Below are 57,671 nucleotides of genomic sequence, written 5' to 3' on the forward strand. Positions count from 1 at the left end.
AAGCGCCTGCTTGCGGCATATGAGCACATGGATATAAAGACGATTGGCGGGGCAGTAGGGTACGCGGATTCCCATTATTTCAGCAGAATTTTCAAAAACAAAACGGGTCTGTATCCGAGTGAATATCGTCAGCAGCTGAAATAAAAAAAGCTCTTGTCCATGGATATAGGCAATCCAGATGGGCTGAGCTTCATTACTGCTGTAACGCTTCTTCGGTTATTTTGCGGATATCAAACGGGGAACGATTCCCTTCTTCGATAATGTCTGGCAGGATGTGGTTCAGGAAATACCGGACACAGTGGAGGTCGATATTTTTGATCTTGATCAGTGCGTAGCGGTACATGACGATAAATTCTTTTTCCGTATTGCCCCGCTGCAGCTCTGCAAATGCTTCATAGACCTGATCCATCTTGTCGGCCACCTCAAGGATTAGCCCTTCCACGGAGTTGTCTTTGCCTTCGCGAAGCTGTCTGCGGAAAATGTCCTGAAACTCTTCCGGGATGTTCTCATGAATAAAATGAGAGACCATGCCTTCTTCTACTTGCTGCAGCATGGAACGAAGCTCAAGTGAATAATGCTTGACAGGTGTTTTGATATCACCAATGAAAATTTCACCGTAATCGTGGCTGCTGGTGATCTCGTACAACTTTTTCCAGTCTATGCTTACGCCCTGCTGTTCTTCAATGTCAGCTAACGTTTTGGCATACTGCACAACTTTCCAGGAATGGGCGGATACACAATGCTCTTCGAACTTGAATTTGCCAGGGGTGCGAATAATGCGTTCGAGATCGTTCAGTGACCGGAAGTACGTATGAATACCCATAGATGTGATCATCCTTTGCAAGTTTAGGTAGTATATACACCGACTATACTGCTGTTATGTTAACCGGAGATTAAAGATGTATGCACCCTTTGTAAATTTGTAAAATGAAAGTCAAAAACCGCGTGAGGTGCTGAGACAGGTTCAGCACTCCACACGGCAATGATAAGAATAGTCAGATATAGTGTTATAGCCGTATAACAATTTTAAATGATCTTTTCCCAACAGATGCAGGAGTAGGAATAAAAGTGAAAGTTCGGTTTACACCTTTTTGCGTACCGGTGAAGTGTACCAGTAAGCCATGCCTACAAACAAGGCTCCGCCGATAATGTTGCCAAGGGTAACCGGAATCATGTTGTGGAACCATCCAGCCAAAGAGATCGTATCCGGGTGATTCGGCAGCAGCCAGGCCAGCGACAGCAAAGTCATATTGGCTACGCTGTGCTCATATCCGCTTGCGATAAAGGCGTACAGACACCACCAGATGAGCACAAGCTTGGCGATATCCTCTTTGGAGCGCGCAGCCATCCAGATGGCCAGACATACAAGCCAGTTACAGAGAATGCCGCGGAAGAACAGCTCGGATACGGGTGCAGCCATCTTTTTGGCAGATACGACAAACAGCAGATGCTCGGGTGCGGCTGTTTTGAAGAGGCCGCTGCCAACAATCAGCAGACTGAGCAGTACGGCACCGATGAGGTTGCCGATGAAGACCAGTCCCCAGTTTTTGAGCGTATCCTTCACGGTTGTTCGTCCAGCCAGGGTGCTCATCGTGAAAAACATGTTATTGCCTGTGAACAGTTCCGACCCGGCAAAGATAACGAGTGTGAGAGCGAGTCCAAAGGACATGCCCATCAGCATCGTTTGCAGCGGCGAATGCGCGGCGAGCAGCGGAGCCCCGATACTGAAAATCAAGATGATGCCCAGCCCCACATATGCGCCTGCCATCAAGGCAGCGACCATATACCTGGGAAGGCTTGCGTTCATCTGGTCTCTTTTTTTAACGGCAGCTTCAATAATTCCTTCAACACCTGGTGTATACATCACGGTTTCCCCCATTAGTCAACATCAATCTTAATCCTTGCCATCCAGTTGGTTCACGTTATACAGCGATCCAGACCTGGTCATTCTCCACCTTGACGGGGTACATCTTCACTTGACCATTGTCGGGTGCCTGCACCTGACCGGTTGTCAGATCAATTTTCCAGTCATACAGTGGATCATACAGATAGTGCCCGGAGACGATGCCTTCAGCCAGCGGCCCACCCTTAGGATGGGGGTTATGGTTGTCAGCAGCAAAGATGGTGCCGTCCGATGCACGGAATACCGCGAGCTGTAGGTTTTCAATCTCTACAACTCTGCCGATGCGGGGCAAGAACTCATCTACCGTACCAGCCGGAAAATACGTATCTGTTTGTTTGGTCGTCATGGTAAAACCACTCCTTTATCTATAATTTTCCGTTATGTTACTTATATAATATCAAGTTGGGTGATGCAGCTTATGGTTGGGCCGTGACTTCAATGCCGTGGAACATTTTGCTCTGTCCTTCTTCGTTCCGAAGTGCTTTCTTCCAAGGGTCTTCGACATGCTCCAGAGCAAACTCGATGCGTGCCATCAGTGCTTTGCGTTCCTCCGGATTATCTACAACAACCGAACGGATATGTTCAAGACCCATACGCTCAACCCACTCGGATGTACGCTCCAGATAGTTGCCTGTTTCCCGGTAATATTGCATGATGGCTCCACACAGCTCAATAAGTTCCTCATCTGTTTTTACTTTGCACAATGAATCTGCCAGTCTGGCCTTGATGCCGCCGTTCCCGCCGATGAAGATTTCCCAGCCGCCGTCATTGCCGACAATGCCGATATCCTTCGTACAAGCCTCTGCACAGTTCCGCGGGCAGCCGTTAACAGCATACTTGAATTTGGCTGGCAGGTCGAGACGTTCAAATTTGCGCTCAATCCGTGCACCCATCGCCATGGAATCCTGTGTGCCGAAGCGGCAGAATTGGGAGCCGACACATGTTTTGACGGTACGCAGCGATTTCGCGTAAGCATAACCTGAAGGCATATCCAGCTCCGCCCAGACTTTAGGCAGGTCTTCTTTTTTGACACCAATCAGGTCGAGTCGCTGACCGCCCGTTACTTTGACCGCTTTAATATCGTATTTGACTGAAACGTCAGCAATCCGTTTGAGGTCTTCCGGAGTAGTTACTCCGCCGTACATCCGAGGCACAACCGTGTAGGTTCCATCTTTTTGAATGTTGGCGTTCATCCGTTCGTTCACGAAACGGGATTCTTTCTCGTCTTCATGTGTATCCGGATAAATCATGCCCAGATAATAGTTGATAGCCGGACGGCATTTCGAACATCCCTCAGGCTGACTCCAGCCCAGTACATTCATAACCTCTTTACTCGTTTGCAAGCCCTTTTCCCGGATTTCGGCTACAATCTCATCCCGTCCGAGGGAGGTGCAGCTGCAGATACCCTGTTTGGCTCCGGCTGTGAAGCCATCTCCGAGCACATATTGCAAAATCTGTTCCACGACCGGCTTACATCCACCGCAAGAGCGGGTTGCACCAGTGCAAGCCTTAATTTCATCGACCGTTGTGAGCCCCTGATTGGTGATTACATCCACGATGGCTCCTTTGGTTACCCCGTTGCATCCACAGACAATTTCGTCCTCCGGCATCGTTTCAACAGAGGCTGTTTTTTTGTGACCTCCGCAGCCTGTACCCATGAGGGAGCTGTATAATTCCTCGGTCATTTCCGTATGGTTTTTGATCAGCTTCTGCAGCTCGGCCGAATCGGTGATGTCACCAAAGAGTACGGCACCGACCATTTTGTTGTCACGCAGCAGAATTTTTTTGTAGGTTCGTTTCCAGTCATCTTTCTGTGAGATCACCGTATGCTCCGGGCTGTCAATGAATTCGCCAGTAGAGAACACGTCTACACCCGAAATTTTGAGCTTGGTCGATACAACCGAGCCTTCATAAGGGGCTGTTTCAACACCGCAGATATGCTTCGCCAGAATCATGCCTTGCTCAAACAGGGGGGCCACCAAGCCGTAACATACACCCCGGTGTTCTGTGCACTCCCCGACAGAGTACACATTCTCCATAGAGGTTTGCAAGTAATCATTAACAACAATTCCGCGATTCACTTCAATGCCGCTTGCACGAGCGACCTCGACATTAGGCTTGATGCCTACCGCCATAACTACAAAATCAACATTCAGCACCGATTCGTCGGCAAAACGAAGTCCTTCTACCCGGTCACCGCCGAGCAATTCGGCTGTCTGTGCTCCCATTTTGAAACGAATGCCTTGACGCTCCAGCTCGGCTTTGAGCATGGCCGATGCCTGTGAATCCAGCTGGCGCTCCATCAGATCCTCCATCAGATGAACCACGGTTACATCCATGCCAAGCTGAACCAGCCCTTTGGCTGCTTCAAGTCCCAGAAGTCCACCGCCGATGACCGCAGCCCGCTTGTACTGTTTGGCTGCTTCCAGCATAACGTTGCAGTCCGCAATATCGCGGAACCCGACAACACCTTGCTTGTCATGACCCGGCACAGGCAGAATGAAGGAACTGGAGCCGGTTGCAATGATAATTTTGTCGTAAGGGACGCGAGTTCCAGCTTCTGTAATGACTTCATGAGTTTCGGCATCGATTCGGGAAACTGTAGTGCCAGTATGGAGGGTGATTCCGTAATCTTCATACCAGTGAAGGTCATTCAGCACGATGTCGTCCAGCGTTTTGCTGCCTTCCAGCACGTATGAGAGCATAATGCGATTGTAGTTCGGATAGGGCTCTGTACCGATTACAGTAATATCAAAACGTGTAGACAGCTTCAAAATTTGTTCAACGGTGCTGATTCCAGCCATACCGTTACCAATGACGACGAGCTTCTCCTTGTTTCCGTTCATGTAAATGGCCTCCTTGGGTAAATCCTGTTCATTTACCTGCATTTTTAATGGCTTATATTTGAATTATAAAAGGTCTGCCCAGTAATTAATGTGATTTATTTCACTAATAAAGATAGATCATTCATATCCAAAGAAGTGTGATGACGCTCACGGAAACTAAAAAAATTTCAGAAATAAGAAATACGAACTATTGTTCTCGTTATACTTTCGTTGTATGATCGGTACGGGATCAAATATGAATAAGTTCCCTATTTCTATGAAAGGACGTTATTGCACCATGATGGGAAGATCCCACCTCATTATCGGCACAGGCGTATCCCTTTCAGTGCTGCAGCTGCTGGGCATGCCGGTCACGGCTCCGGCGGTAACGGTTGCACTGATCGGCTCACTGCTGCCCGATATCGACGAGCCTAATTCACTGCTGGTATCCAAAGCGCTGCCGAGCAGCCTGATTCGGCTGCTGCAGACGATTCTTTTGCCTGCGGCTGTTTTTGTGTATTTCTACATTCCGAGCAAGCCTTGGAATCTGCTGCTTGCTGTACTGATCGGGCTTGTATCCTTTTTGCCGTCACGATCACTGCGTAAAGTGCTGATGTTTGCCATTGGACTGGGGCTGGTTTTTTACGGACATGCTTTTGCCCCGTGGAATCTGATTGCAGGCAGTCTGCTGATGTTATGTACTACGCTGACACACAGGGGGCTTACACATACCTTGTATGGAACCGCCGTTTGGACCGGTTTGCTGTACAGTACGACCCAGCAGCAAGGCCCAGAAATATGGGTGGCTGGAGGAACGGCTTATGCGATTCATCTGCTTGCTGATTCGCTGACCAACCGGGGGATTCGCCCATTGCCGCCGTTAAAGCTGCGTATCAGAGCAAACCTGATGAGTACGGGGACCAAACACGGAGCCGTTGTTGAGAATGTTTGCGTCGTGCTGACGTTCATTTTAGCCTGGTTTGCATTTTCCCCTTTATTTTTGTAGATAATCACAACAATGAAGCCAAACGCCAGCCCGATGAATGGACTGGCGTTCTTCAAATTTAAGTTCTTCTCATATAAATGTGAAGCGTAATGCGGTATCCAGACTGAACATTGTTGTCTGGGCATCGTGCCAGAAAAGGAACGGGGTTCAGACTTTTGTAGGTGTACCGCTGAGTGTATCGATGTCTGTGGAACCGAACACAAGTAATACAACAAGAATAAGTACAATTAACGTCTCGGCGAAACCGACACCATCGAATTCAGACATCATATGCACCTCTTTCGTTCTTGACATTTAGGAATTTATACGCTGCTGAAACGCCTGAATGACATCGTTCAGCGTCATATCACGGCCTGTTTCATCAAGGAACTGCACCAGTTTATCTGAATTGGTTGGCGTGACCTTTTGAAGTGTCTTGTACTGCCCCACTAACTCCACAACTAATGTAGCTTCGCGAAACAACGTAACGGCATCTACTCTCAACTTTCCACTAACTAACAATGCGGCAACAATCAGTTCAAGTTTTTTTCCGCTAAGATTCCCACCCAAAAGGGTGTTCGCAGCATTGGTTTTTCTGGAACCTTTATTTGATTTTCCATTTCTGCCTGCTGCCATATAAAGGTCCCCCGCTGGTTGATAATTGATTATCCTATCTTATGTATCTGGTCCTCATTATGTTCAAACATTGCAATCTATTTGTGAAATTCATAGAAAAAGAGATACCCTCGAAGCAGATTCGGTGAGGTATCTCTGTGGTTAGTTCACAAAAGTGGATATATAACTAATTAAGCATTATTGATTATGGTGTCCATCGTGGTGCGATCAAGGCCCTTCACCAGCTTCACAATCAGCTCTTTGGCTGCATCATAATCGTCGGTGTGAATAATGGATGAAGAGGTATGAATGTACCGAGCACAGATGCCAATAACGGTGGATGGTACACCGATGCCGCTCAGATGAACCTGACCTGCATCCGTTCCGCCAGGCGAGATGAAATATTGCATTTTAATCTGATTGGAAGAAGCCGTGTCCTGTACATATTCAACCATACCGCGATGGGTAAACATGCCTGGGTCAAAGATGCGAAGCAATGCGCCCTGACCGATATGGCCGAAGGATTGCTTGTCACCTGTCATATCATTGGCTGCACTGCAATCCAGTGCGAAGAAAATGTCTGGTTGGATGAGATTTGCCGCAGTACGTGCACCGCGCAGCCCCAATTCCTCCTGAACGGTTGCACCGGAATACAGCGTATTCGGCAGCTTTTCCTTATGCAGCGCTTCAACCAGCTCAAGAGCCAGTCCGACTCCGTAACGATTGTCCCATGCCTTTGCCATAATTTTCTTAGGGTTTGCCATCGGCGTAAATTCACAGATTGGCACAATCTGCATGCCCGGATGTATGCCCCACGCTTCTGCTTCTGCGCGGTCATCTGCTCCGATATCCAGGTACATGGTGCTAAGATCGACGGGCTTGCTGCGCTGTGATTCATCCAGCAGATGAGTAGGCGTAGAGCCAACAACGCCGGTAATGCGGCGCTCAGGTGTAATAATCTGCAAACGCTGGGATAGAACCGCTTGACTCCACCATCCGCCGAGTGGACGGAATTTGATCATGCCTGTTTCTGTAATTCCCGTTGTCATGAAACCTACTTCGTCAAAATGCCCGGCTACCATCACTTTTGGGCCGGCTTCATCTCCCCGCAGTACACCAAAGAGACTTCCCAGACGGTCTTGTACAAATTCATCCGTATACGCGGACATTTGCTCCTTCATCCATCCCCGCAGTTCACGTTCAAAGCCGGACGCAGAAGGGAATTCTGTTAACGTTCGGAACATGTCCAACGTTTTTTCATTCATGTGCAAACAACTCCTCTGTTGGGTATGTAGATCAGGGCACAGCAGAACGGCTACTGGCCTGATGTCCTTGTAAATATTAAGGACTTGTTATTAACCACTGGTCACAACCTAGTATGAACCTTGTACAAGTGATTGTCCATGATTATATTACGTTTTTCAGGCATGTTATTTGATGATCACGCCAGTTTCATGCACTTTGTCTCCGCTTTCGTCTTAATCCTGAGGTCGATCATGTGAATATACTTGGATAAAAGGAACCTTGTCGCTTTTTTCCAGAGGATATCCTCAAAACGTTTGTTTTTATAAGGAAGGAGTCGAATATGAGATGAAGCCTCCAGATGAAGGTCATGAGAAGATGCTGTTTATTGTGTTGTTTATTTTGCTCGTCATCATTCTTCTTTATTTATAACCAAACCTTTTATTGGTGAGCTATTTATCCAAACCTTCCATTAATAAGTGATTTATCCAAATCTACTATGATGGAAACATATGCTGTTGCTCGCCGGATACATAACCTGCCCGGAATTTACAAACAATGAATAAAGAAACTACACATAGGCAATCAGCCACAGATGTTTGAATCCACATTCACATAAAGGAGGTCCTGTGCTTGCCGGTACAATCTGCAACTGGAAAGAAGAAAACCTCATCACTGTCAATGGATGAGAAGGAGTATAAGAAAGTCGCCAAAAAACATGAGCCTTCACGTCCGATTTTCAAAAATTGCCTCAAGGCTTTCTTTGTCGGGGGAACGATTTGTTTGATAGGACAAGCGATTCAAGAGGCATTTATGGCGGGAATGCACATGACATCCAAGGAAGCTGCGAGCCCTACCGTCGCAGTGATGATTCTGATCTCGGTTATTCTCACCTGCCTCGGTGTGTACGACAAAATTGCACAGTGGGCAGGAGCAGGCACCGCTGTACCCGTAACCGGATTCGCTAACTCCATGTGCTCCGCTGCGCTGGAGCATCGTGCGGAAGGACTCGTGTTGGGTGTAGGTGCAAACATGTTCAAGCTCGCCGGCTCAGTCATTGTATTTGGAGTCGTGGCCGCATTTATTATCGGTATTGTGTATGCCTTTCTGGGATTCGGGGGTGGACACCTATGAAACGGCTGGGTCGTCAGACGTGGGAGTATGATCATCAGCCGCGCATCATAGGCAGAGCAACCGTGGTGGGGCCAGATGAAGGCCAGGGACCGTTAGCCAATGATTTCGACTATGTATATGACAACCTTGAGATTGGGGAGAAAACGTGGGAAAAAGCGGAGCGAAAATTGCTCGAGAAAGCCTCACAGCTCGCGCTTATTAACGCGAATAAAACCAAGGAAGAACTGCATTATTTTGTTGGCGGAGATTTGATGAACCAGATTATCAGCAGTTCTTTTTCTGCAAGGCAGCTCGGGGCTCCTTATCTCGGAGTGTTTGGAGCTTGTTCTACCTCGATGGAGACACTGGCGCTGGCTTCGATGATTGTGGATTCCGGGGCGGGCGATTATGTGCTTGCTGGTACGGTGAGCCACAATTGTACCGTAGAGAAGCAATTTCGTTATCCGACAGAGTACGGCTCTCAGAAACCTCCCTATGCGCAGTACACCGTAACCGGGTCTGGATGCGGGATTATCGCCCGTACAGGGGAAGGACCCGTTGTAGCTAAAGCGACCATCGGCCGGATTATGGATTTGGGCATCAAAGACCCTTTTAATATGGGTGCAGCTATGGCCCCGGCAGCAGCGGACACCATCATTTCTCACTTCAGGGATACCGGTCTGGAGCCGGGATACTATGATCTCATCGTTACAGGGGATCTGGCTTCTGTCGGGCTGCCTATTACCAAAGAACTTCTGCACAAAGAAGGTATTCCGATGGAACAGACCGTTTTTAATGACTGCGGACTCATGATCTATGACCGTGAGAATCAACCGCAGGTCGTTGCTGGTGGAAGCGGGTGCGGGTGTTCGGCCACGGTTACGTATGGCCACATTCTGAACCGGATGCAGAAGGGGGATCTGAAACGGGTGCTTGTCGTTGCAACAGGCGCGCTGCTGTCCCCGCTGTCATATCAGCAGGGCGAAAGTATTCCTTGTATCGCACATGCTGTAGCTATCGAACAGGAGGGGTGAAGGACATGCAATTTCTGTGGGCTTTTATCGTCGGGGGGCTGATCTGTGTGATTGGACAGCTGCTGATGGACGGGGTAAAACTGACACCCGCACATACGATGAGTACACTTGTGGTCGCTGGAGCGGTTGCCGATGCAGTTGGTCTCTATGATCCGCTGGTGAAATTCGCTGGTGCAGGTGCATCCATACCGATTACGAGCTTTGGCAATTCCCTGGTACACGGCGCTTTAACCGAACTTGAAAAAGATGGTTGGATCGGTGTGATCACCGGTATTTTCGATCTGACCGCCGCCGGGATATCGTCAGCGATTATATTTTCTTTTCTCGCGGCGCTCGTTGTTCGACCTAAAGGTTAAATTTTTTAAAATAGGCAGGGGCTCCGGATAGATTTTATCCGGGGCTTTTTTGTCGTATTTATGCATGAAATGCGTTGTATATGACGGCTGGAAACAAATTGTGAGCTGCTTCGAGTGTACTCGTGACTCCGGATCATGTACAATAAAAGGAAATCTGTATGCTTGTTTAGGAGGTTAGACCACATGCCTGTGCGCAAAGAGTCGATCCAAATTATATCTGCAGTTCGTTCGAATCTGGAGTCCTGCATTATGGGGAAATCCTTTGAGATTCAACTTTTACTCACTGCTTTGCTTGCAGGCGGGCACGTTCTGATTGAAGACGTACCGGGAACGGGCAAAACTCAGTTAATCAAGGCACTGTCCAAATCCATGCGCGGTGAATACCGGCGTATTCAATGTAATCCTGATATTTTACCAAGTGATATTACAGGAGTATCGGTGTTTCATCCAAAGGATGAGCGTTTCTATTTCCGGCCTGGCCCTGTCATGACCAATATTTTGCTGGCTGACGAAATTAACCGTGCAACAACCAAAACACAGTCCGCGCTGCTGGAAGTGATGGAAGAGCGCAGTGTAACCGTAGATGGAGACACGTACGATCTTCCTCATCCGTTCATGCTCTGTGCAACCCAGAACCCGATTGATTTTGAGGGCACGTATACACTGCCTGAAGCACAGCTTGACCGGTTTATGTTAAAGATCAGTCTGGGTTATCCTGACAAGGATATTGAAAAAACGCTGCTCAAGCAGCATCAATCCGGGCAGCCGGTAGACCGGCTGACATCGGTAACTCATATGGATCAAATCTCGGCGATTCAGCAGGAGATTAAAGAAGTGTTTATTGGTGATCCGGTGGTGGACTATTTGCTGGACGTGGTTCGTCACACGCGCTCACATCCGTCTGTTCTTCTGGGAGCAAGCCCGCGTGCCGCTATTTCCTTCATGATGGCTGTGAAAGCCTTTGCCTTCCTGCAGGAGCGAGACTACGTACTGCCGGATGATGTCAAAACGATGGCTCCGTATGTTATTTCTCATCGTATCGTGCTTCGTCCTGAGTCCAGACTGGACAGCATGAGCTCAGAGGCTGTTCTCAATTCGGTTTTACAGCAGGTTCGTGTGCCTGTGTCCATGGGGCAATAATTGATGAGACCGCTTTTGACAACTGTCAATCGAGGACTGCGCCACCCACGCGTATGGGGCATCGCAATGGTGTGGATGTGCTGTCTCGCGTATGTTTTGTTCCAGGGAGGAAAGACCTCGCTTATGCTGCTGTCCATGGTGACGCTGCTCTGCCTGTATCTGGCGATTGCCGGATTCAGTGGCGTGAAACGGACTAGAGGCGTACGCAGGCTGTCTTCCGGCCATAATCACGAGGAGCTGCTTCATGCTGGTGATCAGGTTCAGGTGCAGCTCAGCCTGACGATTCCCGGATTTCTTCCACTTCCTTATGTCGTCGTACGCGAGATGCTGCATCGGCATAATGGAGAATCATGGTCCTTTAAAGAAAGCCTTATTCCGAGTATGCGCGGACATGGGGAGCTTTCTTTTCAAACTCCGCCGCTAGAGCGGGGGAAATATGTTTTTTCCGATACCGAATGTGCCAGCGAGGATATCTTCGGACTGATTGAACATCGCGGAACCTTCAAGGCGAGCGGGGAGTTCCGGGTACTTCCTCGAACGGTATTTATTCCATACTGGCAGCTATACGACCGCAAGTCTCGTTTATCGGGTCCGCAGACAGCCTTGACTCGTTCACGCAGGGAAACAACACAGATTAACGGTGTGCGTGATTATGTTTACGGGGATCGTCTGTCTCGTATTCACTGGAATGCAACAGCCAAAACGGGCAACTGGAAGTCGAAAGAGTTCGAGCATGAGTCTGTACCCAAAACAATTCTGGTGCTGGACGCTATGGCAGGCAGTTATCCGCATGGAGAAGCGTTCGAGCTCGCTGTCTCTACGACAGCCTCTCTGCTGGAGTACGGTACAAGGGAACGTATGGGGATGGGGTTGTTAACCCTGTCTGAAGAGTCTTGCTTCATGCCTCCAAGTGAAAGCCTGATCGAACGTCAGAAGATGATCCATCATCTGGTGGACATTCAGGACAACGGTCAGGATCAGTCCCTGCTGCCAGGGGTGGAGAAAATAGCAAGACAATTCCCGCAAGGAGCTTACTTTGTTGTGATCTCTCCCCAAAAGGATGACAAAATACTGGATCTGCTCCGCTGGGCGGATACTCGCGGGATGACTCCATGTCATATATTGATTGACCCTGCGGAATCACGGCAGAGTTCCGAATGGAATGCCATGCTGCGCGGACGGGGCACAAGGTCATTTACCGTTGCCCATCTGCAAGAGCTTCCTACAGTGATGGGAGGAGGTTCGGTATGAACGCCAGAGGAAACGAAAGTCCGGGCATGAAAAGATCCTGGTACCATGCAGCATCCCTGCTCTGGATATTTCTGATTGCGCTGCAGTGGATATCGTTTACACAGGAATCGTGGTACACAGAGACCACTTCGCTGGTACTGTGGACGCTGGCAGCGGTGAGCATTCTGGAGGTTGTGCTTCCCTTTAAAATACTGTATCGAACCATAATCAAGGCTGTTGCAGTCCTGTATATTTTGCATAAAACGTTGATTGATTACATGGTATACATCCCCTTCGGTACATTAACCGAACGGATTGAGCAATTCATTTTGCATATGCCGCCTTATATCTGGTTTTCCTTATGTGCCTGGGTGATGCTTGAGGCCGCGCTTCGTCTTGTGACTTCAACCAAACGTATCCTTGTGTTCCTTGGCGTTAATATTATATCCTTGGGGATTCTGGATTCGTTCACTCAAATTCCGCTTTGGGGAGAGATTGCCTGGGTGATGTTTGCGGGCATGGGCTGGCTTGTATGTCAGCACTTCCGTAATTATCAGCTGCAATATCCGCAGGGCTGGAAACGAATGATCCGGCATCCTTACAAAATACTGGCGAATATCGCTATCATATTTTCATTAATTATTGTAGCCAGTGTGAACATGCCGGAAGTTCCGCCAACCTTGACAGACCCGTATACCGCTTGGCGGAATTACACCGGTACTTCCTCGACCCAAGCGGGTAACGGTGTGCTGGATATTCCCAGTGCTACGGAATCAGGCTACAGCCGTGAGGACAACAAGCTTGGCGGGGGCTTTAATTTTGACTACACCCCTGTCATGTCCGTAACAACAAGTGACCGGGGCTACTGGCGCGGAGAGACGCGCTCGGAATATACCGGAACAGGCTGGGATGAGCCCGGACGTGCGTCCATGGATAATGTGGAGGCCGATCAGAAGCTGGAGAATAATCAGGCTGGAAAAGTGAAAACCAAGCAGGTCACGCAAAAAGTGACAATGCTGAACGACACCGTATATCCGATTCTGTTTGGATCGTATTCCATATCCCAGGTCATCTCGGTGAACGGTGAGGAGAGAGCGGGGCGAATGTTGTGGAACGCGGATCAGGCTGAATTACATGTAGTAACAACACGTCAGCAGCCGCAGTATCCGAAAAACTACACTATTGTGTCCGAAGTGCCGATCATTGTTGAGGATGAACTGCGCACCAAGACAGCCGACGCTTTGTATTCAAGCAACCCGGCAGACGATAAATATTTGCAGCTGCCGTCCCGTTTCCCTGAACGAGTGAAGGAGCTTGCGGCAGAAGTTACAGCATCTGCAAATACTCCGTATGAAAAAGTGGCATTACTGCAAAACTATTTACAACAAAATTTCAATTACACGAACAATCCGGATTTGTCCCGGAAAGTGAGCAATGATTTTGTAGAAGGTTTCCTGTTTGATATTCGTGAAGGATATTGTGACTACTTTTCGACAGCACTTGTGATGATGGCACGCTCGGAAGGTATTCCGGCAAGATGGGTTAAAGGATACGCGCCCGGACAGATGTCCCTGAACTCGGACATGCAGGCGCCTCGCCAGCCTGGTGCACCTATCGAGACAACCTACACCGTAACGAATGCTGATGCCCACTCTTGGGCGGAAGTGTACTTTGGCGAATACGGATGGATTCCGGTTGAAGCAACACCTGGCTTTGACATGCCGCTGTTGACCGAGACGCCGGATGTGCAGTCTGTGGATCAGCCGGAGGAGCAGCCGGAGGAAGAGCCGATTCAGGAAGAGACCAAAACACAGGCTCCTGAACAGACAACAGACACAATCCCTGCTTTTGTTATCTGGGCTGCGGGTGCAGTCATTGTGTTGTGGGTAGCTTACATGTTCTGGCGTAATCGTCTGTCCCTGCGATTCCTGCTGCTTCGCCTGCGAACAGGCAAGCCGCTGACACCGGAACAGAAGGTACTGGCTGAGACAGAGCGCTGGATTCGTTATGCAAGACGGCAGGGCTTGACGCGTAGTGGTGACGAAACGCTGCGTGAGTCCGTAACTCGCTGGAGCCAGCTCAGACCGTCAGCTCAAGGCACATTGGAAGAGCTGCTAATGAAATTTGAACAGACACGTTACAGTCCGGCAACAGTAACGGCCGATGACTGGAAGGTTGTGTATCAGGCGACCCTGAGGCTGCGGAAGGAACTGAAAGCGGAACGGGCATAACAGTGCCCGTCCCGTTTTTCCTTTTTTCATGGCGATAAAGGCAGTTTGCATTTTCAGGAAAGACGGATTTGTGATATAGTGTGTCGTATGAAACTGAGGTGACTTCTTTGTTTAAAATGTTATTGCCCAAGCTGCGTGTAGACACAGTTTTTGACATCAATTTGGAAGAACTGTACGCTCAAGGGTATCGTGGAATTATAACTGACCTGGATAATACGCTTGTTGGAGCCAAAGCACCTGATGCTACACCCGAATTGATTGAATGGTTCGCGCGTGTTAAAGAGGTGGGATTCAAGCTGATGATTGTGTCCAATAACAATTTGAATCGTGTATCCCTGTTTGCGACTCCGCTGGATATCCAGTTTGTGCATAGTGCACGCAAACCATCGAATGTACCGTTTCGTAAAGCAATGCGAATGATGGAGCTTACTCCCGAAAAGACTATTGTTGTGGGGGATCAGATGCTCACTGACGTGTATGGAGGCAACAGACTTGGACTGTATACGGTTCTGGTGCTGCCGATCTCCATCGGAGATGAGGGCTTTATGACCCGTTTCAATCGGAGAGTAGAACGGATTGCTCTGTCAAGTTTGCGTAAGAAAGGCTTATGGCTCGAGGAGGAAAAGAAGAAATGACAGAACCGCATAACGGCAATATTGCCGTAAGATGCAGTGGATGCGGCGTGCATCTGCAAACGGAAAATCCGGAGTTGCCCGGATTTATTCCTGAGAAAGCACTTGATCGTGAACCGGTCATCTGCCAGCGCTGTTTCCGTATCAAAAATTATAATGAATCATCATCTGTTACGGTGGATCAGGACGAGTTCCTGGCCCTGCTCAGCAAAATCGGGGATAAGGATGCACTCGTCATTCATATCGTTGATTTGTTTGATTTTGACGGTAGTATTATTTCCGGGTTGCAGCGCTTCGTTGGAAACAATCCCGTGCTGCTCGCTGTAAACAAAACGGACTTGCTGCCTAAAGTGACCAACTGGAACAAGGTACGCAACTGGGTGCAGAAGCAGGCGAAGGAACAAGGTCTGCGCACGGTAGATGTGGTCCTCTGCAGTGCCAAGCAGAATCAGGGCTTCGATCGTCTGCTTGAACTGGTTGGCACATATCGCGGTGATCGGGACGTGTATGTGGTCGGCGGAACCAATGTAGGTAAATCTACACTGATCAACCGTTTGATTCGAGATTACAGTGATCTGGAGCAGGAGCTTACAACCTCACGTTATCCGGGAACAACGCTGGATATGGTCAATATTCCGCTGGATGATGGAAAAGCGATCATTGATACACCGGGAATCGTGTACCCATGGAGATTCAGCGAGATTGTATCGCGTAAGGATCTGGCTGCCATTATGCCGGAGAAACCGCTTAAACCTGCGGTATATCAATTGAATGCTGGCCAGACGTTGTTCTTTGGTGGAATGGCCCGCTTTGATTTTATTGAAGGCGACCGTCAGTCGTTCACTTGTTTTATCAGCACGGCGCTGAACATTCATCGGACGAAGCTGGAACGAGCCGACGACCTGTATCGTGACCATCTGGGAGAATTGCTGACGCCGCCAACACGGGAGAATGCGGCTGAGATGCCGGAATGGACCAGACATGAATTCCGGATTAAACGCGGCAGCCAGTCGGATGTATATATCTCTGGCCTGGGCTGGATCAAGGTGAACGGAGACCAGGGCGCTCTGATTGCGGTTCATGTTCCAAAAGGGATTCGGGTGCAGATTCGTCCTTCCTTGATCTAGCCCGAGATGCAGCTTCTAATTGGAACAACGGATCAGATCGGAGGGGAGCCGATGTCGGCAGAGAACAAGTTCAATTCTTCACTTCCTGTGCTGCTTGGTGTGATGGGCGATCCCATTGCACATTCCAAGTCGCCGGCAATGCATAATGCCGCTTTGCAGGCAGCAGGTGTGGAAGGGATGTATATGCCGCTTCATGTGAAGCCGGATCAGCTGCAAGCTGCTGTTCGTGGAATTACTGCACTAGGGTATCGCGGTGTGAATGTCACCATCCCGCACAAGGAGCAGGTCATGCAGTATCTTGATGTCATTGATGAGAGCGCACGCTTGATCGGGGCAGTCAACACGATTGTGAACGATAATGGCACATTGACAGGGTATAATACGGACGGGATGGGTTATGTTCGTTCGCTCAAGGAAGAGGCTGTTCCTCAGATTGAGGGCAAACGAATTGCAGTGCTTGGCGCAGGCGGAGCTGCAAGAGGCGTGATCTACGCGCTCGCACTGGAGAAGCCGGAGCAGATCAGTATCCTGAATCGCACGGCTGACAGAGCTGCAGCTCTGGCTGAAGATTTGAGGAACTATAACCTGGGAGACATCTCTGGCAGTGGAATGCAAGGGGCACAAGCTGTACTTGCTGACGCGGATATCGTTATCAATACGACAGCAGCCGGAATGCATCCACATGTGCATGACCTGCCGGTTGATCCCGTCTGGATTCGCGAAGGAGCTGCGGTCAGCGATCTGATCTACAACCCGCTGGAGACACGTCTGCTGCGGGAGTCCCGTATGCGCGGCTGCACGGTGCACGGCGGTCTGGGCATGTTTATCTATCAAGGTGCGATTGCATTCGAGCACTGGCTTGGCATTCCGGCTCCGATCGATACGATGAGACGGGCGGTATTGGATAGTTTTACAAATAATAATTGAACGATCAGGTCCACCAAACAGCTAAGGGCTGTTCATCGGTATGTGGCCTGCTCAACATAAGGAGTATGGAGTATTCATGTTAACTGGTAAACAAAAGCGCTTTTTGCGGTCACAGGCACATCACCTGACCCCTGTATTTCAAATTGGCAAAGGGGGCACGAATGAACATCTGTTCCGCCACATTGAAGAGGCAATCGAGAAGCGCGAATTGATGAAAGTGCAAGTGCTGAACAACAACCTGGATGATAAAAATGAAATTGCGGCAGAGGTTGCCCGTGAAACAGGCAGCGAACTGGTGCAAGTCATTGGCAGCACCATTATCCTGTACAAGGAATCACGTGATAACAAACAAATCGAACTTCCAAGATAAGGAGCGTGGCGCGGGTGAAGATCGGCATCATGGGCGGTACGTTTGATCCGATCCACATGGGGCATCTGCTGGCAGCGGAAGCGGCAAGGGATTCGCATGCACTGGATGAAATCTGGTTTATGCCCTCCCATGTCCCGCCTCATAAACCGGAAGCAGGTGCAACGGGGCGGCAGCGTCTGGAGATGACGGAGGCTGCTGTAAAGGATGCTCCCCGGTATGAGGTATTAGGCATCGAAATGGAACTTGGCGGCGTGTCCTACACCATTGATACGATGCGTGAGTTATGGCGGCGCCACCCTGAGCATGAGTTTTATTTCATTATCGGGGCAGACATGGTGAACTATCTTCCGAAATGGGAAGAGATTGAAGAACTGGCGTCCAGGTTGACCTTTATCGGTGTTGGACGTCCGGGCTTTCAGCTGCATCTGGACGACCTGCCAGAGCCATTGCAGGATCGGGTGCTGCTGGCAGAAATGCCGCTTGTTGATATTTCATCCACGGCTATTCGCAGACGTCTCGCGAAGGGGCATTCCGTACGTTTCATGATTCCCGATGCAGTGCATCAATATATTGTAAGGAGCGGTTTATATGGCGTTAAGCCGTGAGGAATTAATCCAGGCTGTCTCTTCTCAGATGCCCGCCAAGCGTTGGAAGCATACGCAGGGGGTTATGGAGTCCGCTGTTATTCTCGCTGAAAAGTACGGAGCTGATCCTGTGAAGGCAGATGTAGCAGCGATCCTGCATGACGTGGCGAAGTATTGGCCTGTAGCTGAGATGGAAGCGGTCATTCGTGATAACGGATTAAATATAGAACTGTTATCACATGACAAGCAGCTTTGGCATTCTGAGGTAGGTGCTTTTGTTGCGGAACGTGATTATGGTGTGTCCGATTCCGAAATTATAAACGCGATTCGGTGGCATACTTCAGGTAGAGTGGGCATGAGTCTGCTGGACAAAGTGGTATGTCTTGCCGATTATATTGAACCGGGACGTGATTTCCCGGGCGTGGAGCATATTCGTGAGCAGGCTCAGCGCAGTCTGGAGGAGGGCTTGATTGCCGGCTTTGATTCAACGATCAGTCTGCTGCTTTCCCAGCGCCGTGTTATTTATCCGCTCACGGTACTCTCGCGTAATGACTTGATAGCACAATTAAAGATTATGGAGGTTGGTTCATGACAGTATCATCGAAAGAACTTATGAATATGGTGGTTGCTGCCGCTGATGATAAAAAGGCATCAAATATTGTAGCTCTTGACCTGAACAATATCTCGCTGGTTGCCGATTATTTTGTGATCTGCCACGGTAACTCGGACACACAGGTACAGGCGATTGCTACAGAGATTCGTAAACAGGCTCACGCAGCCGGTGCGGTAATCAAAGGCATCGAGGGCATGGATTCTGCACGCTGGGTGCTGATGGATCTTGGTGATGTGGTGGTTCACGTATTCCACCGCGATGAACGTGAGTATTACAATATCGAGCGTCTCTGGTCAGACGCCAAAGTGGTGGAGACCGTATGAGTTTGATTGCAGGAACAGTCGTCTCGCTGCCGGTTTCACGTGAAGTGTCTCCATTCGGCTACTTTTTGACGACAGGATCGGAAGATGTACTGCTTCACTATACCGAGCTGACTAGGGACATCACTATTGGTGAAACGCTGGAGGTTTTTGTATTCTTTGATACTGAAGACCGTCTCGCGGTTACGATGAAAAAGCCTTATCTCACGCTTGGAGAGATGGCTAAACTGGTTGTAGCGGATGTGCATCCGCGTCTGGGATGTTTTCTGGAGATGGGGCTTGGACGCCAACTGCTGCTTCCCATTCGTGAATTGCCAGAGCTTGAAGAGCTTCGCCCTCAAGTTGGAGATGAAGTGTTTGTCATCATGGAGCATGACAAGCAAGGACGATTGCGGGCCAAACTGGCCGGAGAACGTGAGCTTGCTCCCCTTGCTTTCCATGCCCCAACCACCTGGGTGAACCAGTGGGTTGAGGCTTTGGTGTACAAGCCGCTTCAGATGGGCACATTTGTACTTGTGGACGGCGGTGTGCTTGGCTTTGGTGCGATTGGCATGATTCATTCCTCCGAGCGCAGTCACATGCTGCGTCTGGGAGAGAAAGTGAAATGCCGGGTTACGCTAGTACGTGAAGACGGACGTGTGAATCTGGCTATGACACAGCGCAAAGAGGTTGGGCGTAACGAAGACGCAGACAAGCTGCTTGCTTTTATGAAGGAGCGCCCGATGGGCGGCATGCCGTATTCCGATGCGACACCACCGGACATTATCAAACAGCGTTTCGGCATCAGTAAATCGGCGTTCAAGCGTGCTCTTGGCAAGCTGATGAAGGATGGTCTGGTGGTGCAGAAGGAAAACTGGACGTATCTGTCCGAATCCGCACCGAAGCAGCAGCCAGAAGAGAAGTAAATGAAATTGAAAGTGCGGTGCCGACATGTCTTACCGGAAATTTGCCTACGTTTACGATGAATTAATGGAAGATATGCCTTATCCGGACTGGATAAGGTTTGCAAGAACAGCCTGGGAGCAGCATGGCATGCCCAAAAGTGTGGCAGAGCTTGGCTGTGGAACAGGTTCCATCACAATCCCGCTGGTAAACTCCGGTTTTGAGGTGACGGGCATTGATCTCTCGGCTGATATGCTGTCTGTTGCGCGCAGTAAAATGGAAGCCACTTCTCAGGGACATCGTCTGTACCGGGAAGGCAGCGTACGCTGGGTGCAGCAGGATATGCGGGACTGGAGAGTGCCTGAGCCTGTGGACTCGGTCATTTCATTCTGTGATTGTGTGAACTATCTTCTGGAATCCGAGGATGTCGTTCGTACTTTCGTGCGCACGTATGAGATGCTGAAGCCGGGAGGCACATTCCTGTTTGATGTGCATCATCCGAACACTTTAATCCGATACGATCAAGAGCAGCCTTTTGTACTGGATGAGCGCTCTGTATCCTACATCTGGACCTGTGATCTGGATCAGGACCGGTGTGAAATCGAGCATCATTTGAGTATTTTTTCACGTGTGGAGGATGGCAGCAAGGATACGTATCGGCGGTTCGAGGAAGTTCATGTGCAGCGTGCGTATGACCCGGATTGGATGAAGCTGGAGTTAAGCAAAGCGGGCTTTCGTGATGTGAAGGTCTATGCTGACTTTGAATGGAACGAGGCTGGGGATCATGCGGAGCGTTTGTTCTATGTAGCTGTGAAATGATCATTTATCATTCAAAATAACGAGCTGTCCTTAGACTGCATGCAAAATGCGGGCTGGGGGCAGTTTTTTTGAATAAGATATGCATAAAAGTATTGCTGCACAAGGTAAAAAGGAACATAATTAATATGTTTAGAAAGCGTTTTCTATAAAGGGGGAACATATCCATGGAAAGTACATATAAAACGAGATTGTGCAAAGAACAGCTGGATCTGATTATCAAGCAGCACCTGGACGCCTCGATTCAACATTATGAGGAAATGATTGACGGCTGGGCCAACCAGGCTTATAAAATAAAGCTTGGTGACGGACGAAACGTTGTCCTGAAGATTGCGCCTTCGGCTGCAACCCATATGATGCGCTGTGAACAGGATCTGATGACGACTGAAGTGCAAGCTCTCCGCCTTGTTGCCAAGCTGGGGGATGTTCCTGTGCCCAAGGTGCTCGCTTACGATGATTCATTAACGATGGCTCCAGCACAGTATTTTGTTATGGACTTTATGTCCGGGAGGCCGTACAACCAGATCAAGGCTGAATTTACACAGGAAGAACAGGATGGGATTGAGCAGCAATTAGGATTATACAATCGGCGGATCAATGAAATCCAAGGTGAACAGTTTGGTTATTTTTCGGGCAAGGACAGACAGCGTGCGACGTGGAGAGAAGCCTTTTCCGTGTTAATGGAGGATATGCTGGCAGATGGCGAGGCGGCCAAAGTTAATATCGGGATAGAGTACGATGAGCTGAGACGTTTGATTGAAGAAAAATCGGATGCATTGGATGAAGTAACCGAATCGGTTCTGATCAGCTGGGATCTGTGGGATGGCAATGTATTGGTGCAGGATAAGCAGATTACAGGCATTATAGATTTTGAACGCTCACTGTGGGGAGATCCGCTTATGGAGCATTATTTCAGCCATTTTAACTACACTCCAGGGTTTGTAAAAGGGTATGGCCGGGCAATTACTACGGAAAATGAGCATAAGCGCAGAAGTCTGTACGATCTGTACTTTGATCTGGCGCTGCGCATTGAATGTGACTACCGCCAGTACGATGATCAGGAACATATCCAGTCAACGATTCGTAATATGGAGGAAGGCATAACACGTTTTAAGCAAAGCTGAGCAAATAGTCTTGTTGTTAACGTTTAAGTTGCTATAAGGCGGGTTTATCGCCCAAAGGCATGAATATGACGCGTCGTATTGACTTTGTGCTTTCGTTTTTATATAATGTTCCCGATATTGTATACATATTTCGATGATAAGGATCAGTAGTGAATTCTGTACATCACAGAGAGTCGGCGGTTGGTGCAAGCCGATTGACAGTAATTTGCGAACTCGCCTTGGAGAAATGCGGTGATTACATGGTTTTATGCCTTGAGTGTAGAACGGGAAGGAAATCCGCATCGGTTAACCGCCGTTACAGGTCTAAAGGGAGTGGATGACGAAGCACGTTCGTCCGCTAACTAGGGTGGTACCACGGGAATTCAACCTCTCGTCCCTAGCGCTGCAAACGCTACGGGATGCTGAGGTTTTTTTGTTGCTTTAAAAGCGCGTATAAACCTGAAGGAGGAATATAGATGAGTGAGAATCACCAGCCGAAGCACGGCTATCAGCCGCAAGTGATGGAGAAAAACTGGCAGCAATACTGGGATGAAAATAAAACGTTTAAAACAGGTGAGGACCCGTCCAAACCGAAGTTTTATGCACTGGATATGTTCCCGTATCCGTCCGGCTCGGGACTGCACGTAGGTCACCCGGAAGGTTATACTGCAACAGACATCGTATCCCGTTACAAACGGATGCGTGGATACAATGTATTGCATCCAATGGGTTGGGACGCTTTCGGTCTGCCTGCGGAGCAGCATGCACTGGATACAGGGGAACACCCGCGTCACATTACTTTCCGTAATATCGATAACTTCCGTCGTCAGATCAAGTCGCTCGGATTCTCGTATGACTGGGATCGCGAGATCAGCACAACGGACCCCGAGTATTACAAATGGACACAATGGATCTTCATCCAGCTCTACAAAAAGGGTCTGGCTTATGTCGATGAAGTGCCAGTCAACTGGTGTGAAGCGCTGGGTACGGTGCTTGCGAACGAAGAAGTTATTGATGGCAAGAGTGAACGTGGTGGACATCCGGTTGTGCGCAAACCGATGCGTCAATGGGTGCTGAAAATTACAGAATATGCAGAGCGTTTGCTCGAGGATCTGGAAGAACTGGATTGGTCCGAAAGCATCAAGGATATGCAGCGCAACTGGATCGGCAAATCAACCGGGGCTGAAGTTGTTTTTGCGATTGAAGGCCGTGAAGAGGTTATTAAAGTATTTACGACCCGTGCGGATACATTGTTCGGTGCAAGCTTTGCCGTTCTGGCGCCAGAGCATGAACTGGTAGATGTCATTACGTCTGAAGCACAACGTGAAGCGGTTAAGGCTTATCAGGAGCAGGCTGCTCGCAAGAGTGATCTGGAACGTACCGATCTGGCCAAAGACAAAACCGGTGTGTTCACAGGTGCATATGCAATCAATCCGGTTAACGGAGCGAAGCTGCCAATCTGGATTGCGGATTATGTACTGGCTGGTTATGGTACTGGTGCTGTAATGGCTGTTCCGGGTCATGATGCACGTGACTGGGAATTTGCAACGCAATTCAACCTGAATATCATCGAAGTTATTGAAGGCGGAGATGTGACCAAAGAGGCGTTTACAGGCGACGGATCACACGTGAACTCCGACTTCCTGAACGGATTGAATAATGCAGAGGCTGCGGCGAAGATGATTGCCTGGCTCGAAGAGCAAGGCAAAGGACAAGGAAAAACAACGTATCGTCTGCGAGACTGGCTGTTCAGCCGTCAACGTTACTGGGGAGAGCCGATTCCGATTCTGCATTTGGAGGACGGAACGATGAAGACCGTACCGGAAGATCAGCTGCCGTTGCTGCTGCCGGATATTGATCAGATCAAACCATCGGGCACAGGTGAATCACCACTGGCCAATGTGACCGATTGGGTGAATACCGTTGATCCGGAAACGGGCATGAAGGCTCGTCGCGAAACGAATACCATGCCGCAGTGGGCAGGAAGCTGCTGGTATTACCTGCGGTTCATAGATCCGCACAATGACAAGGAACTGATCTCTCAGGAGAAACAGCAGCAATGGCTGCCGGTTGATCTGTATATCGGTGGAGCGGAGCATGCGGTACTTCACTTGCTGTATGCACGTTTCTGGCACAAAGTGCTGTATGATCTGGGTGTGGTACACACAAAAGAGCCGTTCCAAAAACTGGTGAACCAAGGAATGATTCTGGGTACCAACAATGAAAAAATGAGTAAATCTCGCGGTAATGTCATTAACCCGGATGAGATTGTTAACGAATTCGGTGCAGATACACTGCGTTTGTATGAGATGTTCATGGGGCCTCTGGAAGCGACCAAACCTTGGAATGCTAACGGGGTAGAGGGAATGCATCGTTTCTTGTCCCGCGTATGGCGTCTATTCATTAACGAAGACACTGGCGCGATTAATGAGAAAATTACAGCTGACGGTGGAACCGACGAGTTCAAACGAACAACTCACAAAACGATCAAAAAAGTAACGGAAGATCTGGAGCATCTGCGTTTTAATACTGCAATCAGTCAGCTGATGATCTTCATCAACGATGCGTACAAAGCAGATACTCTGCCTCGTGAAGCGATGGAAAACTTTGTTCAGCTGCTGTCACCTCTGGCGCCGCATATGGCGGAAGAGCTGTGGAGCCGTCTGGGGCATGAGGGTGGAATTACGTACGTGGCTTGGCCTGAATATGATGAGTCCATGACTGTGGATGCGGAAGTGGAAATTGTCGTTCAAGTTAACGGTAAAATTGTAACCCGCACTACGATCGCGAAGGATCTGGATGCACAGGGTATGCAGGATTACACGATGGAGCTGGCTCCTGTGAAACAGGCGCTGGAAGGCAAGACTGTTCGCAAAGTCATTGCCGTTCCAGGCAAACTGGTTAATATTGTTGCCGGTTAATTTCACTGGCACGAAACACCTCATCCAGCTTGACTAAATCTTCATCATATTTCTCATGTGTTGTGTGAATCAAGCTGTCGAATACACCATTCAGGTTGTTTCGCAGCAGGGCAAGTGCCTGGGCGGTTATGCCGCCAGGTACGGCAACACGGGCCTGAAGCTCTTGCGGAGTGTACCCTCCCTCGGTTAACAGCTTGCCTGTTCCGAGCAGCATCTCTCCGGCAAGAGCACAGGCGTCTGCTCGTTTAATACCTGTCAGGCGCACAGCACTTTCGATCCATTCTTCGAGAAAGAATGATATGAATGCAGGTCCGCAGCTGGAGAAGTCGGATGTGATTCGAGTGCAGGCTTCATCCACTTGGTAGGGTCTGCCGATATGACTTAACAGAGCTTCCAGCACAGAGCGGTCTTCAGCAGTCATTCGTTCCCCGTGGATAAAAAGGGTTGCTCCGCTGCCGACCTGATGTGTAACACTCGGGATCACCTTGGAGACTTTGCAAGGAAGTGAAGATTCCAGATGACGCAGCTGCACGGGGCTGGTGATCGAGACAATTATATGATTGGAATTCACAACAGGCAGGATATCGTCGATAACATGTTTGAACTCCAGCGGCTTCACGCACAGGAAGATGATGTTGCTGCGAATCACCGTTTCCCGATTGCTCTGCGATTCATGCAGACCAGGGTAACGGAGGGATAGCTGCCGTACTTTGGAAGGGGTTCGATTGCTAGCTGCAATCTGACGGGGTTCGAGTGCACCGGATTGGATCAGAGCATAGATCAGCAGACTGCCCATGCTGCCGGTTCCGATAAATCCAACCTTCATTGGTTCAGGCCTCCTTTCATGCTTTACGGTAATGGCGCAGTATCTTCCTTCTATTCTATGCATGAGGTCCTGATTCACATGACATAAATATGCATGAAATTGTTGAAATAAAAAGATTAAACGGTTCGGAAGCACCGCCCGTGTTCGAAATGATACTTATTTTGAATATGAGGGAGAGTGCGGAGAATGAGATGGAATAAAGGCATAACCATTGCTGCAGCAGTGGTTGGGAGCATATTAATATTATGGTCGGGCAGAAGTGAACAGCCGCCTGGCGGCTGGGAACCGATGCAGCTCGGCATCGAGCAGCCGACAAGTGCGCAGAATTCTTCTGCTGTACAGTCGGCTGCTTTGGTTCAGGAGAACACTGCGGCTGTGTCAGGACAGGACGGCGGGAACGTGCAAAAGCAGGCTGGAACTGGTACCGATGCTGCTGAGATTAAATTAGAGGCAGGGGATAAGCAGTCTCAGGTTGATCCGGTCGTTGATGCAGCAGCTGAAACAACCGACAATGGCAAAATTAATATTAACGCTGCCTCCGTCTCAAAGCTTACCGAGCTCCCGGGAATCGGACAGAAGAAAGCTCAGGCGATTGTGGATTACCGTAATACACATGGGCCATTTGCGAAGGTCAGCGATCTTACGAAGGTGAAGGGCATCGGCACGAAGATGCTGCAGAAGATGGCTCCATATATACAGATTCAGTAAGTTCAACAGGATAAGATGGGGCAGAGCATGAGGAGGAGACTGAATGAGTACAGTAGAGCTTCGCAAGGATTGGGACACGTATTTTATGGATATCGCGTATATGGTATCCACACGTTCCCGCTGCCCGCGACGGCATGTAGGTGCGGTGCTGGTTCAAGGGAAAAAGCTGCTGGGGACCGCATATAACGGCGCGCCGATGGGAGTGCTGGACTGTTCCGAGGCAGGCTGCATGATTGCGGAGGAATATGAGCTGGTGGTAACGGATGGCCACGAGGAAATGGTCAAAAAGCAGCGCTGTATTCGTACGATTCATGCGGAGCAGAATCTGCTTTTGTTCACGGATCGCATTGATCGCGAAGGCTCCTCCGTCTATGTAACCGATGAGCCTTGCTGGACATGTGCCAACATGCTGGCAAACAGCGGCGTGACTGAAATTGTTTTTCATCGCTCGTATCCCAAAGATACCAGCAAAGTGACCCATATGATGCAGCAGAAAGGCATTACGTTCCGTAGACTGGACAATTACCAGCCACCACGGGAGACGATGATGACGGTAAGCAACTGACCTGAACAGCAGATCGTGGCATGGGGGAGCAGGGAAAGTAAGTGAAAAAAAGTGGAAAAGTAAGTACGGGGAAGAACCTCCGGCAAGCCTGAACAGGCTTCCGGGGGTTTTTGTGTATTTTCTGGCATGGTTCCAGAAGGGAGAGGGATGGCTTGAAAGGCAGACCGCTGCTTTGCTTTACAATTTTTTGGGTGTGCGGAAGCGGTATGGCATGTATGTTGACAGGCTGGGCACTATTTTGGGGTATGGTCGGAGCTGCGGCCTGCCTTCCTCTTGTGCTTCGTTTGCTGCATATTCCTGTGAGAGGGTGGCTCAGCATTCTTTTGCTTGCTGCATTCATTGGGGGTGTAGTTCAGTGGGAGTGGAACGATTCTCATAATTCGAGCCGTCTGCCCCAATATTTACAGCTGTCTACGGAGGTCATTGACGGGTTAAATGCCATCGTGGAAGGAGAACTTGCTTCAGACGTGCGGGTTGATGGGGATCGGGCAAGCTTCGAGATACAGCTTTCATCTATTATGGTTCAGGACGCGGAGGCACAGCCACAAGTTCCCTCACCTATGAAGGATGAGCGAATTATCGTGCAGGTTCGCTTGATGGAAGAGCTGGAGCAGAGTATTGCAGCAGCATGGAAGAGGGGAGACAAGCTTAAACTATCAGGCTCTCTGGCCCTTCCGGGTGAAGCAAGAAATTTCGGTGGATTCGACTATCGACATTACCTCAGGACGCAGTATATTCATTGGATGTTTAAGGTGAAAGGTGCTGATTCGGTTACTGCGATGACTCCACAAGGATGGGAACGGATCAACATATTACGATGGACGGATGCGGCAAGGCAGCTGCTAGGTTCCGCAGTTGATCAGTTGTTTCCTGAGTCACATGCCGGTTATATGAAGGGACTAATCATCGGCATGGCAAAGGATATTGACCCTGGTACTTATGGTCAATTCTCTCAACTTGGACTGACACATATCCTTGCGATCTCGGGTACACATGTCGCGGTGTATGTTGCATCTTTGCTGATGCTGATGTCATGGCTGAGATTGACGAGAGAGACAGCCTTGACTGTTGCACTGATTCTAATTCCGGCATATGTGCTGCTATCGGGAGGCTCTCCTTCTGTTATACGCGCAGGTATGATGTCGATGATCGGTTTGTATATGGCGAAACGCGGAGTAGCCAGGGATGGTCTTCAGATTATAAGTGCAGCAGCTCTCCTGATGATGTGGTGGAATCCGTATTTTTTACTAAATGTCAGCTTCCAGCTATCTTTTCTGGTGACGACAGGTTTGATGATTTATATGCCGCTCATCAACAGATTGTTCAGCAGATGGCCCAAGGCACTCGCGGCAACAGCTTCGGTAACGGTGACGGCACAGCTGATTTCTTTTCCAGTCACGATTCTGTACTTTAACCAGTTCTCGCTGCTTTCTTTTGCCGCTAACTTTCTGTTGGTATCCTTGATTAGCGCAGTGGTGTTACCCCTGGGAACGGTGGCAATGATCCTGTCCTTCGTGTGGTTCCCTGCTGCAAAAATTCTGGCGTGGATTTCGGTTCAGTTGAATCAGATCACTTTTCTCAGCGTGGAATGGATGAACAGCTTGCCTGGTTTTGTCATGATATGGGCATCGCCTTCTCTGTTATGGATTACGGCCTACTATGCAATCTTGTATGTGCTGCTATATTTGCTTCATCAGAGGAGCGGTAGTGATGCACTTCATGATATAAAAGCAGGAGAAGAGGACACGGCTCCGCTTCATATGGATCGACAAATGGCTGCCGCAACACGTAGTATGCAGGGGCGTACTGCTGCCCCGACGGGCATTAAGCTGGGAGAGAGTTCTCATTTTTCTCATTCTGCTGGAACTGAATCGCCAAACATAGCGCGGGTGCATAATCGTATGCAGCTTTCAGCGCAGCATGCTCAGCCCATGCGAACAGCTGGCACAGATCAAGGTTCACTCACGACGCTCGGGGCCAGTATCGCCTGGCCGGAGTATGCCAGTGCCTTTACAGCCAAAGGTGCGGGATTTTATAGCGAGGTGCAGATCAGCAAGGGCCAACGCTGGTTATGTGGTATGCTTGCAATCAGTTTTGTGGCCGGCTTATGGTTGGCATACCAAACCCCGCAGCCTGCGGGCACGGGAGTGGTGCAATTTCTCGATATTGGTCAGGGAGACAGCACGCTCATCACGACACCAGGAGGCAAACATATCCTCGTCGATGGTGGAGGCACGATTAACTTCGGGGGCAGTGAAGCATCATGGAAAACGAGACGTGATCCGTATGAAGTGGGAGCCAAGGTCGTTGTGCCTTTACTGAAAAAGAGAGGCATTCATCAGCTGGATGCCGTCATTGCAACCCATGCGGATCAGGATCATGCTGGCGGTTTACAGGCGGTACTGGAGCAAATTCCGGTGAAACGATTGATGTTTAATGGAACGACAAGTGGAAAAGAGAAATTTGATCAGCTGCTGGATACGGCTACGCAGCGCCAAATTCCGCTATTCGCTATACGTCAAGGCATGGCCTATAAGCCGGATCGGGAGACAACGCTGCATTTCCTCTCACCTGAACCTGGTGGACTGCCGGATTCATCGGGGGAGATTCCCGTTTATGAGAATCAGAACGCTGCGTCGATTGTTTTTTTACTGGAGATGGCAGGTACGTCTTTACTGTTCACCGGGGATATGGATGCGGCAACAGAGCAGGATGTGCTGTATGCAATTCAGGACGGTTCGCTGGCAGAGGCGTCAATGGCACTGCGACCCTTATCGTCGTCGTCCCACATATCAATTGACGTGCTCAAGGCTGCTCATCATGGTAGTAAAACCTCCTCTTCGGATGCATGGCTGCAATACTGGAATGCCAAAGCTGCATTAATCTCTGCGGGCGTCAACAATACCTATGGTCATCCAAATCCCGAGGTGATGAAACGTTTGGAACAGGCGGGTTCCCGGATTTATCGGACGGACGAGATGGGCGAGGTGCAGATGAGGGTGAAGGATGGAGAGGTAGAGGTTCGCTATAAGCTGGTGAAGGACGAAAAACCACTTGAATAGATATGAATAACAGGTCTATAGAATCTGAATTGAAGTGCATGTGTACAAAAATACTCTGAAAAGAGATAGGGGACCATAATGCTCCTTCTCCGCTACCCACTCTGAACATCGTCTTTTCAAAGAAACTTCGCTAGGAAAATGTATACAATTGAGATAAAATGTTATTTGTTCAATAAAAAGAAAGAATATAAAAAGATAGAGAGATCATTTTTTAGATATTGATCACGGCCTAAAGCAGTATCTTGCTATAGAAGTGGAGCCTGATACCGATATTTTAAGGTGATATTAAAACCTAGTTATGAGAAAGGAGTCCACATGAAACCTTTTGTGCTTTATTGTTTGCCTCATGCGGGTGGATCTTCATATTTATTTAATTCATGGATTAAGGTTTTGGACAAAGAAATAGAATGCATGCCTTTTGAATACCCTGGACGAGGAAAAATGCTGTCAAAATCTCCATACGCTGATATACAGAATGCTGCTATGGACGTGGTGGAACAAATTAAACATACCTTACATGGCAGAGACTATGCGTTATTTGGCCATAGCATGGGGGCATTAATTGCATACGAAACGCTGGATCAAATAAAAAAAGCGGGTATGAATCAACCCGTTCATGTTTATCTTTCTGGGAAAACAGCCCCCTTTCATATAAGAGAGCCGGAGGCACAAAGATATAAGCTGTCTGATGAATTATTTTTGCAGGAGATCGTTCAATTAGGGGGATTACCAGATGAATTCGTTCAAAATAGAGAACTATTAGATTATTTTCTTCCTATAATAAGGGATGATTTCAGATTGGTTGAAACATATAAGTATCAGGTGAGAGAGCCAATAGAACAAGAGGTTTCTATATTATATGGAAGCGAAGACAGTTCAATGATTGGATCGATAGAGGATTGGAATAGAATATTTAGCAGTACTGTAAACTATCATAAATTTAATGGAGGGCATTTCTTTTATCAAGATTATGTTGAAGAGATTGTTGGCATCATTAATCAGATGTTTAGGACATTGTCCATTCAAAGGTTTTCTTGATGCGTGCTAGAGAGTTTGTTAGCAATAAAGATCCGTGGCTTATCAAGCTTATGCCGGCTCTTTTCCGGAAGGACAGGATGAAGGAGCGCGTTTAAAAGCAGGTGTGGATTGGATATTGGGGCAGCAACGCTTATAGCGGGTGCTGCCGCATATTTATTTTCAGAATACCCTGGGTTAAATAAAGAGCACCTGTGCAGTATACTCCTGCGTCATGCAGACCTAGCGAAATAACAGAAAGTTAACACAAATTTATTTTACACGGATTACTCGTCCTTTTGTCATTTGCACTAATTCTTCGGGTGTTAATTGAAACACTGCTCTTGGATGTCCGGCAGCAGCCCATATCTCTCTAAATTGTAACAAGTCTTCATCAATAAGAGTGATGATTGACTCTATATGTCCTAAAGGTGGTACGCCTCCAATAACAAATCCTGTGTGTTCACGTACAAAATCAGCATCTGCTTTTCCTAAACTGTCATTCAGATGGGTGTTAATTTGTTTTTCATTAATTCGATTTACGCCACTGGCTATAACCAATAAGGGTTTATCGTTATTTTTGAGTCGAAAGATAATTGACTTAGCTATATGTGCAACCTCGCAACCAATCGTATCGGCAGCTTCCTGTGCAGTTCGTGTACTGTCAGGTAGTTCTATAACTTTATTTGCATACCCCAACTCTATTAGTTTGTTTTGAACCTGTTGTGCACTATCTTTAAGTTGACTTGTCAATGTGTATCCCTCCTTAATGATTACATGCAATTAAGATTCCGCATAATACATAACAACCTGTATCGTCACATCTTCGGCCGATTTATTGATATAACGGTGTTCAACATTGCCTGCAAATCTTATAGCCTGTCCTTCTTGTAAGGCGTGTATTTCATCCTTAATCTGTAGATTAAACACTCCAGAGATAACTGTGATGTACTCTTGAACCCCATCATTGTGTGGGAGTGAAACATAGTTACAAGCAGGACTAAGAATAATCGTAAACATTTCAATATGTGTTTGGGGGTCAAACGGAAACAGTAAGTATACTCTACAATTTCCATTGTCTTCTGTTAAATCCGGAATTTCTTTTCGAGTTGCAATGGATACTACTGCCTCATCCTCTTTAAGTAGAGATGAAAACGAAATATTAAGTCCCGTAGCAATTTTCCACACGGTTGTCACTGTGGGCTGCGTTTCTCCTCGCTCAATTTGATGAAGCATACCTTTACTAACCTTTGTTAAATCAGCAAGCTTATCTAAGCTTAACTGCCTATGTTTTCTAATACGTTGCAGGTTGTTTCCTATCCTGATGTGTATAGCATTCAAGAAGTAATACCTCCTTTTCGTTCGTTATACTATACAAATATATCATTATAAAGAACGTTTTACAAATGTTGTATTGGGCTAAACTGCCTGTTAGTTTAATGAAAAGTTGCCCTAATGGTGACTCTCGGCAAACAATTTCACACTAACTGTGCAGTACGATGGTGTGTGAGTGAATTTTTCGAAGTATAGGGGACTTTTTCCACAACTTGATAAAACCGATGCTCCTGAGCTGATTCAGGTGAAGGCTACTGATGTATTGAGGTGGCTTGAACTTCAAAAAATAATATAAGAACCACGATTCAACTCTGTCAGGTGGAATTGAGTCGTGATTCTTATTACCTTGGTACAATGAAGGAAACCGTGGTTCCTTCGCCGGGTATGCTTTGGATCGTGAGGCCTTGTCCGTAAATTTTGTTGAGTCGTCGATCTGTATTGGTTATTCCGACACCGGATGTTCCTGCTTTTTTTCTGCCATCGAATAGCGAGGAGCGTGTTTTATCATCCATACCGATACCGTTATCTTGAATGACGAATTGAACATAATCCTGTTCTTTCATAGCCGAAATGGTTAGCTTACCTCCTCTTGCACGCTTCAATATTCCGTGACGAATTGCATTTTCTGCAAGAGGCTGGATTGTTAATGGTGGAAGCTTAACATTCAGATCATCCGCAAGGTTCCATTCTACCTCCAATCGTTCTCCGAACCGTTCTTGTTCGATATATAAATATGCTCGCAGTAAATCAAGCTCATGAGACAGGGGTACCAAGCGTTCTAAATTATTCGAGTTAAAACTTCCCTTCAGATAATCACCAAATGCCTCAAGAAGTTTAATCATGCGATCAGAATCAATCACACTAAGCGAAACGATAGAATTGATGGTGTTGAATAAGAAATGAGGCTGAATCTGAGCCTGTAGCCATGCAGCTTCCATGCGTAACTGCTCGTCAACGGATTGTTTAAAATGAATTAACGCACGAATTCTTGACTGTAGCTCCAGCATTTCAACCGGTTTGCTCAAATAATCATTTGCTCCGGCAAGAAAGCCTGTATGGATATCTTCGGGCCTGATCCTTGCTGTCAATAGAAGTATCGGCAGTTCGAAAATAGTGAATTTTTCACGTATCCTTTCCGTAAGCTCATAACCGGACATTTCGGGCATCATGACATCCGTGATAACCAGATCCCATTGATTATGGGATACTTCTCGCAGGGCATCCTCTGCATTAGTTACAGCGATAACCTTATAGTTATCAAGTTCAATTAATGACTTAATGACTTTCAAATTGATGGCATCGTCATCCACTAAAAGAACAGATCCAATGATACGGTCGATCTCGTGCATATTTTCTGAAGAGCCCGCAGACTCCATATTGCCAATCATTGCGTGTTGCCCTGATGGAACGATAGAATCATCCAAGATCTTAATGTTGTCTAAGGCTTTAGTGGCAGATGCCAAAGGTAGGGTGAAAGTAAAAACTGATCCTTCTCCCATTACAGATCTAAGCTCCAATGTTCCACCATGGAGTTCAACTAAATTTTTGCATATGCTGAGACCCAGGCCTAAACCGCTGCCTTGAGATGTGATGCTGGAATCAGCTTGTTCGTACGGAGAGAAAATCCTTTGTTGCATTTCCTCGTGAATCCCGATGCCTGTATCGATAATATGGATGTGAGCAATTTCATTCACGATTTCTGCATGAAGTGAAACATGTCCCTCTTTAGTGAATTTCAAAGCATTGTGCACTAAATTAAATATAATTTGAGTAAGGCGATTCTCATCTGCTGCCACGTTAGGCAATGAATCGGGAATCTCGTTCCTTAGCTGCACATTTCTGTTCGCTGTCATGTAGTTCAGCATGTGAACAACGACTTTTGCGATTGCAGGCAGCGACACACTTGTTGTATCCAGTGTTAGCCGCCTATCTTTAAGAAGGGAAATATCAATCAGGTCATCAAGCAGATGTGACATGCGTTGTCCAATTTTGGCAATCAGCTTCAGATCTTCATGATCAGGTGCATCCAGCTTGCTGCTCCTTCTAACGATGATGGATTGAGTCATATTAATGATCGCATGAAGCGGGTTGCGAAGCTCATGTGACGTATTAGCAAGAAACTCATCTTTTTGCTTGTCTACTTTCTTGAGCACCTCTGCTTGTTTTTCGGCACGAATTGCAGTTTTAGTAAAGCGTACAAACCAGAAAGAGGCAAAAACAACAAAGGCTACTATAAGATCAATAGGGTAAAACGGCAAATCCTGATTCATCCATGACTTGAAAAGTCCGCTGAATACCATATTGAATGATACGGCAACGCCGGCAAGTAATATGGAAATAGCTGCTTCTTGACCTGTTCTCACAGCCTGTCTTGAAATAATAGGTACAAGTAAAATGGCTGAAAACATAAAAATACTTAGAATCTTTGAGCTATAATCCAACCAAGCAAGAGGAAAGAAAAGGGTTGCAGTTATATAGGAATAAAAGAAAATAGAGAAGCCGGAAATAAATTTTTTGAAATTATTCACCCTTAGTAAGTGCTTTGTACATAACACTAAACAGTATGAAAGGGCTGAGTACCCAATAATTCTCATACGTATCGCCCATTCAAAATTGATCGGGAGCCAACGGAGCATCATTCTGTCGTCATCTAATAACGTAACAATTAAGGCAAAACAAATAATTCCGGCAAAATAAAAAAGTTCTTTCTTTCGGTGGCCTACGAAAAGCAGGATTATGATATACAACATGTGGAGCAGTAAAATAATAGCTACTAGCAATTGCATGTTTTCACTAAAATGTACTTCATTAATAACTGCAGATTGAGACCCAAATTTGATGGATTCAATAATGCCACCTTTGTTGTGATAGTGGAAGTTACTCACATGAATGATAATATCCATAGTAGACTGATCCACAGTAAAGTTACCTGTATAAGGTACGACCTTGGAAATTGTTCGAATCGCCGTTTCATCAGGAGACCCCGATGCATATAAAAGCTTGCCATTTACATAAAAGCGATAAGCTGATTTAATTTGAGGAATGTGAATCCCGTAGGATGTATTTGATTTGGGTAATTGTACTTGTAGTCGATATGTACCGAAATTGGCTCCTGGACTTGTATCATTATATGTACCGGGAACAATTGTCGAATTGGCAACACTAAACGTATCACTAACGGTTGTGCCAGGGGAGATGAAGGTTCCGGGGTAGAAGTCCCATTCTCCATTCAGTGTAATTGTATGTTTATCATCGAAAACCCAGTTGGATAAATCAAATTTCCCCTGTGCTGCATGGGGCTGATTGGGCAGAGAGAACTCCGTATACCATAACAGTCTCATTCCAATTAAAGCTGCGGAGTAGATTAGGATTAGCCAGGCCATTTTATGTTTTGATATGTTTTTTTGCATACGCATGAGCAATGTCAACATGAACAATCCTTTTCAAACGTAATAGGGTCAGCAAAAATTCTTATTAAACCAATGTTGAATGTCGTCTCGTACAGGATCATTCACATTGATGGTATGACTTCGCTGATGCGATGCATTGTTTTGGACAACCGCTCAAAACGAATGGGCTTTACAATGTAATCAATTGCGTTTAAATCAAAGCCCTCGACAGCGTATTCTTGATTAGCAGTAATAAATACAACCTTCAGATCAGGATTATATTCCAGCATTCGTTCGGCGAGTTCAATTCCATTTATCTCGGGCAGCTCAATATCAATAAACGCTATATCCACTTTGGTATGCTTTACTAGTTCGATGGCATCGTAAGGGTTAGTGAGTTTACTGATGATTTCCAGGATCGGATGGTTCATCTTCATTAATTGAAACTCCAAATAAGACAAGGCTAAAAGTTCATCGTCAATAAGAATAGCTTTCATTTCGAAAATACTCCTTGTATAGAGTCTATTTAATATATCTATTTTATCATGGATGTTAAATAAGGGCATGACAAAAAAAGCCCCCTTCTCCAACACTCTCTTTCAAAAGAGTATTTTGGAAAAGGGGCTTTTCATATCCGACCAGATCAGTGAATAATAATGAAGATGTTGATTATTCTACGCCGTCCTTAAAATGTTTGCTCCAATGTTTGTCTCCTTTGTGCAAAATGTCTTCGACTGTTTTTTCCAGCGTCATCAGAAGCTGGGCTCTGACATCAAGTACAGTTTCTCTGTACAAACGCTCTTCCGATCCGACAATTTTATCGCCGTATAACGCTTGTGCAGCAACATATTTGCGATGTTCTTCAACCAGTGTATCAATGGATTCCAAAGCGTGCTCCACAAAGTGGGAAATGCTTTGATATTCTTTTGGCATTTGTTCTTTCAATTCTTGAATTTTCGCTAGAGCTGGCATGCTCATCACCTCGTGTTATGAATGTAAATTTACAATACACTATTTTCATGAAAATTGCATTAAAAAAACCTTAAGTTTTGAACAAATTTCGACTTTTTTATTTTTGGCCCTTAAAAAGTACTTAACCATAATGTATGTCATTGCATTTGTTTTGAGTCGTGTAAGTACTGGAATTCCGTGATGTCAGACGTTTGGTGACTACGTTTGCATTTTCTGTTATTCTAAGATAAGATTCAGCGGCCCTTATACATAAGCCGTTATTTTGTGATGGAAAATTAAAATATACTTAACTTTGCAACAATTTTATCGATGATCACGTCAGTAAGGTTGCAGGGAGAGGGGGATCCTTTGTGGTAGAGCCGGAACTCATCAGAGCCGCTCAATCGGGCGATCGCGACGCTCTAATTACCCTATTGCGGGAGATTGAACAGCATGTCTATCGTACCGCATATTACATTCTAAATAATGAACAGGATGCCTTGGATGCTGCGCAGGAAGCGTTGATCCGAATTTACACCAAGATTAATTCTTATGAAGAGAAAGCCCAGTTCAAAACCTGGGTGCAGCGCATCGTTACCAACATCTGTATTGACAAGTTCAGAAGAACCAAGCCATCCGTATCCATTGATGAGCATGAAATGGTTTTTCAGGATAAACAGAATGTGGAATTCGAAGTGATGTCCACTTATGTGGCAAAGGATATACAAGAAGCGATCAACAAGCTGCCAGAGCATCATCGGACCGTCATTGTTCTAAGATATTTGCAGGATTTATCCTACAACGAAATTGCGGATTGTCTCGATCTTCCGCTCAATACGGTAAAGTCTTACTTATTTAGAGCCAGACAACAGTTACAGAATCTACTACAGGAGTATCAGAAAGGTGGTGTGACAGGATGAAATGCGAAGAGGTGGTGGAATGGATGCACCGGTATCTGGATCATGATCTGGGCGAGGCGGAAACGACGCAAATGCTGCAGCATGTGGCCAAGTGTCCGGAGTGCGCCGAAAATTTTAGCATGCTTAGAGCTCTATCCAGAGAACTGGAAGATTTGCCGAAAGTAAGCCCTAGATTTAGTCTGGTTGATGCAATTATGCCTCAATTGGATGCAATTGATGAAGCACGCAAGGAACAGAGCAGTACTGTGCAAGAAATGAGTCCTGTCCCTGCGGCATTTGAGAATTTGCAGCGTTCCAGCTCAGGAGAACGAAAAGCCAAAACCAAATGGTTTAATTCGATGGCAGGTCGCATGTCGATGGGTGCAGCAGCTGCGGCTGTTGTATTAGGTTTCGCCATATTTGGTTATAAGCCTGAACAGATCGAGAATGCAGACTCCATGATGATGAAGTCGGGGGCATCTCAAGAAAGCAATGCCGGTCAGTCTGCTCGTAGCATGGAAGTGAATAATGACCAAGGCAGCTCACCTTCTCAGGAAGAGGTTGGTGTAACTGCGCCTGATTCAAATGATTCGCTCCAGACACGTTCTGAACAGCCGCAAGAAGATCAACCTGAAGCAGGTAGTGGTACTGAAACGCAAGCACCAGATTATCAGACGGACCAGAAACCTGCGGAGCCTTCTACCAGAGGGGCGGCTGCCCCGGAGCAAGGGAAGCAGGAAGGCAGCCCTTCGGTAGATGTGAACCCTTCCCAGAAAAATGAAAAACCGAATCAGGATGTAGATCAAAAGCAGCCTGGTACCAATGCTGGTAATGGTGCTGATTCTAATGCCACGGACCCAAAAAATATGCCTGAACAGAATAATCAAGCAGACGACACCTTTTCAGCTCAAACGATAGTTCCTAATGAGGATGCACCGGCTCGAGGAATAACCAACAATGACTCAGGAGCGGGTGGGGATACGGCTGACGGACAACAATCGCAAGGGTTAACGGCCCCTGATCCGGGAAACACAGAATCGGACGCAACAACTGCAAAAGAGTGGAAATCGCCTGACGGGGCGTATGTAGTTATGCTGATGGGTGACCAGTTAAGTGTATATGCAAAATCTGCGAATGATCCTGATATGCTAAATCTGATTGAACAGCGGAATATAGAGGGAACATTGAAATCAGCAAGCTGGTCCCAGGATGGTAAACAGTTCAGCTATGAAACGGACAAAGACGGAACAACAACGAAGAATTCATTCAAGCCGAATGCAACTTCGGAAACACCGCCTGCAAAATAGGCCTGAAATCTCAAGTGAGACCTATTTTATTACAACAAAGAACCTTTCGTCATGACAAGCATATACTAAGATTAACTACAGAGTATTTTATCACTGATCCAACTGACGTCGTATGACCGCGCACTGGTTATTTCTAGAATGGCTGGTGTTTGCGTTTATATAGATGCAGAACAGGGGGCCTTTATCCATAAACGGATGAAGGTCCCTTTGTTGTCTTGTGTTTTTTCTGGTAGGATAAGAAGGATAAGGAGGCACGGTGAATGGATGTCAAAAGTGCAACAAAGGCAATACGCAGTGGAGATCCGGCGTCAATCTACGTGTTGTACGGAACGGAGAAGTATCAGATCCAGCAATTTACGGAGATGCTGAAAACACAGGTTATCGAAGAGGAACATCAGGATTTTGCTGTCATCCCTTATGATCTCTCCGAAACAACGATTGAAGCTGTTGTGGAAGAAGCAGAAACGGTTCCCTTTCTCGTTCCGCGCAAACTGATTATTGTCAGGGACACCAGCTTGTTTACTGCGGGAAAAGAATCGAAAATAGAGCATCAGGTCGATCGTTTGATTACATATATGGATAATCCGGCTGACTACAGCACGATCGTTTTTTTGGCGCAGGGCGATAAGCTTGACGAGCGGAAAAAGCTGGTGAAGGCTGCCAAGAAACAGGCGGTAGTATTAGCGTTTGCCCCGTTAAGTGGAGAAGAATTAGTGCAGTGGATTGTGAAGCTTGCGAAGCAGCGGGAGGTTGTCTTTGAAGCGGGCGCAGCAGATACGCTGATTAGTTATGCTGGAACCGGGCTGCAGACGTTATCCGCCGAGGTGGATAAGCTTTGTTTGTTTGCTGGCAGCGGGGGCACGATTCGACGTGCGGATATTGAGTCACTTGTTGCACGAAGCACCGAACAGAACGTGTTTGCATTAGTGGAGGAGCTAGCGAATTTAAGGCTGGAAAAGGCACTCGCACTCTTCTATGAGCTGCTGAAGCAGCGGGAAGAGCCAATCAAAATTGCAGCGCTTATTGCCCGTCAATTTCGGATCATGATTCAGGTGAAGGAACTGGGGCAGCAGAGCTACTCACAGCAGCAGATTGCGAGTCAGCTCGGGCTGCACCCGTATGCCGTGAAAATCGCCGGGGAACAGGCTCGCAAATTTGAAGCGGACCGTCTGCGCAAGATACTCAGTCACTTGAGCGAACTCGATTATCAGATGAAAACGGGTGCTGTGGACAAAGTGCTGGGTCTGGAGCTGTTTTTGTTAAGACTTGGCGCGTGAGGGTTATGTAAGTATCGAGGATATAATCGCAAAAAACAACCTGTGCGTTTTCCAAAGTGAAGTATGCAGATGAATTCAGACATACGGCTTGGAAGTAGGCTCAGGTTGTTTTTTTATTATTTCCTATGCTTTTGTGTCTTCTCGGCGGAACAGATGCTAAAAAATCCTGAAAGCCCATGCTGTTCAGGATTTTTCCATTGGTTCGTATAAGTAACGCTTCTTACGCTTGTGCGGAAAGAGCGTTCAGTTTTTTCGCCAAGCGAGACTTTTTGCGTGCAGCTGCATTTTTGTGAACCAGACCTTTAGTTACAGCCTTGTCCAGCTTTTTGGAAGCAGCTTGAATCGCAGCTTTCGCAGTTTCAACTTCGTTGCTTACCAGAGCAGCATCAGCAGCTTTAACAGCTGTGCGGAGTGCAGACTTCTGAGAAGCGTTGAGTGCGCGGCGCTTGTCGCTCGTTTTTACGCGTTTAACAGCGGATTTGATGTTTGGCATTACATTCACCTCCTGTAAGGCATTCGCATGAATACAAACGTTTCACAACTTAAAATATTCTATCACGCTAGCATGTAAATTGCAACAGATTTTGCATGGTTGTTCAGCAGAGTGCATAAAGCCCGTCTTTTTCCCACACAATATGCTCAAATGGTTCAAGGGAGGCAGCGAAAGATGACATTGGATTTGCAAAACTACACCGTGCGCACCGATTTGGCAATTGATTCGAAAGAAATGGCACAAGGAAGCCAGAAACAAACGATTCCCGGACTGCGTGAAGATGTGGATACCAAAGATGGCATTACGATTACCCGCATAGATGTTCTGAATGATGAAGCCGCGAAAGCGATTGGGCGTGTCAAAGGTCACTATGTCACACTTGAGGTGCCTTCCCTTCGTAACGGGGATACCGATCTGCAGGAGCGGGTAGCTGCGGAATTCACACGTGAAATGGAAAATTTTATGCTGAAGGCTGGAATTAATAAAACATCCAAAGTGCTGATTGTAGGCTTGGGTAACCTGAATGTGACCCCGGATTCTCTCGGTCCATTGGTTGTGGAAAATTTAATGGTCACTCGTCAGTATTTCGAACTGGTACCTGATCAGGTAGCCCCTGGATATCGTGAGGTCAGCGCGATTGCTCCGGGTGTGCTGGGTACAACGGGGATTGAGTCGAGTGACATTGTACAGGGCATTGTTGAACGTACCCGTCCTGATGCCATTATTGCCATTGATGCACTGGCCTCCCGCTCTCTTGAACGTGTGAACACTACCATTCAGGTGGCGGATATCGGTATTCATCCCGGCTCTGGCATCGGTAACAAACGTCGCGGATTAACGAAGGAAATTCTGGGTGTTCCTTGCATTGCCATCGGCGTGCCAACCGTTTGTTATGCCTCCACCATCGTTAATAATGTCATTGAGATGATGCGTTCTCATTTCCGGCAGGAAACCGATCAGACGAAACAAATCATGGGCATGCTCGATGACATCAGTGAAGAGGATCGCTTGAGTCTGGTAAAAGAAGTGCTTGAACCGCTCGGTCATGACCTCATCGTGACACCGAAGGAGATTGACGAGTTTATCGAAGGCATCGCCAACGTTATCGCAACCGGCCTGAATGCTGCACTCCACGAAGCTGTACATCCAGAAAACGTTGCGGCGTATACGCATTAGGAAAGCTCCCGTGCCTCTGTATATTCATTCAAGGGTACTTCCCTCATTTCCATGTTGCTTCTAAATGAACATCCATGAAGAAGGTCCGAATCTAGCGGGCTTTCTTTTTTTGTTCAATTAATCTTTCTACTTCCTGTTCTATCAAATTGCGCACGCTCATAGAGTTGAAGTATAAGAGTTGTCCAGCAAGGGAAGGAGACAGAAGAATGAACAAGATACTGGCATGGAACATCGGCAAGTGGAAAAAAAGATGTCTGCATGTGCTGGCCATGGGCCGTACACTATTGCTGCTTATGATGATATCCGCCCTCTTTTTTGTTGCACTGGGCCTTGGTGGTATGGCCGAGAAACGGCTGAACAGCTCACCCGTTTCTTCAATGAAAGGATTCGCAGGGTCAGTCTCCAGTCGATTTTTTGTAGATATGCTGGGCATGGAGATGCCTCATCTCACCCAAAAGGAGCAGAATTCTGCGATCTCCGGTGAAAATCTGACCTCTTTTGTGTTCCAACTGCTGACTAATGTCAACCCGCAGGACCCGAAAAGCCTGATTGCACGTGAGATGCCGGGTATGGGAACAAATCAGCCGGTCCTGCTCCGGCCCGGGTCGGGAAATACGAAGGCAGAAGCGCCTGAAGATTATCAGCCAGGTCCGGGACTTACTGAAACAGCCTCATCGGGCGAAGGCAAGCCTGGAAGTGACCTGCATCTTCCTCCGGGTCAGGACAACACCCCCTCTTCGGGGGGAGATAACACAGATGCCGGGGTGGATAATGAAGATCCGCCATCCAAAGGCAGCGGTCAAGATAAAGGCAATGCTGCTATTGCTAAAAAGTCGGTGCTGATCTATCACTCTCATCCGCGTGAGGGGTATAATCCACTGCTCGGCACGAACAGTGACAATCCTTCCTCCGGCAAGCCGACAGGCAATGTTTTTCAAGTAGGGACGTATCTGTCTGACAGCTTGCAGAAGCTGGGCATTGGTGTTGAACATGCGCAGGAGGATTACCAGACCAAAGTAAAAGATTACAACTGGAACTTCTCTTATAAATATTCGAGGCAAACCGTCAAGGCAGCACTCGCTCAGAATGATGATCTGACGTATCTGATTGATATTCATCGCGATTCACAGCGGCATAAAAAAACGACAACAATGATCGGTGATCAGAGCTATGCCAAGGTATACTTCATCATTGGTCATGACAATCCGAACTGGCGCAAGAATGAAGCCTTTGCCGCAAAAATTCATAAAAAGCTGGAGGCGAAATATCCAGGGGTATCCCGAGGGGTATGGGGTAAAAATGGTGGTGGAGGCAACAATGGAGAATATAATCAGTCGCTTTCCCCGAACAGCATTTTGATCGAAATCGGGGGCATCGACAATACGGCCGCCGAGCTGAAACGAACCTCCGAAGTTCTTGCTGATATGATCGCAGAAGTGTACTGGGAAGAGCAGAAGGTGGATAAAGCCAGTGCAAAGCCAGCATCCAAGAACGGGTAGTGATCTAGTAATCTCGTGATCCCGGAACTGACTTGAGCTCTATTCATCCTATACAAGAGGGAGGAAGATAAGATGTCCAGATTCGGCAAAAAAATGTTATCTGTCAGCGTGCTTATGCTGCTTGGCGTACTGCTTGGCATGCAGCTGGCGGGTAATGGTTTTCAGCAGAACAAACCTGCGGAAAGCATTCCGGCAATGGCTACTACTGAATCGACTCCGGTGCAAAATGAGTCTGCACCTGCTGAAACTGCTCCATCCGAGGTGAAGAAGCAGCCTTTTGTTCCTGTCCAGACTCCAAGCCAGGTGCTTGGGGCAGATCAACATAAACCTCCAGTCGATGTGCTCGCAGACAAAACAGCAGGCCTGCTGCAAAACCTGTCGAACAGCGGCATCAAGTGGGTCGTCTCTCTTTTTGGCGGAGTTGATGAATAAAAGTGAATAGAAGTGAATGGAAAGGATAAATAAAAGTGAAAGGAAAGGATGAATAGAAGCTGATGGAATAACGGTAAACTAAACTTTCAGGACGTTAATCCAGTGTGCTTTGTTATGAAGTTGAACATGATGGGATTGATGCACCTTGCAGCAACTGTTATAATGAAGTGATTGACACTAGGCTGTTTCTGGGGGTAAGGAATGACTGACATTCGGGAAAGACAACGTAAAATTCGTAACTTTTCAATTATTGCACATATAGATCACGGTAAATCAACACTTGCGGACCGGATCTTGGAGTACACAGGTGCGCTGACTTCACGTGAAATGCAGGAGCAAGTGCTGGATCAGATGGATCTGGAGCGTGAACGTGGAATTACGATCAAGCTGCAGGCAGTTGCTTTGAATTACAAAGCGGACGACGGTGAAGAATACCTGCTGAATCTCATTGACACACCAGGACACGTAGACTTTACGTACGAGGTATCACGAAGTCTTGCTGCTTGTGAAGGGGCACTGCTCGTTGTTGATGCGGCTCAAGGGATTGAAGCCCAGACGCTGGCTAACGTATACCTTGCACTGGATAACAATCTGGAGATTCTTCCGGTCATCAACAAAATCGACTTGCCAAGTGCGGACCCGGAGCGGGTGAAGCAGGAAGTTGAAGATGTCATCGGTCTGGATACAAGCAACGCCGTACTCGCATCTGCTAAGGCGGGCATCGGTATCAAGGAAATTCTGGAGCAGGTGGTACAGAGTGTACCTGCACCAGTAGGTGACCCGGACCAGCCGCTGAAAGCGCTGATCTTTGACTCGCACTACGACCCTTACAAAGGGGTTATCGTGTATGTACGTGTTATTGATGGCAAAATTAAAGCAGGCTCCAAAATTAAAATGATGGCGACAAACAAATCGTTCGAGGTCATTGAAGTGGGTGCGTTCAAGCCACGTATGACGATTGTGGACGAGCTGAACGTGGGTGACGTAGGATTCATCGTTGCGGGTATCCGTCATGTCGGCGATACACAGGTCGGGGATACCGTTACCGATGCGAAAAATCCAACTCCTGAACCACTTCCGGGTTATCGTAAAATTAATCCAATGGTATATTGCGGTCTGTATCCGATTGAGACATCGGACTATGTGGATCTGCGCGAAGCATTGGAGAAGCTGCAGCTGAACGATGCATCGCTCAGCTTTGAGCCGGAAACTTCCAGTGCTCTGGGCTTTGGATTCCGCTGTGGATTCCTGGGCTTGCTGCATATGGACGTTATTCAGGAGCGGATCGAGCGTGAATTCAACATTCCGCTGATTACAACGGCTCCGAGCGTAATTTACCACGTAACGTTGACCAATGGTGAGATGATTCAGATTGACAATCCATCCAACTATCCTGAGGTAGGACGGATTGATTACGTTGAAGAGCCTTATGTGAAGGCCTCAATCATCGTACCGAATGATTATGTGGGAACGATTATGGAGCTGTGCCAGAATAAACGTGGCGAATTTATTAATATGGAATATATGGACACAACACGGGTTACGATTACATATGAGATCCCGTTGTCCGAGATCGTATATGACTTCTTCGACCAGTTGAAATCAAGCACCAAAGGTTATGCTTCCTTCGACTACGAGCTGTCCGGCTATCGCCAGTCCAATCTGGTGAAAATGGACATTCTGCTCAATGGCGAACAGGTCGATGCCTTGTCCTTTATCGTTCACAGAGACCGTGCATACAATCGCGGCCGTATCATCTGTGAGAAGCTGCGCGAGCTGATCCCGCGGCAAATGTTTGAAGTGCCGATTCAGGCATCCGTAGGCACCAAGGTTGTTGCCCGTGAAACGGTTAAAGCGATGCGTAAAAACGTACTTGCCAAGTGTTACGGCGGTGACATCTCGCGGAAACGGAAGCTGCTTGAGAAGCAGAAGGAAGGTAAGAAGCGGATGAAGCAGGTTGGTAACGTAGAGGTGCCGCAGGAGGCATTTATGGCGGTACTGAAAATTGATGATTAATAATTTAATTTTGGGTACAGCACAGATTGTGCGTATCAAAATTGAATTCTAAAAATTCAAACCAGATTGAAATTTAGCTGAAAGGGAAGCCAACTGGCTTTCCTTTTTTCAAATAGAGGGGGACTTGCCGTGACACTCGCAGCACACAACCAGAAAACAGGTGCGCCCCAAGCGGTGTACCTTCACATTCCATTTTGTACGAATAAATGTTTCTACTGTGACTTCAATTCTTACGTGCTGAAGGATCAGCCAGTAATGCAATATCTGGAGGCACTGGAGCGGGAAATGGAGCATACCGTCAAGGCGAATCCGCCTGGTGAAATCAAAACCATCTTTGTCGGCGGTGGTACGCCAACGGCCTTGAAGCCGGATGAGATGGCATATTTTCTGCGCTCAGTCAAAACCTATTTTCCGAATTGGGCAGACGATATTGAGTTTTCAATGGAAGCTAATCCGGGAACGACGGACGCCGAGAAACTTGCAGCCATGAAAGAAGGCGGTGTGAACCGTGTCAGCTTTGGCGTGCAGGCTTTTCAGAATGAACTGCTGACAGGCATTGGCCGTATTCATAATACGGATGACGTCTATCGCAGTCTGGAGAACGCACGCAAGGCAGGACTGGATAACCTGTCGATTGATCTGATGTTTGGGCTGCCTAACCAGACGGTCGAGATGTTGAACGAAAGCATCGACAGGGCACTCGAGCTGGATTTGAAGCATTATTCGATTTATAGCCTGAAGGTAGAAGAGAATACGCTTTTCCATACCCTGTATCAAAAAAATCAGCTGCCTCTTCCACATGAGGATGATGAGCTGCAGATGTACCTTTTATTAATGAAACGCATGAAGGAAGCGGGCTATGAGCAGTATGAGATCAGCAACTTTGCCAAGCCGGGCTTTGAAAGCCGTCATAATATGACCTACTGGCGCAATGAGGATTACTATGGACTAGGCGCGGGTGCGCATGGGTATGTAGGTCGTGAACGCCATATGAATATCAAGGGCATTAATCCTTATGTTGAAGCGTCGCGAGCAGGGCTGCCTCGATTGGATCACTTTGAGATCGGACGTGCGGAAGCGATGGAGGACTATCTGATGGTTGGTCTGCGCATGCTGGAAGGCGCTTCGGCATCCCGATTCCACGATCAATTCGGGGAGTCCATGGAGGACGTATTTGCGAAGCCGCTGGGCAAAATGCTGCATGCAGGCCTGCTTGAGCGGACAGCAGACGGCTTTAAACTGAGTGAACAGGGTATTTTGTTCGGTAATGACGTTTTTGCCGAGTTTATTGGCTCCATATCGCTAAATTCGTAGCTTGAAATTCTATACGCTCTGTTGTATATTTATTCATATTGTTTTACAGGGCGTGTCAATTTAACAACTACGAAGCTGGCTTTCCTCGGAAAGCGTCGTTATAGGAGGAGAGCTGGATGTCGGTTATATGCAGAAAAGCTGTACCGGAAGATGTTGAACCACTGTTTGAGATGATTAAAGGATATGCAGAGCGTGGGATCATGCTTCCGCGTTCACGGGAGGTACTGCATCGGCAGCTGGAACATTTTATCGTGGCTGAAGTGGATGGAATTGTGGTGGGCTGCGGCTCGTTATGCCGTCTCGGGAATGATCTGGTGGAAGTCAGATCACTTGGAATCTCGGAAGGATATAAGGGGCTGGGGATTGGCTCGCGTTTGCTCGATCGCCTTGTAGAAGAAGCAGAAAGACAACAGATTCCGAAGGTGATGGCCCTCACTTATGAAGTTTCTTTCTTTCTGAAAAACGGCTTTGCTGTTGTGGAAAAGGAAATATTCCCGGAAAAGGTGTGGACGGACTGCGTTCATTGCAGCAAGCAGAACTGCTGTGATGAAATTGCTGTATTGAAGGAGCTGAATGTGTCAGCTTAGGTTGGCTATTTGTATAATTAGAAAGATCACATGACCAGGAAACCTGTCGGTTTCCATGGGATTGTGGTCTTTTTTTGGCCTTTTTTTTTCATACACTTTTCACACACTTATCCCATTGTTCTCACACAACCTCTTGTTAAGATGAACTTACATAAGCGATCCGCAGTAAAACTTCTCAGAAGAACAACGATTGAAGCAAAGGCTACAACCGTGCTGAGCAGGAAAATGCAGATGGCTCAAATTTAAGAATGAGGTGACCGATCATGAAAAAATGGACAAAAAATGTAGCAGCTTTGGTAACAGCGATGACCGTACTTGGAGGAGCAGGCAGTGCATTTGCCGCAACACCTGTTGTGAATTCCGTGAAACCGGCTGAAACACAAAAGGCAGCATCAGCAACGAAAACGACGACTACCTCACCGGTGAAATCGAGTACAATTCCGTCATCCAAAACTTCTGCTGCATCATCAATAACGACGGGTTCTAAAACAGCGGCGACAACTACAGCTAAATCAATCAGTAAGACTGCTACTAAGACGCCAGCAAAATCTGCGACCAAAACAACAGCTAAAAAATCTGCGGTAAAAACCGCAGCAACCAAATCTGCTGCCAAAACAACCAAAAAAGTGAACCATAAAGTAAAAGCGGTAACCCATAAAACAAAAGCAAGCACTCACAAGGCGAAACAAACGGCTCATAAAGCGAAACAGGCTGCACATAAAGCTTCCGCTACAGCCAAAGCTACCGCACATAAAGCAAAACAAACGGCGCATAAAACGAAAAAAGCTGCTCACAAAATTGCAGCCCACAAAGCGGTAGCAAAAAAAGCAACGGCAGCCAAAGCAACAGCGGCTAAAAAACCGGTAGCAAAAACAACGGTAACAAAAGCACCAACTGCCAAAACGACAGCGCATAAAGCAGCTGCTGTGACAACACACAAAACAGCCACAACGCACAAAACAGCATCTGCTACAACACATAAAGCCGCAGCGTCTGCAACAAAAGCACCCGCTAAAACAGCAGTAACAAACAAAAACGATGCAGCAAAATCAAGCTCATCCCATAAATAATAATATGTGTTCTGATGTGAGCTGGCTGTACCATGTCAGTCCGAAAATGAATACTACCGTAACATGATGAAAGACAGCGGCAAACAAGACGGAGTTCTCTTAAGGGACCTCCGTCTTTTCTCATAACATGGGGTAATTCTCACGATATGTTTACTCCAGCCTGGAAGTTTTGAAATGCTGCCTTGTACTCTGTTACATTAGTAGAGACATATTAAATAAAAAACATATCAGAAACGACATATTCATAATTGAGGTGGAAGACCTATGCCGCGTATTTTTGTAGTGGATGACGATCCGTTTATTTTACAGCTGATCACGGGTTACTTGAAAAAGGAGCAATATGAAGTGATCTCGTTCCCGCATGGCGGAGAGCTGATCGGCGAAGTCCGCTCGAAAAAGCCGGATTGCCTGATTCTTGATATTATGATGCCAGGCGTTGATGGCCTTACCCTCCTGACTGAACTGCGAACGTTTACCGAGATTCCGATCATTATGGTGTCCGCGCGTGGAGAGGAGATCGACCGTTTGAATGGTCTGGAACTTGGCTGCAACGATTTTCTGAGCAAACCTTTCAATCCGCGTGAATTGGTAGCCAGAGTGAAAAGCATGCTTCGTCTGATTAACAGCAGCCGCGTATCGCCCAGTAGTGAAGCGAGGGAAACAGAGCCGGATTTGCCCAAGGAAGGTGCATACTTTAGTGTAGGCAACGTGCAAATATCTGAAGCATTCCGGCGTGTGGACGTTCGCGGACAGGAGGTCGGATTGACAGGCAGAGAATATGAACTACTGTTATTTCTGTCACAGCATCTGGATCGCCCCTTCAGCCGGGAGCAGCTGATTCAGCAGGTTTGGAATTATGATTTTTACGGGGAAGTACGTGTTGTGGATGATCTGGTGAAACGTCTCCGCAAAAAGCTGGTACAGGTACAAGCGACGCTGTCGATTGATACAGTGTGGGGGTTCGGCTATAAAGCGGCTGTGCATGTGCGATGAAAACGATACGCAGCAAAATGCTGCTTGCCCTTTTTGCAAGTATGCTGGTTACCGTTGCATTTACGGTCATATTTTTTATCCATCTCTTTGATGATATTTTATTGAATCAGGTCAAGCAGCAGTTAAATGGTCAAACGAAGAAGGCCGTCAAAGTCATTCGAGTGGATGATCTGGAGGACCTGGATAACGACAGCTTCCGTTTCTTTATCAAGGACATTCTTTTTTATGCAGATTATTTTGTTATTGACGGTAATGATAAAATTGTTGCTTCAAGCAGTGCAGGCCGTGTGGGGATGAAGCTGGAGGGGTTTCCGGGGACACACGAGGGATATATGATTTTGAATGGGAAAAAGGTGCTGTATAGTGAAGCGGAGCTGCCGCATAAACAATTTCGTGTGATTCTGTATTCTCCGCTCTCGTCACTCAGAGCTATGTATATCCCGTTATTCCGCACAACGCTTCTATCGATTGCTGCAAGCTTTGTTGTCATCCTGCTCATCGGATTATTTGCGGTGTGGCGTACAGTGCGACCGTTGAACCAACTGAAGGAGGCAGTCAGCAAATATGAACCGAACATGCCGGATCAGGAGCAGTTTTTGCAAGCCGACCATACGGAGATCGGGGAACTGATTCATACTTTTCAATTGATGAGCAGCAGACTTGACGATCACCATCGTCAGCAGCTTGAGTTTTTACAGAATGTTTCTCATGAATTGAAAACGCCGCTAATGTCCATTCAAGGTTATGTTTATGCCATTCAGGATCAGGTCGTATCCACCGATCAGGGACTTGAAATTATTGCTGCCCAGTCCCAGCGGCTCATTGATATGGTTGGAAAACTGATTCAGCTCTCAAGACTGGAAACCGTGGATGAGGAATGGCCTACGGCTGTCATTGATTTGAAGAGTATGGCTGAGGAGGCGGTGTACCTGCTGATGCCAACCGCATTGCAGCGCGGCGTTCAGTTGTCTGCTGTGGCGAACTCATTCATGGTGGAAACCGCGGGGGAGCAGCTGTTTCAGGTGCTGTTGAATTTGCTGCAAAATGCAGTACGTCATACGCAAACTCAAGTCCAATTAACATTGGAGATTTCTGCGGCTGATGATGCAGACTGGGTTTTTCATATTGATGATGACGGACCAGGCCTGAACGAGCATGACCGCCAGCATATTTTTCGGCGTTTCTATACCGGAAACAATGGTGTAACCGGGCTTGGACTTACGATCAGTAAACAGCTGGCGGCGCGATTACATGCCGATCTGGAGTATAGCGATTCGCCTTTGGGCGGGGCGCGATTTAGTCTCAGGCATTATCCGCCGGGTAAAGAAATACAGCACCCAGGCCAATAACATGCGTTATAAAGAGATGTTATTGGCCTATACTAGAAATAGGCGCCCACATTCAGTAAACTCACTTGACAATGATCATGTCAGTTTGGTATTTTTGTATTACCGATTAGCACTCAACTAACTGGAGTGCTAACGACATGGGACAGTACAGTCAGAAGGAGGGAATACTCACCATGTTAACAGAGCGTCAACGAATGATTCTGAACGCTATAGTGGATGACTATATCCGTTCAGCTGAGCCCGTAGGGTCCCGAAGCATCTCCAAACGAGGAGATGTTGGATACAGTCCGGCAACGATTCGGAATGAAATGGCCGACCTTGAAGAGATGGGTTTTCTGGAACAGCCGCATACGTCAGCTGGACGCATTCCTTCACATAAGGGTTATCGATACTATGTCGATCATCTGGTTCCATGGAATCAGGTGGAGCCGCAGGAACTGGATGATCTGAAGTCATTTTTTGCAGAAAAACTGAATGTCATGGAGCAGGTTATTCAGCATGCTTCCAACATTTTGTCTCATATGACCAATTATACTTCGATTCTGCTTGGGCCTGAAGTGTTTCATACGTCGCTGCGTCACTTCCAGCTGCTTCCGCTGAATGATCAGGAAGCTGTAGCTATTATTGTGACCAACACAGGTCAGGTGGAGAACAAGACGGTTCAGATTCCTCCTGAAATTTCAGTTGCTGACATGGAGAGTGTGGTTCGTCTGTTAAACAGTAAATTGGTAGGTGTGCCAATCTACAAGCTGAAATCTCGTCTTTACACTGAGCTGGGTCAGGAACTGGAACGCCATATTACACGTTACGAGGAAGTGATGCAGGTCCTCAACAGTGCGTTCGATAACGAGCATGACAATCGTTTGTTCCTCAGCGGAGCTACAAACATGCTGACGCAACCTGAGTTCAAGGATGTTGAAAAGGTCAAAGATATTCTGGATTTGTTAGATGAGACGCCAACGCTCATGAAATTAATGATGCCAGTGCCCGGCGGTCAGGGCATTCAGGTGCGAATTGGCACCGAGAATGACCATGAAGCCTTTGCGAATTGCAGCTTGATTACAGCATCCTATTCATTGGACGGTGAGGCGCTCGGTTCTATAGGAATTCTAGGACCAACTCGTATGGATTACGCGCGAGTTATCCATATTCTAAATACATTATCACGTGATTTGACAACGATGCTGACAACCCGCTTTAAATAAGACGGGAACGGCAAAGCAGTTGATGCATTTATATAAGGAGGTGAACATCTTGAAAGAGGAGCAATCATTCACAGAAGAGCAAGAGGTAACAGCCGCTGAGCAGGAGCCAGTCAATGAGGCTGCAGCTGCAGAAGCACAGGCTGAGGAGATAATCAATCAGGAGTCATCTGAACTGGAACGTTTGAAAGCAGAGGCTGAGGAAACACAGCAGCGCTTTGTGCGTGCACAGGCTGATTTTGATAACTTCCGCCGTCGTACACAGAAGGAAAAAGAAGAGCTTGCCAAATACGCTTCGATGAAGCTGATCACCGAACTGGTGCCAGTAATTGATAATTTCGAACGCGCTATGGCTACAGTGCCGGAAGGTTCCGAGACTGAATCGTTTGCCAAAGGATTTCAAATGATTCTGCGCCAACTGGAAACGGTGCTGACAAGTGAAGGACTGACTGCAATGGAAACGGTTGGACAACCGTTTAACCCTGAATTCCACCAAGCGATTATGCAGGTGGAGAGCGATGAGCACGAAGAGGGTATCGTTGTGGAAGAGGTTCAAAAAGGCTACATGCTGAAGGATAAAGTGCTTCGCCCGGCTATGGTTAAAGTGAGTTCATAATTCCTGGAACCAAGGGACGAAGTTTAATATACAGTTTTATACACATAGAGCAGTTAACTTATAAGGCACAATAAGGCTGATGAACAGTCTGTTGATTTTAAAATGTTGAGGAGGAAATTTTCCGATGAGCAAAGTAATCGGTATTGACTTAGGAACAACCAACTCATGCGTAGCCGTGATGGAAGGCGGCGAGGCTGTTGTTATTCCAAACCCGGAGGGTGCACGTACAACTCCATCCGTAGTAGGTTTCAAAAAAGATGGCGAGCGTGTCGTTGGTGAAACAGCGAAACGTCAAGCGATCACCAACCCTGATCGTACGATCATTTCCATTAAACGTCACATGGGTACTTCCCACAAAGAAACAATCGATAACAAAGATTATTCTCCACAAGAGATCTCTGCAATCATCCTGCAAAAGCTGAAAGCTGACGCAGAAGCATACCTGGGCCAAACGGTAACGCAAGCCGTTATCACCGTTCCGGCATATTTCAATGACAGTCAGCGCCAAGCGACCAAAGATGCAGGTAAAATCGCAGGCCTGGAAGTGCTTCGTATCGTCAACGAGCCAACAGCAGCAGCTTTGGCGTACGGTATGGAGAAATCCGAAGATCAGACGATTCTCGTATATGACCTGGGTGGTGGTACGTTCGACGTATCCATCCTGGAACTGGGTGATGGTTTCTTCGAGGTTAAAGCGACTAGTGGTGACAACCAACTGGGCGGCGACGACTTCGACCAAGTAATCATCGACTATCTGGTAAATGAATTCAAAAAAGATCAAGGTATTGATCTGAGCAAAGATAAAGCAGCGGTACAGCGTTTGAAAGATGCAGCGGAAAAAGCGAAAAAAGAACTTTCCGGTGTATTGACTACAACGATCTCCTTGCCGTTTATTACGGTTGCGGATGGCGTTCCTCAGCACTTGGAGCTGAACCTGAGCCGCGCGAAATTCGAAGAACTCTCTGCAGGTCTGGTTGAGCGTACGCTTGAACCTACACGTCGTGCACTGAGCGATGCAGGAATGACTCCGAACGATATTGACAAAATCGTATTGGTCGGTGGTTCCACACGTATTCCGGCTGTACAGGAAGCCATCAAAAAGCTGACAGGTAAAGAGCCGCACAAAGGCGTTAACCCGGATGAAGTCGTTGCACTTGGTGCAGCTGTACAAGCGGGCGTACTGACAGGTGACGTGAAAGACGTTGTATTGCTCGACGTAACTCCATTGTCCCTCGGTATCGAAACTGCAGGTGGCGTGTTCACAAAAATGATTGAGCGTAATACAACGATCCCTACAAGCAAATCTCAAGTGTTCTCCACTTATGCAGATAATCAACCTAGCGTTGAGATTCACGTCCTGCAAGGTGAGCGTGAGATGGCAGCTGGCAACAAAACGCTTGGCCGCTTTATGCTGGGAGATATCCCGCCAGCGCCACGCGGTGTTCCGCAAATCGAAGTTAGCTTCGACATCGATGCTAACGGTATCGTTAACGTATCTGCAACAGATAAAGGTACGAACAAAACACAAAAAATCACAATCACTTCTTCCAGCGGTCTGAGCGATGAAGAAGTTGAACAAATGATGAAAGATGCTGAGCTTCACGCTGAAGAAGACAGAAAACGTAAAGAGCTTGTAGAAGCGAAAAACAGCGCAGACCAACTGATCTACTCTGTAGACAAAACCATCAAGGATCTTGGTGAAAAAGCAGATGCAGGCGAAGTAGAGAAAGCTAATGCAGCCAAAGAAAAATTGCAGGGTGTGCTCGCTTCCGACAACCTGGAAGATATCAAAGCAGCTACAGAAGAATTGACAGAGATCGTTCAGCAGTTGTCTGTTAAGCTGTATGAGCAAGCTCAGGCTGATGCACAAGCGGCTCAAGGCGCTGAAGAACAACCACAAGGTTCCGCAAAACGTGACAATGTCGTAGACGCTGATTACGAAGTTGTGGATGAAGATAAAAAATAATTAATTCGCACTTGCTGCGAGTTAAACATCGGTGACGTTCGGATTAAAGGGAAAGTCATAGCCGGGGCTCCCGTGCTTTGACTTTCCTTTTGTTACGATGTGCGATAAGGTGAATGTTATGGGGGTGGAAGAGTGGCTGAAAAACGTGATTATTATGAGGTGCTCGGCGTTAGCAAAAATGCGAGCGACGAGGAGATCAAAAAGGCCTACCGCAAGCTGGCCCGTCAGTATCACCCTGACGTAAACAAGGCCGCAGATGCGGAAGCCAAATTTAAAGAAGTGAAAGAGGCTTACGATGTCGTAAGTGACAGCCAGAAGCGTGCTCAGTACGACCAATACGGTCACATTGATCCGAATCAGGGTGGATTCGGCGGTGGAGACTTTGGTGGCGGTGGATTCGGCGACATCTTCGATATGTTCTTTGGCGGTGGCGGTGGACGTCGTGACCCGAATGCTCCACAGCGCGGGAATGACCTGCAGTACACGATGACTATTGAGTTCAAGGAAGCTGTATTTGGCAAAGAGACGGATATTACCATTCCGCGCACGGAGAGCTGTGATACCTGTCATGGTTCCGGAGCGAAGCCTGGAACGAAGCCGGAAACATGTTCTGTCTGCCACGGTAGCGGTCAACAGGAAGTGGTTCAAAATACGCCGTTTGGCCGTATGGTGAATCGTCGAGCTTGTTCCAACTGCAGCGGTACAGGACAAATTATTAAAGAAAAATGTACGACATGCAGCGGCAGTGGTAAAGTTCGCAAGCAGCGCAAAATTCATGTCCGCATTCCAGCGGGAGTGGATGACGGTGCTCAGCTGCGTATGACAGGTGAGGGCGAGGGCGGTCTGCGTGGCGGTCCTGCAGGAGACTTGTACATCGTGATTCGTGTGAAGTCGCATGACTTCTTTGAACGCGAAGGCGATGACATTTACTGCGAAGTTCCATTGACGTTTGCGCAAGCAGCGTTGGGAGATGAGATTGAAATCCCGACACTTACTGAAAAAGTGAAGCTGAAAATTCCTGCGGGAACGCAAACTGGAACGTATTTCCGTCTCAAAGGCAAAGGCGTGCCGCGCCTGCGCGGTATGGGACAAGGGGACCAGCATGTGAAAGTGGTTGTTGTTACCCCAAGCAAGCTGAGTGATGAGCAGAAGGAGTTGCTTCGTCAGTTTGCTGCTTTGGATGGCGAGCAGACGCATGAACATGAGCAATCTTTCTTCGATCGAGTGAAACGTGCCTTTCGCGGCGACTGATATATAAAAGTGAAATGTAAGGGCATCTTCGTTAAGGAGATGCCCTTATTTGCTGTGCTTTTACAGAGAATAATTCCAGCGAAACTATATAAGTTGAACTAGTTATTTACACGGTTGTTCTGTCATCGGAGTGGATGGTGTAAAATCTTTAGTTCAACTTATACAGAAGTCACACCATTCGGTATATTCTGGGCCCGGTTGCGGAAGGATAACTTTGCGGGAACGATAGGCTAAGGGATACACCGAATGCAGTATGAGAAACGGAAAGGAGCGGGTGGCAGATGACGGAGAAAAATATTTTGGCGTATTTCCACAGCCCGGAGCAGGCAGAGGGTGCAGCCAAAAAACTGGAGGCGTTACGAGTGGAAGATTTAGCGATTAATCGTTTCAGTCGTTATGCGGGTGTCGGCCCAAGTGGAGCTTCCTATAAACCGGGCGTCTCAGGCAGCTATTCCTCCTGGGTGCCGGATACATTAAACTCGCATGCCAGCTCAGGCATTATGGCTGCTGCAGACCCTGCTGCAAGCGGCATGAGTGATGGTGGACAAGGTGGGCCCACCGGAAGAGACATTTTATTGACGGTGGTTGTGGATGAATCGGTGCACCACCGTGCGATGTCCATTATCGAACAAGCTGGCGGAATGATCTGATTTCGAAAAACTGAAAACGTAATTCAAGAAGGAGGAGCATGAACATGGCAGAACATGAGCGTTCGGGCAAAATATTGACCAAAACCGAAAAGATGAAACGCATGCAATCGGCAAAAAATGAAGATGTAGAATTCAGCGCAGAAGCGGCGGATCACGAGGATTTGGAAGCACTGCGCCGCAGCGAGGCGGCGGATCGCCGTCAAGGACGGGAATTGGAATGACCGAGGATCGCTCTGCGGTCACACTCGAAGCTGTCTTCACAAGCTGGACGGAAGCAGAATCTGCACGCAGAGCCCTGGAGCTGCTTCACCCTAACCAACTGCGGATCGAGAGTATTGGCAGGGATGCAGTTCAATCAGACTCGCGTGCCGTTTCCGAAGATGGCCACTCCCCTACAGCTGTCGTTGGCGGCTTTAGCGGCGAACTGAATGTACTTGCCCTCATCAGTGATGAGACCGAGATGTTGTCGGGAGGTCAGGTGTATGATGATCCGGCAAAGACTGTGTCTGGAGGCGTGACGCAAAGCATTTTGCTTACAGTGTCCGTATCTCAGGATTCTCTGCCGCAGGCTGCAGAGATGATTACACAGAACGGCGGACGGTTCTATTAATTTTGCAAAAAAAGACGCAGGTATGACAACGAAAAGGACAGGATATTCAAGCAGTCAGACTGCGGGGTATCCTGTTTTATTTGCTTTTATGACTATGCTTTGTGCTCTGGCTTGCTTGTGTAGTACAATAGTTGGGATGTTTAAA

Annotated in this window: 55 protein-coding genes and 1 other annotated feature (1 of these 56 cut by a window edge); of the genes, 42 read left to right on the top strand and 13 right to left on the bottom strand. The window is 47.4% G+C overall.

Annotation, left to right across the window (positions count from 1 at the left end; genetic code table 11):
- Window positions 1–144, top strand: partial view of a response regulator transcription factor gene (locus HNR77_RS07390; protein ID WP_260410381.1) — the end only. 621 nt of this gene lie to the left of the window's left edge; 144 of the gene's 765 nt are visible here — the last part of the coding sequence; its start codon lies beyond the left edge, outside the window; it ends in the stop codon at window positions 142–144.
- A 49-nt stretch (window positions 145–193) separates the two neighbouring features.
- Here HNR77_RS07390 and HNR77_RS07395 read toward each other — a convergent pair whose 3' ends face one another.
- From HNR77_RS07395 to nirB, 4 genes are all read right to left on the bottom strand, one after another.
- The gene (locus HNR77_RS07395; RefSeq protein ID WP_184182193.1) at window positions 194–823 is read right to left on the bottom strand and encodes a YfbR-like 5'-deoxynucleotidase; all 630 of its coding nucleotides are present in this window, start codon (window positions 821–823) and stop codon (window positions 194–196) included.
- 258 nt (window positions 824–1,081) lie between these two features.
- Window positions 1,082–1,864 carry a formate/nitrite transporter family protein gene (locus tag HNR77_RS07400; protein WP_184182195.1) on the bottom strand — a complete coding sequence of 261 codons (783 nt, stop codon included), beginning with the start codon at window positions 1,862–1,864 and terminating at the stop codon, window positions 1,082–1,084.
- Window positions 1,865–1,922: 58 nt separating this feature from the next.
- Window positions 1,923–2,249 carry a nitrite reductase small subunit NirD gene (gene nirD, locus HNR77_RS07405; protein WP_184182197.1) on the bottom strand — a complete coding sequence of 109 codons (327 nt, stop codon included), beginning with the start codon at window positions 2,247–2,249 and terminating at the stop codon, window positions 1,923–1,925.
- Window positions 2,250–2,319: 70 nt separating this feature from the next.
- Window positions 2,320–4,749, bottom strand: a complete 2,430-nt coding sequence (gene nirB / locus HNR77_RS07410) for a nitrite reductase large subunit NirB (RefSeq protein WP_184182199.1) — start codon at window positions 4,747–4,749, stop codon at window positions 2,320–2,322.
- 277 nt (window positions 4,750–5,026) lie between these two features.
- Here nirB and HNR77_RS07415 point away from each other — a divergent pair, with 277 nt between their 5' ends.
- A complete protein-coding gene (locus HNR77_RS07415; protein WP_184182201.1) occupies window positions 5,027–5,734 on the top strand; it encodes a metal-dependent hydrolase in 708 nt (235 codons plus the stop codon).
- Between the two features lie 294 nt (window positions 5,735–6,028).
- On the opposite strand, the gene HNR77_RS07420 is transcribed toward HNR77_RS07415, so the two are convergent.
- Together HNR77_RS07420 and HNR77_RS07425 are read right to left on the bottom strand one after the other, a co-directional pair.
- On the bottom strand, window positions 6,029–6,349 hold the full coding sequence (locus HNR77_RS07420) for a hypothetical protein (protein WP_110898046.1): 321 nt from the start codon (window positions 6,347–6,349) through the stop codon (window positions 6,029–6,031).
- A 170-nt stretch (window positions 6,350–6,519) separates the two neighbouring features.
- A complete protein-coding gene (locus HNR77_RS07425) occupies window positions 6,520–7,593 on the bottom strand; it encodes a M42 family metallopeptidase (protein WP_184182203.1) in 1,074 nt (357 codons plus the stop codon).
- A 658-nt stretch (window positions 7,594–8,251) separates the two neighbouring features.
- Between HNR77_RS07425 and spoVAC the strand changes: the two genes are divergently transcribed.
- From spoVAC to leuS, 17 genes are all read left to right on the top strand, one after another.
- Window positions 8,252–8,704: a stage V sporulation protein AC gene (spoVAC, locus tag HNR77_RS07430; protein WP_184182414.1), complete on the top strand. Its 453-nt coding sequence runs from the start codon at window positions 8,252–8,254 to the stop codon at window positions 8,702–8,704.
- Window positions 8,701–9,717 carry a stage V sporulation protein AD gene (gene spoVAD, locus HNR77_RS07435; RefSeq protein ID WP_184182205.1) on the top strand — a complete coding sequence of 339 codons (1,017 nt, stop codon included), beginning with the start codon at window positions 8,701–8,703 and terminating at the stop codon, window positions 9,715–9,717. The genes spoVAC and spoVAD overlap by 4 nt, the downstream gene beginning before the upstream one ends.
- A 5-nt stretch (window positions 9,718–9,722) precedes the next feature.
- Window positions 9,723–10,073 (top strand): stage V sporulation protein AE, encoded by a 351-nt coding sequence (gene spoVAE / locus HNR77_RS07440; RefSeq protein ID WP_184182206.1) that lies wholly within the window; start codon window positions 9,723–9,725, stop codon window positions 10,071–10,073.
- A gap of 183 nt (window positions 10,074–10,256) precedes the next feature.
- Window positions 10,257–11,213: an AAA family ATPase gene (locus tag HNR77_RS07445; RefSeq protein ID WP_145404156.1), complete on the top strand. Its 957-nt coding sequence runs from the start codon at window positions 10,257–10,259 to the stop codon at window positions 11,211–11,213.
- Window positions 11,214–11,216: 3 nt separating this feature from the next.
- On the top strand, window positions 11,217–12,464 hold the full coding sequence (locus tag HNR77_RS07450) for a DUF58 domain-containing protein (protein WP_397366314.1): 1,248 nt from the start codon (window positions 11,217–11,219) through the stop codon (window positions 12,462–12,464).
- Window positions 12,461–14,674, top strand: coding sequence for a DUF4129 domain-containing transglutaminase family protein (locus HNR77_RS07455; RefSeq protein WP_184182207.1), 2,214 nt, complete (start codon window positions 12,461–12,463; stop codon window positions 14,672–14,674). Before HNR77_RS07450 ends, HNR77_RS07455 begins: the two co-directional genes overlap by 4 nt.
- Before the next feature lie 107 nt (window positions 14,675–14,781).
- On the top strand, window positions 14,782–15,309 hold the full coding sequence (locus HNR77_RS07460; RefSeq protein WP_111272174.1) for a YqeG family HAD IIIA-type phosphatase: 528 nt from the start codon (window positions 14,782–14,784) through the stop codon (window positions 15,307–15,309).
- On the top strand, window positions 15,306–16,433 hold the full coding sequence (gene yqeH, locus HNR77_RS07465; protein ID WP_184182208.1) for a ribosome biogenesis GTPase YqeH: 1,128 nt from the start codon (window positions 15,306–15,308) through the stop codon (window positions 16,431–16,433). The genes HNR77_RS07460 and yqeH overlap by 4 nt, the downstream gene beginning before the upstream one ends.
- 51 nt (window positions 16,434–16,484) lie before the next feature.
- Window positions 16,485–17,360, top strand: a complete 876-nt coding sequence (aroE, locus tag HNR77_RS07470) for a shikimate dehydrogenase (protein ID WP_184182417.1) — start codon at window positions 16,485–16,487, stop codon at window positions 17,358–17,360.
- Between the two features lie 76 nt (window positions 17,361–17,436).
- Window positions 17,437–17,730 carry a ribosome assembly RNA-binding protein YhbY gene (yhbY, locus tag HNR77_RS07475; protein WP_090914936.1) on the top strand — a complete coding sequence of 98 codons (294 nt, stop codon included), beginning with the start codon at window positions 17,437–17,439 and terminating at the stop codon, window positions 17,728–17,730.
- 14 nt (window positions 17,731–17,744) lie between these two features.
- Complete coding sequence (locus tag HNR77_RS07480) at window positions 17,745–18,335, top strand: nicotinate-nucleotide adenylyltransferase (protein ID WP_184182209.1); 591 nt, start codon at window positions 17,745–17,747, stop codon at window positions 18,333–18,335.
- Window positions 18,319–18,906: a bis(5'-nucleosyl)-tetraphosphatase (symmetrical) YqeK gene (yqeK, locus tag HNR77_RS07485; protein WP_184182210.1), complete on the top strand. Its 588-nt coding sequence runs from the start codon at window positions 18,319–18,321 to the stop codon at window positions 18,904–18,906. The genes HNR77_RS07480 and yqeK overlap by 17 nt, the downstream gene beginning before the upstream one ends.
- Window positions 18,903–19,250, top strand: a complete 348-nt coding sequence (gene rsfS / locus HNR77_RS07490) for a ribosome silencing factor (protein WP_111272169.1) — start codon at window positions 18,903–18,905, stop codon at window positions 19,248–19,250. The genes yqeK and rsfS overlap by 4 nt, the downstream gene beginning before the upstream one ends.
- Window positions 19,247–20,152 carry a CvfB family protein gene (locus HNR77_RS07495; protein WP_184182211.1) on the top strand — a complete coding sequence of 302 codons (906 nt, stop codon included), beginning with the start codon at window positions 19,247–19,249 and terminating at the stop codon, window positions 20,150–20,152. The genes rsfS and HNR77_RS07495 overlap by 4 nt, the downstream gene beginning before the upstream one ends.
- Window positions 20,153–20,177: 25 nt before the next feature.
- Window positions 20,178–20,948 carry a class I SAM-dependent DNA methyltransferase gene (locus HNR77_RS07500; protein WP_184182212.1) on the top strand — a complete coding sequence of 257 codons (771 nt, stop codon included), beginning with the start codon at window positions 20,178–20,180 and terminating at the stop codon, window positions 20,946–20,948.
- A gap of 164 nt (window positions 20,949–21,112) precedes the next feature.
- Window positions 21,113–22,069, top strand: coding sequence for a phosphotransferase family protein (locus tag HNR77_RS07505; protein WP_184182214.1), 957 nt, complete (start codon window positions 21,113–21,115; stop codon window positions 22,067–22,069).
- A gap of 124 nt (window positions 22,070–22,193) precedes the next feature.
- Window positions 22,194–22,450: a binding site (T-box leader), on the top strand.
- 74 nt (window positions 22,451–22,524) lie between these two features.
- Window positions 22,525–24,969 carry a leucine--tRNA ligase gene (gene leuS / locus HNR77_RS07510; protein WP_184182216.1) on the top strand — a complete coding sequence of 815 codons (2,445 nt, stop codon included), beginning with the start codon at window positions 22,525–22,527 and terminating at the stop codon, window positions 24,967–24,969.
- On the opposite strand, the gene comER is transcribed toward leuS, so the two are convergent.
- Window positions 24,950–25,795 carry a late competence protein ComER gene (comER, locus tag HNR77_RS07515; RefSeq protein WP_184182218.1) on the bottom strand — a complete coding sequence of 282 codons (846 nt, stop codon included), beginning with the start codon at window positions 25,793–25,795 and terminating at the stop codon, window positions 24,950–24,952. The genes leuS and comER overlap by 20 nt on opposite strands.
- A gap of 186 nt (window positions 25,796–25,981) precedes the next feature.
- Between comER and HNR77_RS07520 the strand changes: the two genes are divergently transcribed.
- The 4 genes from HNR77_RS07520 (at window position 25,982) to HNR77_RS07535 (ending at window position 31,168) form a co-directional block, all read left to right on the top strand.
- Window positions 25,982–26,503, top strand: coding sequence for a ComEA family DNA-binding protein (locus tag HNR77_RS07520; RefSeq protein ID WP_184182220.1), 522 nt, complete (start codon window positions 25,982–25,984; stop codon window positions 26,501–26,503).
- Between the two features lie 43 nt (window positions 26,504–26,546).
- Entirely contained in the window at window positions 26,547–27,068 is a 522-nt protein-coding gene (locus tag HNR77_RS07525; RefSeq protein ID WP_145404145.1) for a deoxycytidylate deaminase, read from the top strand.
- A 152-nt stretch (window positions 27,069–27,220) separates the two neighbouring features.
- Window positions 27,221–30,130 carry a ComEC/Rec2 family competence protein gene (locus tag HNR77_RS07530; RefSeq protein ID WP_260410391.1) on the top strand — a complete coding sequence of 970 codons (2,910 nt, stop codon included), beginning with the start codon at window positions 27,221–27,223 and terminating at the stop codon, window positions 30,128–30,130.
- A 315-nt stretch (window positions 30,131–30,445) separates the two neighbouring features.
- On the top strand, window positions 30,446–31,168 hold the full coding sequence (locus HNR77_RS07535) for a thioesterase II family protein (protein ID WP_184182222.1): 723 nt from the start codon (window positions 30,446–30,448) through the stop codon (window positions 31,166–31,168).
- A 249-nt stretch (window positions 31,169–31,417) separates the two neighbouring features.
- Here HNR77_RS07535 and HNR77_RS07540 read toward each other — a convergent pair whose 3' ends face one another.
- The 5 genes from HNR77_RS07540 to HNR77_RS07560 form a co-directional block, all read right to left on the bottom strand.
- Window positions 31,418–31,897 (bottom strand): YbaK/EbsC family protein, encoded by a 480-nt coding sequence (locus HNR77_RS07540; protein ID WP_184182224.1) that lies wholly within the window; start codon window positions 31,895–31,897, stop codon window positions 31,418–31,420.
- A gap of 30 nt (window positions 31,898–31,927) precedes the next feature.
- A complete protein-coding gene (locus HNR77_RS07545) occupies window positions 31,928–32,485 on the bottom strand; it encodes a helix-turn-helix domain-containing protein (RefSeq protein ID WP_260410393.1) in 558 nt (185 codons plus the stop codon).
- Window positions 32,486–32,820: 335 nt separating this feature from the next.
- Complete coding sequence (locus tag HNR77_RS07550; RefSeq protein ID WP_260410394.1) at window positions 32,821–35,820, bottom strand: hybrid sensor histidine kinase/response regulator; 3,000 nt, start codon at window positions 35,818–35,820, stop codon at window positions 32,821–32,823.
- Window positions 35,821–35,990: 170 nt separating this feature from the next.
- Window positions 35,991–36,365 carry a LytR/AlgR family response regulator transcription factor gene (locus tag HNR77_RS07555; RefSeq protein ID WP_184182226.1) on the bottom strand — a complete coding sequence of 125 codons (375 nt, stop codon included), beginning with the start codon at window positions 36,363–36,365 and terminating at the stop codon, window positions 35,991–35,993.
- 172 nt (window positions 36,366–36,537) lie between these two features.
- Window positions 36,538–36,840, bottom strand: coding sequence for a hypothetical protein (locus HNR77_RS07560; RefSeq protein WP_110898026.1), 303 nt, complete (start codon window positions 36,838–36,840; stop codon window positions 36,538–36,540).
- Window positions 36,841–37,190: 350 nt separating this feature from the next.
- On the opposite strand from HNR77_RS07560, the gene HNR77_RS07565 reads away from it, so the two are divergent.
- From HNR77_RS07565 to holA, 3 genes are all read left to right on the top strand, one after another.
- Window positions 37,191–37,739, top strand: coding sequence for an RNA polymerase sigma factor (locus HNR77_RS07565; RefSeq protein WP_111272157.1), 549 nt, complete (start codon window positions 37,191–37,193; stop codon window positions 37,737–37,739).
- Window positions 37,736–39,025 (top strand): zf-HC2 domain-containing protein, encoded by a 1,290-nt coding sequence (locus tag HNR77_RS07570; RefSeq protein ID WP_184182228.1) that lies wholly within the window; start codon window positions 37,736–37,738, stop codon window positions 39,023–39,025. Before HNR77_RS07565 ends, HNR77_RS07570 begins: the two co-directional genes overlap by 4 nt.
- A gap of 260 nt (window positions 39,026–39,285) precedes the next feature.
- Complete coding sequence (gene holA, locus HNR77_RS07575) at window positions 39,286–40,302, top strand: DNA polymerase III subunit delta (protein ID WP_184182230.1); 1,017 nt, start codon at window positions 39,286–39,288, stop codon at window positions 40,300–40,302.
- Between the two features lie 220 nt (window positions 40,303–40,522).
- Here holA and rpsT read toward each other — a convergent pair whose 3' ends face one another.
- Window positions 40,523–40,795, bottom strand: a complete 273-nt coding sequence (gene rpsT / locus HNR77_RS07580) for a 30S ribosomal protein S20 (protein ID WP_090914815.1) — start codon at window positions 40,793–40,795, stop codon at window positions 40,523–40,525.
- A 174-nt stretch (window positions 40,796–40,969) separates the two neighbouring features.
- On the opposite strand from rpsT, the gene gpr reads away from it, so the two are divergent.
- From gpr to HNR77_RS07660, 16 genes are all read left to right on the top strand, one after another.
- Window positions 40,970–41,971 carry a GPR endopeptidase gene (gene gpr / locus HNR77_RS07585; RefSeq protein ID WP_184182232.1) on the top strand — a complete coding sequence of 334 codons (1,002 nt, stop codon included), beginning with the start codon at window positions 40,970–40,972 and terminating at the stop codon, window positions 41,969–41,971.
- Window positions 41,972–42,177: 206 nt separating this feature from the next.
- Window positions 42,178–43,470, top strand: coding sequence for a stage II sporulation protein P (locus tag HNR77_RS07590; protein WP_184182234.1), 1,293 nt, complete (start codon window positions 42,178–42,180; stop codon window positions 43,468–43,470).
- A gap of 72 nt (window positions 43,471–43,542) precedes the next feature.
- Complete coding sequence (locus HNR77_RS07595) at window positions 43,543–43,902, top strand: DUF3679 domain-containing protein (protein WP_184182423.1); 360 nt, start codon at window positions 43,543–43,545, stop codon at window positions 43,900–43,902.
- A gap of 201 nt (window positions 43,903–44,103) precedes the next feature.
- Window positions 44,104–45,918 (top strand): translation elongation factor 4, encoded by a 1,815-nt coding sequence (lepA, locus tag HNR77_RS07600; RefSeq protein ID WP_111272152.1) that lies wholly within the window; start codon window positions 44,104–44,106, stop codon window positions 45,916–45,918.
- A 129-nt stretch (window positions 45,919–46,047) separates the two neighbouring features.
- A complete protein-coding gene (gene hemW, locus HNR77_RS07605; RefSeq protein WP_184182236.1) occupies window positions 46,048–47,232 on the top strand; it encodes a radical SAM family heme chaperone HemW in 1,185 nt (394 codons plus the stop codon).
- A gap of 116 nt (window positions 47,233–47,348) precedes the next feature.
- Window positions 47,349–47,819, top strand: a complete 471-nt coding sequence (locus HNR77_RS07610; RefSeq protein WP_145404135.1) for an N-acetyltransferase — start codon at window positions 47,349–47,351, stop codon at window positions 47,817–47,819.
- A 353-nt stretch (window positions 47,820–48,172) separates the two neighbouring features.
- Window positions 48,173–48,889 carry a hypothetical protein gene (locus HNR77_RS07615; RefSeq protein ID WP_221443736.1) on the top strand — a complete coding sequence of 239 codons (717 nt, stop codon included), beginning with the start codon at window positions 48,173–48,175 and terminating at the stop codon, window positions 48,887–48,889.
- A 264-nt stretch (window positions 48,890–49,153) separates the two neighbouring features.
- On the top strand, window positions 49,154–49,882 hold the full coding sequence (locus HNR77_RS07620; protein WP_184182240.1) for a response regulator transcription factor: 729 nt from the start codon (window positions 49,154–49,156) through the stop codon (window positions 49,880–49,882).
- Window positions 49,879–51,231 (top strand): sensor histidine kinase, encoded by a 1,353-nt coding sequence (locus HNR77_RS07625; RefSeq protein WP_184182242.1) that lies wholly within the window; start codon window positions 49,879–49,881, stop codon window positions 51,229–51,231. The genes HNR77_RS07620 and HNR77_RS07625 overlap by 4 nt, the downstream gene beginning before the upstream one ends.
- Window positions 51,232–51,404: 173 nt before the next feature.
- Window positions 51,405–52,436, top strand: a complete 1,032-nt coding sequence (hrcA, locus tag HNR77_RS07630) for a heat-inducible transcriptional repressor HrcA (RefSeq protein ID WP_184182244.1) — start codon at window positions 51,405–51,407, stop codon at window positions 52,434–52,436.
- A gap of 49 nt (window positions 52,437–52,485) precedes the next feature.
- The gene (gene grpE / locus HNR77_RS07635; RefSeq protein WP_373288408.1) at window positions 52,486–53,049 is read left to right on the top strand and encodes a nucleotide exchange factor GrpE; all 564 of its coding nucleotides are present in this window, start codon (window positions 52,486–52,488) and stop codon (window positions 53,047–53,049) included.
- Between the two features lie 124 nt (window positions 53,050–53,173).
- Complete coding sequence (dnaK, locus tag HNR77_RS07640) at window positions 53,174–55,015, top strand: molecular chaperone DnaK (protein ID WP_145404129.1); 1,842 nt, start codon at window positions 53,174–53,176, stop codon at window positions 55,013–55,015.
- A gap of 132 nt (window positions 55,016–55,147) precedes the next feature.
- Entirely contained in the window at window positions 55,148–56,266 is a 1,119-nt protein-coding gene (gene dnaJ, locus HNR77_RS07645) for a molecular chaperone DnaJ (protein WP_111273444.1), read from the top strand.
- Between the two features lie 281 nt (window positions 56,267–56,547).
- Window positions 56,548–56,916 (top strand): hypothetical protein, encoded by a 369-nt coding sequence (locus HNR77_RS07650; protein WP_184182246.1) that lies wholly within the window; start codon window positions 56,548–56,550, stop codon window positions 56,914–56,916.
- Between the two features lie 44 nt (window positions 56,917–56,960).
- Complete coding sequence (locus tag HNR77_RS07655) at window positions 56,961–57,137, top strand: YfhD family protein (protein WP_184182248.1); 177 nt, start codon at window positions 56,961–56,963, stop codon at window positions 57,135–57,137.
- On the top strand, window positions 57,134–57,526 hold the full coding sequence (locus tag HNR77_RS07660; RefSeq protein ID WP_184182250.1) for a hypothetical protein: 393 nt from the start codon (window positions 57,134–57,136) through the stop codon (window positions 57,524–57,526). The genes HNR77_RS07655 and HNR77_RS07660 overlap by 4 nt, the downstream gene beginning before the upstream one ends.
- Window positions 57,527–57,671 lie beyond the last annotated feature (145 nt).

The sequence above is a fragment of the Paenibacillus sp. JGP012 genome, from assembly GCF_014203995.1.
In the GTDB taxonomy this organism is placed as follows: domain Bacteria; phylum Bacillota; class Bacilli; order Paenibacillales; family Paenibacillaceae; genus Paenibacillus; species Paenibacillus silvae.

Bases quoted from the DNA above. Each gene is read 5' to 3' on its own strand.
- hrcA (WP_184182244.1), top strand. From the start codon at position 51,405: ATGTTAACAGAGCGTCAACGAATGATTCTGAACGCTATAGTGGATGAC.
- HNR77_RS07400 (WP_184182195.1), bottom strand. From the start codon at position 1,864: ATGTATACACCAGGTGTTGAAGGAATTATTGAAGCTGCCGTTAAAAAA.
- HNR77_RS07555 (WP_184182226.1), bottom strand. From the start codon at position 36,365: ATGAAAGCTATTCTTATTGACGATGAACTTTTAGCCTTGTCTTATTTG.
- HNR77_RS07425 (WP_184182203.1), bottom strand. From the start codon at position 7,593: ATGAATGAAAAAACGTTGGACATGTTCCGAACGTTAACAGAATTCCCT.
- spoVAE (WP_184182206.1), top strand. From the start codon at position 9,723: ATGCAATTTCTGTGGGCTTTTATCGTCGGGGGGCTGATCTGTGTGATT.
- HNR77_RS07525 (WP_145404145.1), top strand. From the start codon at position 26,547: ATGAGTACAGTAGAGCTTCGCAAGGATTGGGACACGTATTTTATGGAT.
- HNR77_RS07415 (WP_184182201.1), top strand. From the start codon at position 5,027: ATGATGGGAAGATCCCACCTCATTATCGGCACAGGCGTATCCCTTTCA.
- HNR77_RS07660 (WP_184182250.1), top strand. From the start codon at position 57,134: ATGACCGAGGATCGCTCTGCGGTCACACTCGAAGCTGTCTTCACAAGC.
- yqeK (WP_184182210.1), top strand. From the start codon at position 18,319: ATGGCGTTAAGCCGTGAGGAATTAATCCAGGCTGTCTCTTCTCAGATG.
- HNR77_RS07655 (WP_184182248.1), top strand. From the start codon at position 56,961: ATGGCAGAACATGAGCGTTCGGGCAAAATATTGACCAAAACCGAAAAG.
- yhbY (WP_090914936.1), top strand. From the start codon at position 17,437: ATGTTAACTGGTAAACAAAAGCGCTTTTTGCGGTCACAGGCACATCAC.
- comER (WP_184182218.1), bottom strand. From the start codon at position 25,795: ATGAAGGTTGGATTTATCGGAACCGGCAGCATGGGCAGTCTGCTGATC.
- HNR77_RS07550 (WP_260410394.1), bottom strand. From the start codon at position 35,820: ATGAGACTGTTATGGTATACGGAGTTCTCTCTGCCCAATCAGCCCCAT.
- yqeH (WP_184182208.1), top strand. From the start codon at position 15,306: ATGACAGAACCGCATAACGGCAATATTGCCGTAAGATGCAGTGGATGC.
- dnaK (WP_145404129.1), top strand. From the start codon at position 53,174: ATGAGCAAAGTAATCGGTATTGACTTAGGAACAACCAACTCATGCGTA.
- HNR77_RS07495 (WP_184182211.1), top strand. From the start codon at position 19,247: ATGAGTTTGATTGCAGGAACAGTCGTCTCGCTGCCGGTTTCACGTGAA.
- HNR77_RS07395 (WP_184182193.1), bottom strand. From the start codon at position 823: ATGGGTATTCATACGTACTTCCGGTCACTGAACGATCTCGAACGCATT.
- rpsT (WP_090914815.1), bottom strand. From the start codon at position 40,795: ATGCCAAACATCAAATCCGCTGTTAAACGCGTAAAAACGAGCGACAAG.
- HNR77_RS07625 (WP_184182242.1), top strand. From the start codon at position 49,879: ATGAAAACGATACGCAGCAAAATGCTGCTTGCCCTTTTTGCAAGTATG.
- HNR77_RS07505 (WP_184182214.1), top strand. From the start codon at position 21,113: ATGGAAAGTACATATAAAACGAGATTGTGCAAAGAACAGCTGGATCTG.
- HNR77_RS07445 (WP_145404156.1), top strand. From the start codon at position 10,257: ATGCCTGTGCGCAAAGAGTCGATCCAAATTATATCTGCAGTTCGTTCG.
- HNR77_RS07520 (WP_184182220.1), top strand. From the start codon at position 25,982: ATGAGATGGAATAAAGGCATAACCATTGCTGCAGCAGTGGTTGGGAGC.
- gpr (WP_184182232.1), top strand. From the start codon at position 40,970: ATGACATTGGATTTGCAAAACTACACCGTGCGCACCGATTTGGCAATT.
- holA (WP_184182230.1), top strand. From the start codon at position 39,286: ATGGATGTCAAAAGTGCAACAAAGGCAATACGCAGTGGAGATCCGGCG.
- HNR77_RS07620 (WP_184182240.1), top strand. From the start codon at position 49,154: ATGCCGCGTATTTTTGTAGTGGATGACGATCCGTTTATTTTACAGCTG.
- nirB (WP_184182199.1), bottom strand. From the start codon at position 4,749: ATGAACGGAAACAAGGAGAAGCTCGTCGTCATTGGTAACGGTATGGCT.
- HNR77_RS07590 (WP_184182234.1), top strand. From the start codon at position 42,178: ATGAACAAGATACTGGCATGGAACATCGGCAAGTGGAAAAAAAGATGT.
- HNR77_RS07455 (WP_184182207.1), top strand. From the start codon at position 12,461: ATGAACGCCAGAGGAAACGAAAGTCCGGGCATGAAAAGATCCTGGTAC.
- HNR77_RS07610 (WP_145404135.1), top strand. From the start codon at position 47,349: ATGTCGGTTATATGCAGAAAAGCTGTACCGGAAGATGTTGAACCACTG.
- HNR77_RS07560 (WP_110898026.1), bottom strand. From the start codon at position 36,840: ATGCCAGCTCTAGCGAAAATTCAAGAATTGAAAGAACAAATGCCAAAA.
- HNR77_RS07450 (WP_397366314.1), top strand. From the start codon at position 11,217: ATGAGACCGCTTTTGACAACTGTCAATCGAGGACTGCGCCACCCACGC.
- lepA (WP_111272152.1), top strand. From the start codon at position 44,104: ATGACTGACATTCGGGAAAGACAACGTAAAATTCGTAACTTTTCAATT.
- HNR77_RS07420 (WP_110898046.1), bottom strand. From the start codon at position 6,349: ATGGCAGCAGGCAGAAATGGAAAATCAAATAAAGGTTCCAGAAAAACC.
- spoVAD (WP_184182205.1), top strand. From the start codon at position 8,701: ATGAAACGGCTGGGTCGTCAGACGTGGGAGTATGATCATCAGCCGCGC.
- aroE (WP_184182417.1), top strand. From the start codon at position 16,485: ATGTCGGCAGAGAACAAGTTCAATTCTTCACTTCCTGTGCTGCTTGGT.
- rsfS (WP_111272169.1), top strand. From the start codon at position 18,903: ATGACAGTATCATCGAAAGAACTTATGAATATGGTGGTTGCTGCCGCT.
- leuS (WP_184182216.1), top strand. From the start codon at position 22,525: ATGAGTGAGAATCACCAGCCGAAGCACGGCTATCAGCCGCAAGTGATG.
- HNR77_RS07595 (WP_184182423.1), top strand. From the start codon at position 43,543: ATGTCCAGATTCGGCAAAAAAATGTTATCTGTCAGCGTGCTTATGCTG.
- HNR77_RS07650 (WP_184182246.1), top strand. From the start codon at position 56,548: ATGACGGAGAAAAATATTTTGGCGTATTTCCACAGCCCGGAGCAGGCA.
- HNR77_RS07535 (WP_184182222.1), top strand. From the start codon at position 30,446: ATGAAACCTTTTGTGCTTTATTGTTTGCCTCATGCGGGTGGATCTTCA.
- HNR77_RS07570 (WP_184182228.1), top strand. From the start codon at position 37,736: ATGAAATGCGAAGAGGTGGTGGAATGGATGCACCGGTATCTGGATCAT.
- nirD (WP_184182197.1), bottom strand. From the start codon at position 2,249: ATGACGACCAAACAAACAGATACGTATTTTCCGGCTGGTACGGTAGAT.
- HNR77_RS07500 (WP_184182212.1), top strand. From the start codon at position 20,178: ATGTCTTACCGGAAATTTGCCTACGTTTACGATGAATTAATGGAAGAT.
- spoVAC (WP_184182414.1), top strand. From the start codon at position 8,252: ATGGATGAGAAGGAGTATAAGAAAGTCGCCAAAAAACATGAGCCTTCA.